This is a genomic window from Paenibacillus sp. FSL E2-0151, assembly GCF_037993015.1.
GTDB classification, from domain to species: Bacteria; Bacillota; Bacilli; order Paenibacillales; family Paenibacillaceae; genus Paenibacillus; species Paenibacillus amylolyticus.
In genome coordinates, this window is the sequence record NZ_CP150308.1 from 1,095,759 (window position 1) to 1,153,429 (window position 57,671).

Sequence of the window (57,671 nt, forward strand, 5' to 3'; positions counted from 1 at the left end):
GAGTTTCATTGTTGGAGAAGGTCATGAGCAGCATGTTCGGGTTCACCTATCCCCTGTTAAAGTATTAAACTCGAGTGAGAAAATCAAGGCAGTCATTCATGACATTTCGGATCACTATAGACGTGTTAAGGCCGACAAAGCAAGCCAGGCGAAGAGTGAGTTTCTCGCATTCATGAGCCACGAGATTCGTACCCCACTGAGCGGTATTATCAACTTTTCGTTGTTGCTTCAACGGACAGATATATCTCCACAACAAAAGGATTATTTGAGTAAAATCAATGCGTCTTCACAAACCCTGCTTACTCTGGTGAATGATATTCTTGATTTTTCGAAAATAGAGGCAGGCAAGCTGATTTTGGAGAAGGTCTCTTTTTCACCAGAGGATGTGATCAAACGTGTGGCAGATCAGATCGGTGTGGCCATCGGGCACAAAGATATCGAAGTGATTTTTACAACCGATCCCGATCTGCCATTAACGGTGATTGGTGATCCGTTCCGACTTGAACAGGTGTTATTGAATCTGCTCAGTAATGCGATTAAATTTACGGAGCATGGATATGTAACGTTGCAGGCAGAGGTTCTTTCATTGGAGGCGGAGCGAGTTCATGTCCGTTTTGAGGTACAGGACACGGGAATCGGAATGTCACCCGAACAATTGGAACGGCTCTTTGTCCCGTTTACTCAAGCGGAACCCTCGACGTATCGAACATATGGTGGCTCTGGTCTTGGGCTGGTCATCTGTTACCTTCTGGTCACCTCTTTGGGAGGAAGCTTGCGGGTGGATAGTGTTTTGGGAGAGTACAGTCTGTTTTCATTCGACTTGATATTTGAACTTGCAGATTCGGAAGAAGAAGAGAGTTTCTCCCTGCAGACACACCCTCTCCTATATGGTGCGAATGATGTGGTTATCATTGAAGATGATGAACGGATGGGCGCAAATCTGAAGCAGCTGCTCTATTCATTCGGGATGAATCCGACGCTGTATACTTCCTTGAACCATATGATGGAAAGTGATTGGTATGTCCATCATGTAGATGGGGCAAGTTCCATGATCATGATGATGGATATGGATGCAGAGGAGACCGTCAACGGATCGTCATGGGACAGTTTCATGAAGCGAATGAATCAAACCAAATTTCAAATGGTGGGTTATACCCATGCTTTTAGTGAAAATGCCCTGTGGAGTGAGGAGAGATCCTTTCGCCCGGATCTCATGATGATCAAACCGATTACACGTCTGGGATTGTTCGAAGTATTACTTGCACTTCAGGGTGAAGGGCCATTGGAGAAAAAGCGGATGATAGAAGGTGATGAATCCTACTTGCTTAAATCCAAAGGGCACATTCTGATCGCTGAAGATCATGAAATCAATCAACTAGTCATTCGGGCCATGCTGGAACATACCGGATTCAAGGTGACACTGGCAGACAGTGGCACAGAGGTTATGAAGAAATTGGATGAACAAACATGGGAACTGATTCTGATGGATCTCTATATGCCAGATATGAACGGAATTGATGCAGCGCGACACATTCGCAAGATGAGGAAATATGATCGTACACCTATTATTGCGCTTACAGCGAATAGTTTAAAAAGCGACCATGAATTATATCTTGAAGCAGGCATGAATGCCATACTGACTAAGCCCATACATGAACAGCAGCTCGCAGACATTTTGGAGATATGGATTGATCTAAAAGGCATGAGAGAAATCAATGGAATTGATGCAGATAAGGCGATTAGACAGATGGACGGCAAGCCACATATTCTGCAATATGCGCTCACGAAATTCAGAATGGAGTATGGCTCGTTTCAGAAAAAACTGGCGATTCAGCTTCAGCAACAGCAGATTGCTGATGTAATTCGTAGTGTTCATTCTCTTCGAGGCGTAGCTGCGAATCTGCATGCAGTGGACCTGATGTGTGCGGTTCTCCAATTGGAATCGCTCTTGTTCCGTCCGTTGTTCAAAGAAGAGGAACTGCGTTTGGAATTGGAGAAGGTACAACAGGAAATTGATAAAATTACCGAGTCCCTGCCATGGTGATCGGAATGAAGCTGTGTTGTTTTAAGGTGTGAACTTATATCCGACCCCCCAGATGGTTTGAATGTATTGGGGGTTTTTTGGATTGACCTCAATTTTTTTGCGAAGTTTGGTAATGTGCACATCGATGGTGCGATCATTAATGTAGGCATCAATACCACGAATGGCTTCAATTAGGGCATACCGACTGTAGACTTTGCCAGGATTGAGAATAAACAGCTTCATGATCTCAAATTCGGAGAACGTCATCTCCACGCGCTGGTTATTTAACAGAACAGTTCTTCGGGCCAGATCGAGAGATATTCCGGATTCCTGTTCAGTGACAACAGAGCTGTTCAATATAGAGTAACGACGCAATACGGCCTCAATACGTGCCTTCAGCTCCTGCATGCTGAAAGGCTTACATACATAGTCATCAGCCCCGTCTGTTAATGATCGAATCCGCTCAGAAACCTCGGTTAAAGAAGAGATGACAATGATGGGGATTGCCGTATGTTGGCGCATGAGAGAACTAGGATTCTTATTACCCGAATCAGGGAGCATCAAGTCAAGAAGCAGGATATCAGGCCGCGCTTGAAGCTGTAGAAGACCATCTCTTGCGTTATCGACACGGATAACATCATACCCTTCACCTTGCAAATACAAGGATAATGTATCGCCTAACATGTTGTCGTCCTCTATGATAAGCACTTTCGTCATGATATTCCTTTCTGAACCCCCTTCTTGTAGAAGGACTAAGATCCATGGATTACTTAATATACCTGATATTTAAAACATGCAACATGAGGATGTCAAGACTCTAACATGACTCCAAGAAGGTGAGAGACTCCGATTTAATGTTTGCCAAGATGTGAATCGGTTTCACGCTCGATCAGGCGCATCAGTTTGCGCTCGGTAGCGCTCTCTGGCGCAGGGGTGTAGACACTGCATCGCAGATCGGAACTACCCTGAACCTGCAACGAAGTCAGATCAAACAACATTTTGCCTGCTTTGGAATGCCTGAACTCGATTAATACGTCCGGGGCACTGCTGACGCTGCTTTGTTTCCAAAGGGTATGAAAATCGGGATGTCTGTTCATCATGTCATCCAAAAATAAATTATACCATTCATCATCAACATACTGGCCATAGTAAGCACGAAAAATTGCCAGAAATCCGCTAACAAAATCCTCCCAGTTCACCGCGAGCCTGCGAAACTCCTTTCGATCAAATAACAGACTGATCATATTCCGTTGTTCGGGGGCAATCTGTTCAAAATCCATAAAAACATGCCGGGCTGCATCATTCCAGCCGACAATGTAACAACGCCGATCCGAGATCACGGTAGGACAGTGATGAAGTTCTTGCAAAATTTTCTGCAAGGAAGGGTGAAGTTGAACCGGTTCTTCTTCCAGTGTGGGCAGCTCCGTATGATGCTCCATGGCGAGCGAAAACAGATATTTTCGTTCATCTGTAGTAAGCCTCAGTGCCGAAGCAATGTTATCCAACACGGAATGGGATACCTGAATATCCCGACCTTGTTCAAGCCAGGTATACCATGTTGTACTCACTCCTGCCAGTTGGGAAACCTCTTCTCTCCTCAGCCCAGGCGTTCTTCTCCGACTTCCAGTGGGTAAACCGACCGATTCGGGGGAAATTTTGGAACGCTGTGTTTTCAGAAAAGTGGACAATGCCTGTAACCTGACATCGTAGTTCAATCCATCACCTTCAATCCTCGTTATCATGGTAGTCATTATACTATTATAATTGACAACTTGTAATAGGATATTCAAAAGTGCACTATTAGTGGCAGAGCGTAAGAGTAAGGTAGACAACAGCGCTGAAGGAGGATGGACATGGAACGAGTCGTGATTACAGGAATGGGAGTTATCTCTCCTTTGGGAAATGATGTAGATACATTCTGGAATGGATTAATTGAGGGTAGATCAGGTGTATCACCTATAGAACATTTTGATACAGCTTCGTACAAAACCAGAATCGCAGGAGTGGTCCGTGATTTTGATGGTGAAGAGCGTTTTGGACGCAAGGAAGCAAGGCGTATGGATCGATTCGTTCAATTTGCTGTTGCTGCTGCGGATCAGGCTGTATCACAATCGGGTCTTGTGATGGATGAACTGGACCGTGAACGGGTAGGTGTATATATTGGTTCAGGCATAGGCGGCATCCAGACATTAATGGAACAAGGCAAGGTCCTGTCAGATCGGGGACCTGCGCGAGTCAGCCCAACACTGGTACCGATGATGATCTCCAATATGGCGGCAGCTATGGTCAGTATGAGGTTTGGTTGCTGGGGACCGACATTATCGCCAGTAACAGCTTGTTCCATTGGAAATACAGCCATTGGAGAAGCTTTCCGGTTAATTCGTCATGGCGGAGCCGATGTCATTATTGCTGGAGGGACAGAAGCGGCTGTAACCGAAGTGTCACTGGCAAGCTTCGGTAATGCGACAGCGTTGTCTACACGAAATGAAGCGTTCCAAGCAGCCAGCCGTCCATTTGATGCAGGGAGAGACGGTTTTGTCATGGCGGAGGGTGCTGGAATTCTGGTTGTGGAATCACTGTCTCATGCTCTAGCAAGAGGGGCGAATATTCTTGCCGAAGTGATTGGATATGGTGCCAGTTCAGATGCGTATCATATGGTAGCTACCCACCCGGAAGGACGGGGTGCATATCTGGCGATGAAAGCATCACTGAAAGAAGCTCAGATTGGACCTGAGGACATTGATGTAATTAACGCTCATGCCACCAGTACGGAAGCAGGTGATCTGTCTGAGACAAGAGCGATTAAGCAACTTTTCGGGACAGGTGCCTATGATATTCCGGTCACAGCGAATAAGTCCATGACGGGACATATGCTTGGTGCAGCAGGTGGAGCAGAGGCGATCTCACTTATTCAAAGTCTGCGGCATGGCATCATTCCTCCAACCATCAATCAGGAGCAGAGGGACCCCGAATGTGATCTGGATTATGTACCAAATGAGGCAAGAAAAGCAGAGTTGCGGATTGGGATGTCTAATTCCTTTGGTTTTGGCGGTCATAATGCGGTTATTGTTCTTCAAAAATATTCTTCTTAAGCAGAAAGAAAGCCGTAAGCAAAGAACAGCGCTGCCTGATGGGGCTACGCTGTTCTTTGCTTACTTCGACTTCGGGATCATCCACATACACCGTACCATTGGTTAACGGCCAAGTGGTTGTACGCCTCAGGAAGAGAGGGATGTTGATTCCGCCATGCCTTTGCTGCCCCGATTCAACCAGCTCACACGCCAGCGGGATTGCATGAAGAGAACCAGGAACAGGGAAGCTGCTGCAATCAGGCTAAGAATGACAAAACCTGGTGTATAAGATTGATAGCTGCTGTACAGTTGACCGAGAATCAGTGGCAGTGCATACCCGCCCAATCCGCCAGCGGCACCTACAATACCTGTCATCAGGCCAATTTCATTGCCGAAACGTTGGGGAACCAGTTGGAACACGGAGCCATTTCCGGCTCCCAGACACATCATACCGAGGAACAACATGACTACTACAACAGGAAGCGGTGGCATGAAGGATACTCCGATTAACATGATGCAGGCTCCTGTGTACAGGAAAGTCAACATACGGGTTCCGCCAATTTTGTCCGCGAGATACCCCCCTACAGGCCTGAAGAAACTGCCTGCGATTACACAGAAGGTGGTAATGTCAGCGGCACGAACTGGAGAGAGCCCATACTGGGTGTTGAAGAAGATGGTGAGATAGTTACATAATCCAACGAAGCCACCAAAGGTCACACAATAGAAGGCACAGAATACCCAAGCATCTTTTTGTTTAAGCAGACTTCCATATTGGGACAATTTCTTGGGTTCAGGCCGGTTAGGGCTATTCTTGGCAAAGATAGAAAAGAGGATGAATACAATAACGATCGGTATAATAGCAAGTCCGAACACAACTTCCCAGCTGCCAAAATGCGTAGCCAAGCGATTGGCAAACAACGTCGCAAGTACGGTTCCGCTGTTACCCGCCCCGGCAATACCCATGGCCAGACCCTGATGCTCCTTGCCATACCATTGGCCTGCCAGAGGTAGCGCAGCAGCAAAGGAGGCGCCTGCGACACCAAGCAAGAGTGCCACCACGTACAGTTGGCTTAAGGAGTCAACCCATAACCAGCCGAGTAATAAAGGAACTAAGGTGACGAGCATCCCGATCTGTGCGGTCAGTTTCGGACCAATATAATCAGACATGAAGCCAAGCACAAGTCGCAAGATGGAGCCGCCGAGAATAGGCAATGCGACCAGATTGGCCTTTTCCAGCGGAGTCATCGGATAATCCAACGCTATGACAACTGCGAGTGGACCAAGCATCCCCCATATCATAAAACTGATGTCAAAATACATAAACGCCCCGAAGAGGGTGGGCTTATGCCCGCTTTTCCAAAAACTTTTGCTCTCCATCATCCATCATCGCTCCTCATCCAATTGAGATCTTCGTGATTTGTCTATGTGCTTGTTGAGGCAGAAAAAGGCCGCAAATCGTCCAGATCTGAACGATTTGCGGCCCCGTTGCCGACAGGCGGTACACGTCATTGTGTTCCCGCATCTGAGTTGATCACAGCACTGTGATTTTGATTCAAATTATAATCAAGTGAAAATGTATATGTCAATAAAAATTACATGGGATTTTAAATAATTCATTTTTTAATCGTTATTCGCAATTTTAATGTTAATTTAGTTGACATTAGATTCGGATTCCCTTAATCTGAATCTAATATGAATCCACACAAAGGCGTGTGGATTCCGGAGGCAACGGTGCCCTTTTCCGAATCATGGAGAAGGGATTTTTCTGTTTATTTTCAGGTGAGAGAGATAGGGGGCAGCCCATGAGTAGAAGCAAACTGGTGATTATCGGGAATGGCATGGCTGGAGTGAAGTGTGTCGAAGAGATTATCGCACTGGAGCCTGATACGTATGAGATTGTAATCTACGGCAATGAACCCCGTCCCAACTACAATCGGATCATGTTATCAAAAGTATTGCAGGGTGAGCATTCGTTACAAGATATCATTATCAATGATTGGACTTGGTATGCCGAGCATCATATACGGCTATGTACAGGTGAAACGGTACACCGCATTGATACCCGTGGAAAATATATAGAGACTGAATCCGGACTAAAAGAAACTTATGATGTCCTGATTCTGGCGACAGGGTCTTCACCTTTTATCCCACCGATTCCGGGAATTGATAAAGAGCGGGTCATGTCCTTCCGAACGATTGATGATTGTACGCGCATGTCTGATTATTCCAAAACATATCGCAAGGCCGCCGTCATTGGTGGTGGATTGCTTGGGCTGGAGGCTGCACGCGGGTTGCTGCATCTGGGCATGGAAGCTGTGGTGGTCCATAACGCACCTTACATTATGAACCGGCAGTTGGATCAGAAGGCTGCCTCGATGCTTCAACAGGAACTTGAAGGGCAGGGTATGTCCTTTCTTTTGGCCAAAAATACGCAGAAAATTACCGGGCGATCACAGGTTCAGGGCCTTCAGTTCACAGATGGTTCCAAGCTTGAAGCACAGGTTGTCATTGTCGCTGTAGGAATTCGGCCAAATGTGGACCTGGCCAGACGAAGTGGAATCGCCACCAATCGGGCAATTTTGGTCGATGACTATATGCGCACCAGTGTACCGGATATCTACGCAGTTGGGGAATGTGCCGAACATCGGGGAATCAGTTATGGTCTGGTGGCCCCCTTATACGAACAGGGGAAGGTGCTCGCACGTACGCTCTGTGGGCAGGAAACACCTGAATACAAAGGATCTATTCCCTACTCACAGTTGAAGGTATCGGGGGTTGATGTTTTCTCGGCAGGCGAGATCAGTGGGGAAGGCATGCAGACCGCAATTCAACATCTGGATGGCATTCAAGGCACATATAAAAAAGTACTGATGCAGGCTGGCAAAGTGCGCGGAGCCATTTTATTTGGAGATACAACCGAAGGAACGGCATTGCTTGGACTTGTGCAACGAGGCGAAGATGTGGCGGAATTGGCTCCGCGTGAAGGGGCTCCGGACCCGGCTGAGATGGCTGCTGCGGCATTACCGGCTCAGGAGACCGTATGTGCCTGCAACAATGTGACCAAGGCTGCCATTATGAAAGCTATTCAGGAACAGGGTCTCGAGACGGCAGATCAGGTGAAGGAGCAGACCAAGGCTTCTGGTTCATGCGGTGGCTGTCGCCCGATGGTGGCTGCTCTGTTGAAACATACGCATAACCTGAAAAATAACGGGGGTACTGGCGTGGTAGCCACACCAGATAAACCTGCTCCAATGCCTGTGTGCAGTTGTACGGCGCTTGGGCATGCAGAACTGAAGGAAATACTGGCTGACATCGATGTTTTGGAGACAGGGCTACAAGACTTATCTTTGATCTTGCAGAAGCTGGGTTGGGGTTCGGAGCTTGGTTGCTCGGTATGTCGTCCCGTAATTCATTATTACTTACAGGTATCCGGTGGAACGATGGTTGTTCGAGAGATCGAAGCTCACTCAGAGGTTCAGGTGCGCTGGGATGATCAGATCCCGCTTTCATCCTATGCAATAGATGCCAAGGGGTTGGCTGCACAACTTCGTGAGAGTTGGATCGGCGCTGTGATGCCGTCGCCGGTGAATATGGGAGTTGCACCAGGGCCCGGTTCGTTGGTGAGCGCACTGGTGCAGGATATTGGCTTGCTGGCTTCACCAGCTGGGTGGGAGATCTATGCAGGCGGTCATGCAGAGCATCCGGTCAAACAAGGTGGCTTGCTCGGCGTGGCTGAAACAGAGGTGCAAGCGGCCACACTTGCATCAGCCTGTCTTCAATGGTATCGCCAAACCGCTTGGTATGATGAGCCGTTATGGGCATGGACGGAACGATTGGGATTCATGTCGATTCGGGAAACGCTGCTGGATGACCAGTTACAGAAGGAACTTGCAGCTACACTTCAAGCTGATATATAGATGAAAGGCGGGGATGGAACGATGGGATTATCCGTGAGTTCAGAACCAGCAGCCTCCAAGCTGTATGTAAAGGAGATCCAGTGTCCGTATTGCAGTGTGCAGTGCAAGATGACTGTTGAAGAACTGGCTGCACCTGTTGCAGGCCAGCGTCGTGGTGAGTATACGGTTCAGGGTGTCCCGAATGAAGCCTCTCAGGGCAGGTTGTGTGTGAAGGGTATGAATGCTCATCAACATGCGCTCAGTGGTCAACGATTAATGAATCCATTCATTCGTCGTAATGGTGAGCTTGAACCCTGTTCCTGGAAGGAGGCCATTCAGACCATCGCAGAGCGGTTTCAGGACTTGAGGGATTTATACGGAGCAGATACGGTCGGAGTATACGGAGGCGGATCTCTGACAAATGAAACAGCCTATCTGCTCGGTAAGTTCGCCAGAGTTGCATTGGGGACAAAATATATCGACTATAATGGACGGTTCTGTATGTCAGCTGCGGCTTCAGCTGGAAGTAAAGTGTTCGGGATGGATCGTGGGTTGACGTTCCGACTGTCTGATATTCCCAAGGCGGGCTGTATTGTACTCGCAGGCACCAATATTGCAGAATGCCAACCTACCCTGTTGCCCTACTTCAATCAGGCCAAGGAGAACGGGGCGTTCATTATCGTTATTGATCCACGCAAGACGGCAACCGCTGCCATTGCCGACCTTCATTTGCAGGTGAAGCCTGGCATGGATGCTCTGCTGGCGGATAGCATGTTGAAGGTGATTATGGATGCCGGATTGATAGATCCTCACTTTATTGGTGAACGAACGCATGGTTACGATCAATTGATACAAGGGTTGGCTGATCTGCAACTCGAACAGGCGGCACAAGCGTGCGGGGTTGATCTGGGGCTGATTCGTCAGGCGGCGATGGCATACGGTGAGGCAGAGACAGGCATGATCATGACAGCACGTGGTGTGGAGCAGCAGACGGATGGACATATGGCAGTGAGGCACTTTTTGAACCTGGTGCTCGCGACTGGCAAAATTGGCCGAGAAGGCTGCGGATATGGTGCCATCACAGGTCAAGGCAATGGGCAGGGCGGACGGGAGCATGGGCAGAAGGCTGACCAGCTGCCGGGCTATCGATCCATTGAAAATGAAGCCGATCGTGCCTATGTGGCATCCGTCTGGGGTGTAGACCCTGCAAGTTTGCCAGGCAAAGGGGTATCTGCCTACGAGATGATGGAGAAGGTCCACGATCAGGAGATTCGGGCGTTGCTTGTAATGGGCTCCAACCCGGTCGTATCCAACCCCAATGTGCGTTTGGTGGAAGAAGGTCTGCGCAAGCTGGACTTTCTGATCGTGGCAGACATGTTTCTGTCCGAGACAGCGCGAATGGCTGATCTGGTTCTGCCGGTTACATCTTATATGGAGAATGAAGGTACATTGACCAATCTGGAGGGGCGTGTTCTGCTCCGTGAACAGGGGCGGCCTGCGCCGGGAGAAACGCTCGATGATTGGGATATATTATGCCGGATTGCCGCGCAACTGGGTAGAGCTTCTTATTTTGAATATGACACTGCTGAGGATATCTTTAATGAGCTTCGGGTGGCGAGTCGTGGCGGAGTGGCTGATTACTATGGCATTACCTATGAGCGTTTGCGTAACGAGAAAGGGGTATACTGGCCGTGTTCTGCCCTCGAAGATCAGGGAGAAGGACTGCTGTTTGGTGAACGATTCGCTCACCCGGACGGCAAAGCGGCATTTACATTTGAATCCAGCCCGGGCTGGAATGATATATCTTCGGAGTTCCCCTTAATTCTCACCAATGGGCGTGTGCTGCCTCATTATCTTACAGGGGTGCAGACACATCGCAGTCCGGCACTGGCAGCTCGTGAATTGGAGAACTTTGTTGAACTTCACCCGGCTACCGCTGCCCGTTATCGCATTCACGATGGAGAGTGGGTAGAGATTCAATCGACGTACGGAAGCTTCACGGTTCGTTCGCGCATCAAGGATTCCATTCGGGAGGATACCTTGTTCGTGCCGATGCATTGGGGCGGCATTCAGAATGTGAATCGGGCCACCAGACCAGAGCTAGATCCGTTCTGTCGGATGCCTGGCTTCAAGACAGCAGCTGTAACCATTCGACCGTTGCGTCTGGCGAGATGACTCATAAAATTACAGGTTACCGGCGACATAAACTGTTCTAATAGTAGCTTAGCGGCTGTGCAGTCCATATTTATATGACACTGTGCGGCTTTTTTTGCGTATATGTACGCAAGTAGGCCCTAGTTCCGTGGTTCCACGTAAACATGAGGATTGGCTCATGAATATGGATTGAATTTTAGTTATGATGTTCATTAGGGGTACATATGTACGTATTTTATATTTTATTTAGAGACTGATAATCATTTCGAGTTTAGGTTATTCCGCATCGTGGTATAGATATCGGGGCTTATGGAAGCTTCTTCAAATAGAGCAGGATAAGGGAGGGAATGCAGTGAACGTATGGATAACGGTAAAAAGTCTGGGCAAGCGCAAGCCGGTACTTGCCAAGCAAGCTGCCGAACTTCCGGAAACAACTCATACGTTAAGGCAGCTCATTGAGAACATGGTGGCTGTACAAGTAAAAGCGCTTCAGGAAAAGAAACAACAGGCAGAATTGTTCGCCTACCTGATGCCGGATGATATTGACGCGCAAGGAGCGGTGGGGAAAGTCGGGTTTGGCGCAGTATACAATGAGGGTGTTCCTGATCTGGAAGTTGCGATGGAGACAGCTATAACCGCATATGAGGATGGGTTGTACAAAGTGTTTCTCAACGATGAAGAATTGCAGGAACTGGATGAGTCACTTGTTGTAAAAGACGGAGATAACGTGGTGTTTATTCGTTTTACAATGCTAGCCGGACGTCTGTGGTAGAGAACGATGAAGGAGGAGAACAGGATGAATCAGGAAGAGCAAGTACAGGTGTATATGGATGGATTGCAGGAAAGAGCCAAGTCGTTAACAGGGGTACAGCTTGAGCTGGCAGGCTATGTTGTGGAGATCGCCGGGTCTACGTATTTACGTGGAGACGAAAAGATGTTTTTGAATACTGATAAGTTGCTTGAAAGGTTGGCTGCAGAAACGCAGAAACCATTATTCGAGCCACTACTGGATGTGCTCCAGCATCTGGCGAGCGAGTCATTGGTTGCACGATTCCGTTATATCGCAGAGCGTGCGACTCGTTTCCCATACAGTAACAACTATGAACGCCGCCCTTTCCGCACATCCGATCCGGAGCAGCATGTAGAACAAGTCATCCGTAAACTGATGGGATTGTTCCGTATGGAAATGAAAAATTTCTCGCTGGAAGAATATGTGTCACTTCGTGAGTACAAGCTGGATTATTTGCATGAGATCCGTTGGGTCCTGGCGGATTGTATCGCTTATGAACTGGATCATCAGGGCGGAGATATGAAGCAGGCGCTACATGATATTATCTATGGTGACAATCAGACGGCGTTGTTAACCCATGAAATGATCAAAGGTATATTCATGAGCGATCAGGCGGATGCCTATCAGATGGTGGGTGAGCTGCTCGTTGCAGCAAGGTTGCAAGAAGGGCTGCGCCAAAGCATTGTGGAGCGGATGGATGAAGGGACACTTGAAGCCTATATTTACATATTAAAAATCATTATCGACAACAACCTGATTCGTTTCAGTTCCGTGGTAAGAGCGCTTGCCGTATGGACGGGGATCGGTATAGAAGCAGCCAACCAGCGTGTTGCCGCACAGTTGATTGAACAGGCCTATCAGGCGCTTGTGCAACCAGAAGTACGCGAGGCCTGGCAGCAGGAAGCTAACGCCAACAAACTCTTTATCAGTCTGTGGGCGACAGCGGTCATTGAAGAAAATGAATTGAAGAGCAAGATAATCGAAATTATGGAACAAGGTCAGTTATATCAGAAGATTGTTGCCCAATATGTACTGGCTAACAGCCAGAACAGGGAGCTTCGTTTGGACATTGCACGTCGTTATCTGGAGGCGCAGGATACCGAGTTGATGCACTGGATTGTGACCAACTATGATGCGATGTATATGTACAACTGGAGTTTCGAGAATGGAGAGAATCAGCGTAGCGTCTACGTGTGGCCATTGCCTGCTCTTGGAGATAAGGGCTTGCGGCGTCAGGATTTTGATCGGTTCAAACAGATGCTGGCTGCCATTCCAAAAGGAGGGTCAGGTGGACCATCGGGTGTACTTGAGTATGTTCACTACCGGATTGATACGGATGATGTAGTCAAGAAAATGTTATATTTGGCCGCTTATGATATGGACCCGGAATGGATCGGGGAGGTCATCGCAATCAAGGACCGTTTAAGCCCGGAACTGCGCGGAGAACTGTTGTCCCAGTTTGTTCAGCATCCCGATAATGAGGTGCAAAGACAGTTTGTGTTTGAGAGTTTGTCTGATAAAAGCATCAGTAATCGGGAGAGTGCACTCGCCAAAGCGAAGCTGCTCACGTTGACGGTGGATGAGATGAAACAGATGGAGGCGTTGATGAAGCTCAAAACAGGCTCACTTCGTCAGAAGGTCATTCATGTATTGTTACTGCAACCCGTGGACCAATTGGAGGTCTCGCTGAAGCGACTTTTGCAGGCCAAGAGTGAGCTGCAGCGCTTGGGTGCGCTAGAATTATTGACCGAGATTGCGGCAGATCCAGAGCGGATAGATCAGCAGGAGCAATTGCAGCCATTGGCGCAGCTGATTGAGACACCCACTGCCAAGGAACAGAAACTACTGGATAAGCTGACTGATCAGGGGAGACGTTACACAGTTTCTAATGGATTTGGTCTATTTGATCCGAAGCGACGTGAGCCATTGCTGGATGAGAAGCGTGATCTCAAGGGCCATAATCCGAAGGATATCTTTACACTCTCTCTGGATAAGACCAGACCATTTCTGGAGGGACTTAGTGAATTAGTGCATGAACACAGGGATTATGAGTATCAAGTGGAATACTACGCTGGCTATAAAGACACATTGTTAGTCGGAGCGAGTCTTCGCTCCAAGGTTCCATATGGAGAGCGGAATGAAATGAAGCAGATGGAACAGTTCCCGCTTCATGACGTATGGGAGAACTATATTCAACATGCCGAGTTCAACAGTGTGGAACTGATGCAGCTATACATGGCTATACAGCTCGGGGAGTTCAATGGCAATTTGAGCGACCATTACAGTTATTTCCGTGAGCAGTATGACTATGACGAATTGCAGAAGATTCCGTTATTGGAAGGCTGGCGCAAGTCGTTTGCCGAACGGATCTATCCTCTGGATGACATCGAAAAGCTGCAGCAGATGCTGGATTCGTTAACGTATAAGGATCAGGTAGTGGCACTGATATCGGCGGCATTTCAGGATAGCGATCCGATCGACACGTTTGAAATAGCTGAGAAAACCTGGGCCTCCATCATCGCAAGTATGCCTGCTGATCGACTCGAAAAAGAGTCAGGCATGCTTCATATTCTGACTGGACCTTGGAATTATGTAGTTCGTGGCAAAATCCATGACGATAACAGCTTCAAACGTTTCTTCCAGACAGCTTACCAGTTCACCAGTCTTGTAGAGAGTAGTCAACCGCTGTCTTTGCTGTCACTTGAAGATTTCCTGCGTGCGTACCAGTTGAACCTGATTGATGATCAAGAGATATATCGACAGGTGCTGGTCGGTGGGAATCGTCTGTTGTTTATTCGGGACTTAACATCCACTCGTACAGAAATGATCGAAAGTGATCCGAAGCTTGTTCAATTGCGAGATGCGGTGGTCGATCGCATTCTGGAGATTGAGCTGACCCGGGGAGAACTCTCTACAGAAGTAAGCACACTTGCCATGAAATTGGATCGAATTGAAGGCATGGAACACTGGGTACATCTGGTCTCGGCGATGGATCAGGATACATTTGTCCGTGGATATATCTATAGTTATGGAGACAACACAACACGTAAAGAGACGTTTAGCTATTTAATTCAGAATTGTCATCCACGGGATGGAGAAGATGAGAAGCGTCTTGGGGAGTTGCTCCATAAGTATCCGGTGAATGAGAAAAAATTGCTGGAAGCAGCCATGTACGCCCCGCAGTGGATGGAGATTGTAGCGAAACATCTGGGATGGGAAGGTCTACGCAGTGCAGCCTGGTACTTCCATGCCCATATTAATGAACGCTTTACTGCCGAGAAAGAAACCATCGTGGCCCACTATTCTCCAATCTCACCACAGGACTTTAATGAAGGTGCGTTTGATATCGCATGGTTTGAAGAAGCCTATGCTGCTGTCGGAGAGGAACGATTCAATCTGTTATACGATTGTGCCAAGTACATTTCCGGGGGATCTAACCACCGCAGATCCCAATTGTTCGCAGATGCTGCACTGGGCAAGCTTCGATTGGACGATATGCGTGAGTCCGTGTCAGACAAGCGAAACAAGGATCATTTGTTAACCTACAGTTTGATTCCATTCGCTGTAAATCGTGAACAGGATCTGCGTGAGCGATACGACTTCATTCAGAAGTTTCTGATGCAGAGCAAACAATTCGGAGCGCAACGCCGTGCCAGTGAAGGTGTGGCATCGCAGATTGCACTGGGCAATCTTGCTCGTAATGCAGGTTATGCCGATGTTACGCGGCTGATGTGGGACATGGAAGCACGTAAGTTGGATGAGATGAAATCCTTCTTTGAACCTCATGCATTGGATGCTGACACGACGGCACAATTGGTCATTGATGAGGAAGGCCAACCCGAGATGGTTATCGTTAGTAAAGGTAAGACACTCAAATCTGTACCTGCCCGGTTCAAAAAAGATGGATATATCGCTGAACTGAAAGAGCTGAAATCGGATCTGGTGGATCAGTATCGCCGGGCACGACAGGAGCTGGAACGTTCGATGACTGCTGGAACATCCTTTACACGTCAGGAAATTGCCAGTCTGATGCAAAATCCGGTTATACAACCGCTGGTAAGAACACTTGTATTCCAGTCAGGTGACAAGACGGGAAGATTCGATGTATTATCCAATGGTTTGGTTGCACCAGGACCGGAGGGTACGGTCCATGCACTAGCGGAACAGGATCAACTGTTGATTGCTCATCCGCTTCATCTGTATCAGAGCGGAAGCTGGAGTGAATTCCAGCGGGATCTGTTCACCCGTCAGGAGCGTCAGCCGTTCAAGCAGGTATTCCGTGAGCTGTATCTTCCTAACGAGGACGAATTGGCTAATGGTACGGTGTCCCGCCGATATGCGGGGTATCAGATTCAACCGAAAAAAGCAGTAGCTCTGCTTAAAGGACGCCAATGGACTGTCAGTTATGAGGAAGGTCTGCAGAAGGTAAGCTATGAGCATAATCTGATCGCGAATCTCTATGCCATGGCAGATTGGTTCTCACCAGCAGATACCGAAGCACCTACCTTGGAGACGGTGCAGTTCTACGATCGCAAGAGCTACAAACCTGTAGCGCTGCAAGATGTGCCGCTGACGTTCTTCTCGGAAGTTATGCGTGATATCGATCTGGTGGTCAGCGTTGCACATGTGGGAGGCGTAGATCCGGAAGCCAGCCTGACAACCATCGAGATGCGTCACGTCATTGTGAACGAGTCGTTGCGTCTGCTGAAGATCGACAATGTACGTCTGGACGGGAATTACGCACGAATTGATGGTGAATTGGGTGAGTATGCTGTTCATCTGGGGAGTGGTAATGTGTTTAAACAAGCCACAGGTGCACTTCATATTGTTCCGGTGCACAGTCAGCATCGGGGTCGAATCTTCCTGCCATTCCTCGATGAAGATCCGAGAACAGCTGAGATTCTGTCCAAGGTGATGTTGCTCGCCGAAGATAAAAAGATCAAGGACCCGCAGATTCTTGCACAGTTACAGAATTAGAAGTGAACGAACTAGAATTGAACCGCCCCGTGGGGCGGTTTTTTTATTTGTTACTCCGATTTTCAAAGTAACTTCAAATCTCAATATAACGAGTGTAGAACAAGAATCATGGACGGAGTGAACAATATGGAGCAATTCCAACATAAAGGCAGCTGAAGAACCTGTTAAAAGGGACCTCAGTTGCTTTTATATTTTTGGATATTTCAATGGACCGGATTAATTCCGTTTTCAAATAGACTTAGGACCCAGAGTGTGTCGACATATTCCTTAATCTGATAATTAATTGCATTAATTGGTTGATCGGGAGTGGGTCGAACCGACTGTTTTTAAAAGTAAAGAATTTGTTCGAAAGTAGTTACGGAAATGTAAATAATTCGTTTTCTTGTTTTGTTATCTGAATTATTGATATGGTGATTCCAAAGAACTAGGCTTATTCTAAACGGTCATTTACCAAATTTAAGGGGATGTAATTCATGATCATGTCGGCTATCGTTAGGAAGCGAAATCTGCTGACTTGCTTGCAGGCTGCAGTTTCAGAAGCCATGTGCAGGACGACCTGAATGCTTGAAAGACTGGGATCAAGCCAGTTCGCATTCCCTTGTATACATGTATTCAACATGTGCACAAGAAAAATGATCAAGAGAGAAGGAGAACTTACAACATGAACAGAAGACTCAATCTGATTTTCCTCAAACGATGGTTTATGTTATTAATCATCGTGGCGGTTGCGGCTATGCCGCTGCACGCCTTCGCCGCGGAGGCGGAATCTGGGGTCAATCGGCCTTGGATGAACAAATCCTTGTCTGCGGAGGAACGTACTGAGCTGCTGCTCAAGGAGATGACGCTGGAGGAGAAAGTTGGATTCGTAACCGGTAAAGTAAATAACTATTATGGTTTCTATAATGATGGATTGGAGCGCCTCGGCATTCCGGCATTACAGATGGCAGATGGACCCGCAGGAGTACGTGTGGCTAACCCGGATGTGCAGGACAAAAAGTCCACGGCATTGCCTGCACCCATCGCGCTTGCCGCTTCCTGGGATACCAATCTGGCCAAGAAATATGGCGATCTGATCGGTCAGGAAGCACATGATACAACACATAATGTAGTGCTCGGCCCTGGGCTGGATATTGCACGTACACCATGGGGTTCCCGGAACTTCGAATCTCTCGGGGAAGATCCGCTACTGGCTTCCGGCATGGGTGCAGCGTATGTGAACGGGATTCAAAGTAATCCAGTTATCGCTACAGCGAAACACTATATCCTGAACAACCAGGAGACGGAACGTTTCACGACCAATGCAACAGCCAGCGAACGTGCCATTCAGGAAGTCTATGCACGTCCGTTCCAGGCGATGGTTGAAAAAGCGGATCTTGGTTCAGCAATGTGTTCATTTAACCAGGTGAACGGTACATATGCTTGTGAGAACAAGGAGATGCTGACCAATGTCCTTCGGGATCAGTTTGGCTTCGAAGGGTTTGTCATGAGTGACTACGGTGCAAACTTCAGCACAGCCAAGTCCGCCAATGCGGGTCTGGATCTGGAGACACCGGGAGAGCCTTACGGCAAATGGGGAGACAAATTGCTGAAAGCCGTGAACAATGGCGAAGTCAGCGAGCAAACCATTGATGAGAAGGTTAGACGCATTTTGCTTCAAATGTTCGATAAAGGGCTGTTCGATAACCCTGTAACGAATACACAAATCAATGCCAAGAAAGACGGCAAACAGGCACGTAAAATTGCAGAAGAGAGCATGGTTCTTTTGCAAAACAACGATAATGTGCTGCCGCTGTCCAAGAAAAACGTGAAATCCATCGCTGTCATCGGACCGGATGCAGATAACGCATCTGCTGCTGGTGGAGGTAGCAGTCTGGTTAATCCGACGTATACCGTAAGTCCGCTGCAAGGCATTCGTAACAGAGCTGGTAACGGTGTGGATGTAAAATATGCTGCCGGAACTGATCCTATCTCCGCAGGAGATGCATTTAATGGACCGTCCGCCGTACCTTCTACTCTTTTATCACCAGCGGATGTTCAGGAAAGTGAAAGAGACTATGGTACAGATCGTGCGGAATACGGTCTGCGTGCTGAATACTGGACGAATAAAGATATGGAGGGTAACCCTTCTCTGGTCCGTACAGATAATCAGGTCAACATGAATCTTGGATTCTACAACTATGAAGGTTTTAACGCACAATCTTCCAAGCTTCCAGTGACACCAACGAAGTTCAATGCCAAAATGTCCGCTCGTTGGACAGGAGCAATTACGGCGCCTCAAACGGGTGAATATAAACTGTCCCTGACCAGTCTCGGTTCTGCGAAACTGTATGTGGATGATGAGTTACTCGTAGACAATCAAGGTGAAACATTGAGTACAACAAAGAAAGAAATCACATTCAAAGAAGGCGAGTCCCACAATATTCGAATTGAGTATCGTACGGATTTCCCGGTACAGACCAATCATGATATGGGTGCACAGGTTCGTTTTGGCTGGGAAGCTCCAGAAGACGCTGTGGATATCAAAATGCAAAAAGCAGTTGATCTGGCGAAAAAATCCGATGTTGCCGTCGTGGTAACTCGTACGTATGACAGTGAAGGTTACGTCGACCGTTCCGACCTGGAGCTGCCGAATAACCAGGAGCAGCTGATCCGCAAGGTAGCAGCAGCCAATCCAAAAACGATCGTGGTGCAAATGAGTGGTCGTGCTGTTGAAATGGATTCCTGGCAAAAAGAAGTGCCATCCATCGTTCAGGCTTGGTATGCAGGTCAGGAACAAGGTAATGCAGTGGCACGTGTGCTGTTCGGCGATGTGAATCCATCCGGTAAGTTGCCGGTGACGTTCCCATCAGATGATTCCCAAACTCCGGTATCCACTGCGGAACAATTCCCGGGTGTGAATGGGGTGGGCAACTACTCCGAAGGTATCTTTGTAGGGTATAAAGGATATGACAAAGAAGGCATGACACCGGCGTTTGCCTTTGGACACGGACTGTCGTATACCGATTTTAATTATCGTAATCTGCATGTGAAAAACACAGGCAAAGGCGACAAAGCAACCGTAGAAGTATCCCTGAACTTACGTAACACCGGTAAAGTTTCCGGTGCAGAAGTGGTACAGGTCTATGTTGGCAATCTGCCAACTAAAGTTGAAACTCCGGAGAAACAACTTGCTGGCTGGGCGAAGGTTGATCTGAAAGCAGGCAAGCAACAACGGGTCAACATTCAACTGGATCGCAGCGCATTGTCCTACTGGGATGAAACATCCCATGAATGGGTAATGCCTAAGGGTAAAGTCCAAGTGTATGTTGGCAGTGCATCGGATGATATCCGTCTGACAGGCAGTGTGAATATCGGAAGCAAGTCCGGTAAATAAAAGTTCAATAAGGGAGATTGGAAGGTTGTTCTCCCAGTGAAGTTATTTCGTTAAATGCAGTTTGTTCTACTTCATATAGATTAGGAAAATGAGTCGTGGCCTAGTGGCCGCGGCTTTTTCCACAATGGAAGGAGAGTGAAGCATGATAAACATAGGTTGGCGAGAATATCTCAAACGATGGATGATCCTGTTGATCGCTGCTGTTTGTTTTGTCGGTGTAGGAATCTGGCTTATCTTCAACCGAAGTGAACAACCCGCTCCGCCACCGGTTGTGGACAAACAGAGAACGGCCGAAGTCTGGTTAACCACGGGAGATCAGCACAATCTGCTTGCACGACAGAAGCCCATTCCAATTACTGATCACCATGATGCAGACACAAGTTCTTCAGTTTCTTCAACGCAGGGGCCAGACATTTCTTCGTCGGCGTTCACCATACAGATTGACCCGGACAAGACGTATCAGACCATGGATGGTTTTGGCGCAGCGATGACGGGTTCATCGGCACATCTGATCAACGAGCTCCCAGAGGAACAACAAGAGCAACTGCTGAAGGAACTGTTTACAACAGAAGGGCTGAACATGGATATGGTGCGTCATACGATTGGTGCCTCCGATTATTCGGTAGATGAAACAGGTGTGGCTTCGAGTTATACCTATGATGATATCGAGTCTGGCAAGGACTATGACATGGAATCCTTTTCGATCGAAAAGGATCAGGAAGTTGTGAACATGCTGGAGCGTGTAGCTGATTTGAAACCGGATCTTAACGTACTGGGCACACCGTGGACGGCTCCGGCCTGGATGAAGTATGGGGAGAAGACCACGAACGGTTGGTATCTGGATTACAACGATCCTCAGGTGTATGAAGCGTACGCGAGATATTTTGTGAAATATATCAAAGCTTATCAGACAAAGGGCATTCCCATCTACGGGATCACGTTGCAAAATGAACCGGAGTTCACCTCGGACAAATATCCGAGTATGAGTATGGGAGCTGAAGAACAAGCGATGTTCATTCAGGATTATCTCGGCCCGGCTCTACAGGATGCGGGACTGGACACGCGAATCATTGCGTATGATCATAACTGGGATCAGGCAGTTGAATATACCAACAAGGTGCTTGGTGATGAGCAGGCTGCTGCTTATATCGATGGATCTGCTTTCCACTGTTATGCAGGTGATCCATCTGCCATGTCGGAAGTGCATGAGCGCTTCCCAGACAAAAATATCTATTTTACCGAATGTAGTGGTGGGGAGTGGAGTCCTGATTTTGGCGAGAATCTGAGCTGGCAGATGTCCAATCTCATCATTGGTGCACCTCGCAACTGGGCAAAAAATGTGCTGCTCTGGAACATCGCACTCGATCCGCAAGGTGGACCTACGAATGGTGGCTGTGAGAACTGTCGTGGGGTTGTGACGATTGACCCGGACAGTGATGAAATCACTAGAAACGTCGAGTATTATGTGTTAGGCCACATCAGCCGTTATGTACGTCCGGGAGCTGTGAGAGTTGCTTCCACGCAAGAACAGGGCAAGATCGAGAACGTAACCTTCCGCAATCCGGATGGAACGATGGTGCTGGTTGCAGCTAACACGGGTGAGGCAGAAGTTTCCTTTGATGTAGTCATGAGCGGAGATTCGTTTCGATATATACTGCCTTCCCAATCGGCAGCAACCTTCCGTTGGAAGCCAAAAACGGGGGTAGAACGTTGACTCAAGCTTGGAAATTATGGGTACAGATTGAATGATGAACATGATAAAATAAACGTAGAGTTATTTCAAATTTGATGTATTAAACAAGTCCGATCCCAGGATCGGGCTTTTACATAACCTTTTACTTTTAATAGAGAAGGAGCATACGTCGGACATGTTAGTCGTTGAATATCGGGAACAGGATCATGACAAGTTGGTCGAGATCTGGGAGAGTGCTGTTCGGGCAACACATTGGTTAACCACGGGATATAATGACCAGGATGAGGAGTGTGCAGGATGACACAGATCAAGGTGACACCGGAACAACTGGAGACGGTCAGTGGGCAGTTCGCTCAGGCACATCAGCAATTATCGGGCTTCATGTCCACATTGGACGGTAAGATGAGTGTCATGCGCAGCAACTGGGATGGCATGGAGCGTGAGCGTTTTTATAACGATTATTCAACGGCTCAAGGCACGATGAAATCTGTTCTGGAACTGGTTCTGTCCATTCAGTCGGAGCTTAAGAAGATTGCCGAGCGTTTCCGCACGACAGATGAAGAGGCGGTGAGCCAGGCAATCATGACGGCGCTGACCGCAGCGCGGGCGCTATCAACCATGGGCAAAAATAAAGGCGATGATCTGGACAAAACGCCAGGTCCACCAAAGAACATGGATGAATGGGATGAGAAGGATGCCGAGAAATACCAGAACTATGAGGAAATGCTGAAGAAAGCCAAAGAGATGGGTGACGAAGAACTGGCGCAGCAGATTCAGGCCAGTATGAACATCATTCGGCTTCAGTATGAAGATGTAATCTATCAGACTGACCCCAATACTGGCAAGACGGTAAAAATAACCGAGGATTCCATCGTAGGTACGTATCAGGTGAAAAGCGACAAGGGCGAAACGACCACCATCAGTCTGGATAAACAGGGCAATGTGGTGGACTATAGCAAGGATACGGAAAAATATAGGTATTCGGAGCAAACGCACACGACCAGTCAAGGCGAGCATCTCTTTGGCAAAGCAGCACAAACGGCTACAGCCTACGGGATTGGTCTGCTGCTCACAAGCAAGACGGGCTCTGCCTTTACAGAACATGCCACTGGACTTGGTTCTTCCTTCGTTGCGGACAAGTTCCTGTTCTCTGTGCCGGAAGAAGGCGAGACACGTACGATGATCTACCGTACCAATAAGGATACGGGCAAAATAGAGAATATGATCGTGGTCACGCGCGGCGACAACGATATTGAATATACTCCGTGGCGGGAGTACTTCTAAGCCACGGATGGGGTTGGCAAGCGGGCAACACAGGGCTACCTGATTGCGGCCTGCTTGCTGACCCACCGCATGGAGCCATGTGGTTGTGTATCACATGGCTATGCGTGTGGAGGGTAGGCGGCTTATCCGTGAGCCTGCCTATAGAGAAACACCCCGGCAACCTTTTCCCTGAGATGGGAAGGTTGCCGGGGTGTTTTGGTTTTTCCTTACCGATTAGCCAAGGTCGAAGGACAGGGCCGGAAGGGAGTCTTTTTTTGCCAGAGATTAATGCGTCTCTTCATCCAGAAACGGTTTGTTCACCGCATAATACATGAAGCCCATCAGCAACACACCGCCCACGAGATTACCCAAAGTCACGGGAACCAGGTTGTGGATCACACCTTCAATTGAGATCGTCCCCGGATGGTTCAGCACGAGTGCAATCGCGAACGTACACATATTGGCGATGCTGTGCTCGTATCCCGAGATGAAGAAGCAGAACACAAAGAGCATCATGGCAAACATTTTGGCTCCATTCTCCTTCATGAACATCGGAACAAAGAACGCCATACACACAAGCCAGTTACACAGGATTCCCCGGAAAAAGAGCTGCATGGTTGGAACTTCCATCTTGTGTTCTACCACGCTTAATAGAAAACCATTCACCTGAGACGAATCGAACAATCCGGTCAGGTAGATTAACAAGGCAAACACGGCTGCACCCATCAGGTTACCGCTATAACTCGCAATCCACAGTTTGATCACTTCGAACCAGCGCAGTTTCTTGCGCAGCGCCGCATACGTGTAATAAAACGTATTGCCCGTGAACAGGTCACCCCCGCCATAGGCGATCAGAATGATGGCCGCGCCAAACGTAATTGCCGCCATCGGATAGGTAAACGGGGACTGCTCCATATAAAAGAAGTTACCTGTCTTAAACGCCACGATGACGCCGAATCCGATAAACATACTGGCCAGCATGGAGCGTGCAAGGTACCTGATTAAACTTTGTTTGTAAATCTTGTGTTTCTTCAGAGCTAGTTGTTCCACGTTGCGTAAAGCTTCCGTTTCCATAATTCTCCTCCAATAGCATGGTGTCTTGCTTACCATTATAACGAAATTATGGAAATTGGGGAGGGTAAACTTGGTTTATTGATTATTACTTCCTTGTTTCGAATGCAGTACCCGCATTGCAGAAGAGCCAAAATCAGGGTCGGATTGAAGCGCTTCTAACGCAGATGCTGCACCACTAACTTGTTGATGTGCAACAAGAATAGCAAAGGCCGCTCCTCTGACTAATATGTTTTCTTCACCACTGATTTCGTTAAAATCAGGGTGTTCATTGTTGTTATTATGATTGATTCATATCAGACATGTCAGACATATCCTACCGTTCACCTCCAGAGTTATATTATGGCTTGGGCGGAAGCAGGATGGGACGGGCAGCCAAGGCTTCTTCCACAATCTGTTCAGGTTTCAGGTCTCCATCATCCCAGAAAATCAGATTACTGATCTCTGCATGTGGAACCTGCTGCTGTAGCTCCGTCAACATGTCATCCAACTCGGCTTCCGTTCCTTCAGAGTCCATCAGTTTGCGAACCAATTCGACCAAATGTAATGGATTGTCCATATCGATACCTCCTGAATGATTCATAGCGTGAACAAACTAGTCTTTCATGGGCTGATTCAATGGATCATACGTAATGAGCGCCGGAAAAAAATTGGGCTCAAGCATCAGACTAATGCGTTGTTCGTCTTGATCAGTATAAGAAATGATATAGTTTCCGAAATGAGACTCGTAGATGAAGTCTTGGAATTGAAAGGAATGTTCGGGATACTTTATCTTCACATATAACGTAGTAACTCCTCGGGCTAAGGTTTCTTTTAACATAGGAATTTGGGCCACAATGATAATAGCAATAAGGACAATTAGTATACGTTTAGCGAGACGGGTCAGATGGATTCACCCCATTATCTAAATCAAGTTTCAACAATTCATGAAGGCCCATCTTAAAATAGATATCACTCCATAAGGATAGCCAGATTACCAAATTGCTCGCCTTTTTCCATACGTTCGAACGCTTTCGCTGCGTCCTGTAACGGATATACGCCATCAATTACAGGGTGTATGTCATGTTGCTCCATCCATTGCAGCATCTGGATAAACTCCTCACGGCTGCCCATAGAGGTGCCGATCAGACTGATCTGCGGGAAGAAGATAGAGCGAATGGGTAGGGTCAGATCATCCCCCGAACTTGCACCATACATCACGATACGTCCACCTGGTCTGATTATATCAAAATATTTTGGGAACATGGCTTGTCCGATGCTATCCAAGATGATGTCCACAGGTTCCAGATCGTTCTGCGTACTCCAATCGGCATGACTATCCAATGCATGGGTAGCACCCAAGCGCAGTGCCTCATTTCTTTTGGCTTCACTTCTGGAGGTGACGGTCACCGTGGCACCAGCCGCTACTGCCATGAGCAGGGCATAGGTTGCAACACCACCGCCAATACCGGGAATGAGCACATGTTCACCTTTCTTCAATACACCGCGAGTGAATAAGGCGCGATAGGCCGTCAGCGCTGAAAGGGGCAATACGCCTGCTTCCTCCCAGGATAGGTGGGCTGGCTTAGGCAGGGCATTTTCAGCAGGCAACGTTATATATTGAGCCAGTGTTCCATCCGTAGGGCCACCAACAATATCGGGTACGGTCGGCACTTCAGATGCATGTTCCCAACCGAGTGTAGGATGGATAATGACTTCATCTCCTATCGCGAACCCTCTTACGCTTTCGCCAATCGCTACGACAATACCTGCTCCATCGGAACCGGGAACGAGCGGGGTGTCCTGGGTTCCTCGTCCTGCCATGATGAATAGATCCCGATGGTTGATTCCAGCGGATTTTAATTGAATCTGCACTTCCCGGGCTTCTGGTGCCCGAGAGATTGACTCTGTATATTGAAGACCTGCAAGGCCGCTCTGGGCCGAATGGACAATAGCTTTCATGTTCAATATTCCTCCTGTCTGTGTAGCTAGATTTCACTACTGAGCCTCATTGTACAGACGGAGCAGATTCACGTAAAATGAACAAAAATGATTGTCAGTATCATTAAAAATAATAGATAAGCACTTTGCATGAATCGGATGATGCAGAATGCTGATATAACGACGAGCAGGTGATCAGGGTATGGATGCAGGTGATTTGAAAATATTTCAGGCGGTTGCCCGCGAAGGTAGTATCAGTAAAGCTGCGCTCTCACTTAATTATGTGCAGTCCAATGTAACAGCACGGATTAAACAGTTGGAGAACCAACTGCAAGTACCGCTATTTCATCGTTCCAATCGGGGGATGTCGCTTACATCAGCAGGAGAGAACCTGCTTGGGTATGCGGATAGAATATTGGAATTATTATATGAAGCAGAGCAGGCCACGCAAGTGGGTAACCCACCAGCGGGCATGCTTCGTCTGGGTGCCATAGAGACAGCAGCTTCTACTTTTCTGACGCCGCTCCTGGCTGAATATACTTCATGCTACCCGGAAGTACAACATTCGCTTGTCACGGGTGGGACCCATGAACTGAACCAGAAGGTCATCCAACATGAATTGCATGGAGCCTTAATATATGGCCCAATTGATCATCCTGAGCTGAATTATATGAAGATGTATGACGAGGAATTGGTGTTGATCGCTGAATCTGGAGTACATGAGATGTACACGTTATTGTCTAGGCCGATGTTGTTTTTTGAGATCGGATGCACTCATCGCACTCAGGCGGAATCCTTTTTGAACGATCAGGGTATCCACACGCTTAACATCATGGAATATGGAACACTGGACACGATTCTGAATGGTGTATCTGCCGGGCTCGGCGTATCATTGCTGCCACGCTCTTCGGTTACCAAAGCAGAATTAAGAGGTGAGATCGCGGTGATGTCTTTGCCTGATCCCTATTGTCGGTTGGAAGTAGGATTTGTGTATTCCCGTGGTGAACATATATCTAGTGCACTCAGCGCTTTGGTTGAGATTATTACAGAACCAGACCTATAAGAGGTTGTTCAAAAGTCCGTTTATGAACATGCACTATAAAGGAGTGAGTGATCTTGAAAGAAACTGCGTTAACGTTGGGTGATGCATTTAATCAGGCAGACTTTATTGTAGGTGGTCATGGCAGTCGCCAAGTGAAGGTACTTCAGAATGTACTGGACCAGATCGATGGGGAGTTGTTCAGTGACCACTACGGGAACGGCCCCCTCATTGAAGAATTTCAGGAACAGATGGCTGACGTTCTTGGCAAGGAATCGGCGGTATTTTTTCCAAGTGGAACGATGGCGCAGCAGATAGCATTACGAATCTGGTGTGACCGCAAAGGTGTAAAACGAGTAGCTTATCACCCTCTGTGTCATCTGGAAATCCATGAGGAAGACGGACTGAAAGAGTTGCATCAGATTGAATCAATTTTACTTGCGGACAAGGATCGCTTGATTTGTTTGGAAGATGTACAAGCGCTTGATCAGGACATTGCCTGTCTGCTGTTGGAACTTCCGCAACGTGAGATTGGTGGGCAATTGCCAGCGTATGAAGAGTTGGAAGCGATCTCGGCCTATTGCCGTGAACGCGGGATTAAGCTGCATCTGGACGGGGCACGCCTGTTTGAGATTACTCCGTATTATGAGAAAACGCCTGCGGAGATTTGCAGTCTGTTTGATACGGTGTATGTTTCCTTTTATAAAGGCATTGGAGGTATTGCGGGGGCTATATTGGCGGGTGATCCGGATGTGATGCAAGAATCAAAAGTATGGAAACGTCGGCACGGCGGAGATCTGATCGGCCTGTATCCGTATATTCTGAGTTCCCAGTATTATTTTAATGAACGGATTGGCAAAATGGAGTTGTATTACGAGCAGGCTCAAGAACTCGCCTCCCTATTGAATGTGTGTCACGGGATACATACCTTACCCGAGGTACCTGTATCGAATATGTTCCATGTGAACTTTGCGCTCGCTGCTGCGGAAGTTGAACCCATTCTTGTGCAAATGGCTCAGCAGTATGGGATAGGAATGACTTCATATCTGAACAAGACAAGTGGGAACAGCTGTGCCTTTGAATTGTCTACGGGTGATCGTTATGAGAAAATTCCCCAGGATAAGCTGCGTGCAGCACTGGAATGGTTGGATCAAGAGTTGCGTAAACAGGTGAGATAAGAAGTTGATTTTAATGCTCGACTCTTGTTTGGGTAAGGTGTTGCGCTTCAAGGAGAACTATTGAATTCACAACGGCTTATCAGTGGAGAAAAGTACCTTAAGGGGGAGTTCAAGTGACGTCGATAGAATTGGAACCGATTCGTGATCTTTTGGTGAAGGCCTACGATACAACAATGGGAGATGGATGTACTCCTGAGAAACAACAGAGCATTGAGGATTTTGAGCAAAAGCATAATGTAAAACTGCCCGCAGCGTATCGCGCACTTTTACTTGAGTTCGGTGCATGTAATTTCGGCGACCCTGCCTTGTATTCGGTGAAAGAACTAAGCTGGGCATATCCGGATTTTTTGGAAGTATACCGTGAATATGAGAAAGAATACGAGCTGCCAGCTGACCTCCAACCTTTCCCGATTGGTGGATTTGGTGAAGGAAGTACGGCTATACTGGATCAAAATTCAGGCAAGGTGCTGATGTTGATCCACGATGCAGGGGAAACTCCTCTGCGGGAAATTGCTGTGGACTTTAATGAATTGATGACTATGCTGGCTGAGTCGGCAATCTGGGTTCAGGAACAGATGAATTAACAAGGTAGACGGAAGGATGCGCAATCGGCTTATGGATATTCGGAAGTTAAGATACTTTATCACGGTGGCAGAAGAACTTCATTTCCACCGTGCAGCGGAAAAATTAAATATGACGCAACCACCGCTGAGCCAGCAGATTCAGAATTTAGAGGATGAGCTTGGCGTGAAGCTGTTGGAGCGCACCAGAAAAATGGTTCGTCTCACCCCGGCAGGTGCGGTATTTCTGGAACAGGCCAGGCTAATCATGGCCCAGCTCGAACGATCCATTCAGCTTACGCAAAAAGCAGATCAGGGCATCATCGGGCATATAACCATAGCCTTTGTGGATTCGGCTTCGGGGAGCATTATGGTGGATGTTCTTAGGAAATTTCGCGCTGCATATCCGCAGATTGAATTGACGCTGCGTGAGATGACTTCGTCCCAACAATTGCAGGCACTGGAAGACGGACAAATCCATATTGGATTTTTGAGATATCAGGAAGATACTCGTCATGTTTCGTTCCGCCCCTGTCAGATGGAAACGTTGATTGCCGTATTGCCAGATCATCACCCGTTGGCTTCTCAGACTCAAGTTTCAATTCGAGAACTGGCGGATGAAGATTTTATTTTATTCCCAAGGCATCTGGGTTCTCCGTTCCATCGTCTCGTTCTGGATTATTGCAGGGAGCATGGCGTAGACCCTCGAATTACACAGGAAGCGATCCAGATGTATACGATTGTGAATCTCGTTGCGGCGGGCATGGGCATTTCCATTGTTCCGTCCTCGGTGGATGTGTTCCAGCGTAAGGGTGTAGTCTTTCTCCCATTAGAAGAAAATCCGCCCTCCGTACCGTTGTACACGGCATGGCGGACGGATATGAATCAGGAAGTGGTATCACGTTTTATGAACTTTGTTGATGAATGTGTTTAACCCGTCTTGGCTGGATCACGCTCAATCCATGGATTCAATATTTCATCAATACGAGTCATGATCGCAGGGTCCAGTTTCACACCAGAAGCTTTTACATTTTCAAGTACCTGCTCTGGCCGGGATGCACCGATAATGACGGAACTGACATACGTATGCTGAAGAACCCACGCCACAGCGAGTTGGGGGAGAGTTAGACCAATCTCTTTAGCGAGTGGAACAAGTTGTTGCACAGCGGTAAGAACATCTTCACGTAACCACTGACCAGCCAGTTTATTGAAAAAGGGTGCTCCTGCCTCAGCAGCTGCACGTGATCCGGTGGGCAATGCTGCGTTAGGCGCATATTTGCCTGATAGTATACCCTGAGCAAGAGGAGACCATGTGATCTGTCCCAGCCCTGCTTGATCGCTTGCAGGTACGACTTCTTGCTCAATCACACGCCACAACATCGAATATTGCGGCTGACTTGCAATGAAGGGGACATGAAGTTCCCGCGCCAAAGCGGCTCCTCTTGCAATCTGATCTGCGTTCCATTCACTTACGCCAATGTAATGGACTTTGCCCTGACGCACCAAATCGGAGAATGCCAGAAACGTCTCTTCCAGCGGAGTGTTGTAATCATAACGGTGAGCGTAATAGACATCGATATAATCCGTCTGTAGCCGCCGTAATGAACCATTGCAGGCTTCCATGATGTGTTTACGTGAAAGTCCGCGGTCATTATGACCTGTGCCGGTTGGGTGACAGACTTTGGTGCATAGTTCAATACTTTCTCTTCGTATATCCTTAAGAGCCTGTCCTAACACGGATTCAGCCTTGGTATTTGAGTATACGTCTGCGGTATCAAATGTGGTAATACCTGCATCCAATGCGGTTCGCACACAAGCTTCTGCTATTCCATCCTCGACTTGCGCTCCATGCGTAATCCAGTTGCCCAGTGAAATCTCACTGACGGTTAATCCACTGTTTCCTAATTTGCGATATTCCATTCATGTCGCCTCCCTAAGTCATCTGGACTCCATTGTAACAATGGCAGATTAATAGGTGAAATATCTTTTAACCTCATCTTTGATACGAAAAAAGTATCAGTGAATCTACATTTTCTCCTGGAGGTATTTGCGATAGAGAGCAGGCGTAATTTCCTCGAACTTTTTGAATATTTTGATAAAATATCCCGATTCATTAAATCCCAGCTCATCACTGATCTGTGAGACAGGCATGTCGGTGACCTCCAGCAATTGTTTGGCCCACTTAATTTTGAGTTTAGCCAGGTAGGTTGTGAAGTTTTCACCCGTTTCCTTGGCAAACAGTCTGCTGAAATAACTCGGACTCAGGTGGCATAGATCGGCCATTTGTTTGAGTGAAACTTGTTCACTTTTGTGACTGTGAATGTATTCAAAAGCAGGCTGGAGCACCGGACTGGAGCTTTCCGTGTCACTTGGGCTATTTTTGAGATAAGCATCCGCTATCGCATTAGTCATCTCTTTTTTGATCGACTCGATATTACGAATGGAGTAACCCGGCAGAATGGTGGAGAGGTTTAGAGTCTCCTGATTGCCTGAAGCTTTCTCGAACATTTCAACTAACAGATTTTTGTTTAGTGCTTCTTCCACAATGTAGTTGCAGAGCAGGGATAACATGTTGGAGATTTTCACAATCTCTTCATAGGTCATCACAGGTAGCTGGGCGTAATCATCCTTTAATTCCTCCAGCTTGGCTGCATGCATGGGTACGTTTTTGGACGTGACAATTTGCTCCAAGTCGCTACCCTTTTCCGGATCGGCGAGTTTCACTTGTCCTGCCATGACGGCGCCGATATATTTGCCATCAATCGTGATCGGAATCGCGATATCTATAATATTGAAATGGCATAAATACACATAAGGTTCATTCAATCGAACGGCTTCCAGACCACCGCGTGAATCACATTTTTGACAGTAGGGGAGAAGCTCCGGGTCTTTACGGACATTCTGGCAGAAAGCCTGACAGCTGCTGTGACTGGTTACGGGAATGCCTTTATAATCAACGGTGAGGATCGCCAGTTTGGTTACTGTTGCGAGAGAATCTTGTAGACGCTTCCATTTATTAAGGTCCAGAATTTTATTGATATGCAGATATTCTTTGATCATTGGTGCAACCTCCATAGGCTAACCAGATTCATAATTTAGGCCGTTAAAAGTTAGCAAGTTGTACATATTAAGATGTAATGATGACGGGTAATGTATAATGGGAGGTCAAAATTCAACCATCTCATGACAATAAGATACCATGATTTTGCCAAAAAGCAAAAAATTACGATTGTAAATTATAATAATTTGTTATCAAAGTCCACTGTAAACCTGTTGCTCATGCGTTATATTAAGGTCAATTGTAAGAAATTAAAATTTGATGTAATCACTAAACCAATTCATATCAATAGGAGGCATATAATATTATGAGAAAAGCATTTATCAGCCCAACCAAATATGTACAAGGCGAAGACGAGTTGTTGAACCTGGGGTACTTTGTTAAATCTTTTGGAGAATCTGCCTTGCTTATTGCACATCCGGATGATGTACAGCGTGTCAAAGCAAAGCTGGATGCAACAGCCGAGAAATTTAATATTACGTTTGTTGAAAGCGGTTTTAAAGGGGAATGTTCCCGTGAGGAAGTTGCTCGTCTGCAAGCGATCGCGAAGGAAAAAGGATGTGACTCTACCATCGGTCTTGGTGGTGGTAAAGCCATTGATGCGGCCAAATGTGTAGCAGAAGGCGAAGCACTGATCATCTGCCCAACGATTGCGGCAACAGACGCACCGACAAGTCACTCCGCTGTATTGTACACACCGGATGGTTCTTTCGATGACTATGCTTACTTCAAACAAAGCCCAAGTGTGGTACTCGTTGATACAACGGTAATTGCTAATGCACCAACACGTTTCCTCGTATCCGGTATGGGAGATGCGCTCTCTACATACTTCGAAGCAAGAGCAACAGCGAAATCTTATTCCCGTGTAAACGCAAGTCTGCCAATGGGTTCCCGCGAAGGATATACCCCATCTGCAGTAGGTACGAATGCGGCACTTGCATTGGCAAAATTGTGTTATGAAATGCTGCTGACTGATGGTGCAAAAGCGAAAGTAGCGAGTGACAGCAACGTTGTGACACAAGCCTTGGAAAACATCGTTGAGACAAACATTCTGCTGTCAGGTCTTGGATTCGAAAGTGGCGGACTGGCCGCAGCACATGCAATTCACAACGGTTTGACTGTTCTGGAAGGCACACATCATTTCTTCCACGGTGAAAAAGTATCCTTCGGTACAATCGCACAGCTCGTCCTTGAAAATGCACCAACCGAAGAGCTCCATGAAGTCATGGACTTCTGTCTCGAAGTGGGACTGCCGATCAGCTTGGCGGATATCGGTGTAGATACGATTAGTCAGGAAGAGTTGTTGAAAGTGGCAGAGATCGCTTGTATTCCAGAAGAATCCATTCACGCGATGCCATTCCCAATCACCGTTCCTGAAGTGGCTGCTGCCATTGCAGCGGCTGATCGCATGGGCCGTGAGTACAAAGCAGCTCACAGGGAGGTAAAATAATGAAGAAAATTATTAACCAGGCCGAACATGTTGTTATGGAAATGTGCAACGGGATTGCGCTTGCCCACCCGGAGCTTGAATTTCTGAAAAAATATAAAGTCATCAAACGCAGAGAGATCCAGGCGGATAAAGTCAGCCTGATCAGTGGCGGCGGCAGTGGACATGAACCGGCTCACGCTGGTTATGTGGGGAAAGGCATGCTGGATGCAGCGGTATGTGGGGATGTATTCGCATCTCCTTCCCAAATCCAGGTGTATCAAGCGATCAAGGCAACAGCCAGCAACAAGGGCACACTCTTGATCATCAAGAACTACAGCGGCGACATGATGAACTTCAAGAATGCAGCGCATCTGGCAGAAGAGGATGGCATCGACGTACAATATGTGCGCGTAGAGGATGACATCGCTGTGCAAGACAGTTTGTATACCGTTGGACGTCGCGGCGTTGCCGGAACTGTACTGGTTCACAAGATCGCCGGAGCAGCAGCCGAAGAAGGCCGCAGTCTGGCTGATGTGAAATCCGTTGCTGAGAAGGCAGCTCAGAACGTGCGCAGTATTGGTTTTGGATTCACATCCTGTACGGTGCCCGCCAAAGGCACGCCTACATTCGAAATTGCTGAAGATGAGATGGAATTCGGCGTAGGGATTCATGGTGAGCCAGGGATTCGCCGGGAGAAAATCGTATCGGCTGATGAATTGGCAGGACGTATGGTCGAAGCATTGCTCGCAGACATGAAGCTGGATAAGGATGCATCCGCTGAGATTGCGGTGCTCGTGAATGGTTTTGGTGCAACGCCACTGCAAGAACTGTATCTGCTCAACAATTCCGTTCAGCGTGAGCTTGCTGGACATGCAGGTCTGAAGGTCGCTACTACGTTTGTAGGCAACTACATGACAAGTATCGATATGGCGGGGGCATCGGTTACGATCCTGAAACTGGATGAGGAACTAAAAACGCTGTTGTTCAAGGAAAGTGATACACCTGCATTTAAAGTATCCGGCCCTCCAGCAGCACAAGTGGCGTATTCCGAAGCGCTGGAAGCTGTTGTGGGTGAAGACGCTCCTGTATCTTACGAAGTGGAGACGGATGCATCAGCTGCGGTCATCAAAGGCAATCAATTTTCACTGGACAATGTCGTCTATCTGATCGATAAAATGGGCGAGATCATCATCAAGAATGAAGTACCATTCTGTGAATTGGATTCCCATGCTGGTGATGGCGATTTCGGTATGAGTGTGGCAAAAGGCTTCCGCCAGTTGAAACGCGAATGGAATCACATCATTAACGAAGATAAAAAAGACATCGGATCATTCCTCGATGCATGTTCCTTGGTCATCATGGAATATTGTGGCGGCGCATCCGGCCCAATCTGGGGTTCGGCATTCCGTGCGGCTGGCAAAGCTGTAGGGGATAAACAGCAATTAAACGTCGCTGAATTTGCTGAGATGATCCATGCAGCCGTGCAAGGGATTCAGTCTACAGGAGAACGTTCCTTCGGACGTGGTGCTGTTGTAGGTGATAAAACCTTGATCGATGCACTCGTTCCGTGTGCCGATTCCTGGACACAAAGTGCGGAGTCTGGCGATGACTTCAAAACAGCATTTGCCAAAGGTGCAGCAGCAGCCGTTGAAGGTGCGAAGAAAACGGAAGACATCGTGGCACGTATGGGACGTGCAGGTGCCGTCGGCGATCGTAGTCTGGGCTACCCGGATGCTGGCGCGTATGCGCTGGGTGTTATTTTCACAGAATTATCTGAGTCGATGAAATAAGAATGTTGGTGAAAAATCAGATCATTTCGATGAGAAATATAAATGTATAAAGTGTTCTTACCGCAAAAGAAGTATCACACAGTGATGCTTCTTTTTTTGTATTGAAATGTCGATTTTTATGCATATAAATACATACAATAGAATATTTGGTTCATAATTTCGCCATGAATTAAAACAATTAGGTTGTTGAAAATGCCTTCTAACTTGTTATAATATAACCTATTGATATTGATAATCACTATCATTTGTTGTTTTGTTACTCAGCACTACAGTGAAAAGGGGTTAAGTTTATTCTCTAAATTTACGTCTGAGGAGGTATATGATACTGAGTTTATCCAACACAGTACGCTGCGTGGGAATCCAAATTTTCTAAATCTAGGGGGATATAAATTAAATGGGAAAGTCTAATTCTTCAAAATTAATGTTTATCATGGTTGCAGCTTTAACTTTGGTATTGGCAGCTTGTTCAAGTAATGAACCTGCTACGACGGATACTGCTAATACAGAGGCTACAACTTCCGATGCTGCTACTACAGCTACAGCCACAACAGTTGAAATTACGGATGCTCATGGAACGGTAACCGTGCCTGTAAATCCAACGAAGGTTGTTGCTCTGGATAACAGAACATTTGAGACTCTGTCCACTTGGGGCGTCAAATTAGCAGCAGCGCCGAAGGATGTAATGCCTGCGGATTCACCATATGTGGCGGATGAATCGGTACAAAATATTGGGAATCACCGCGAACCAAACCTTGAACTATTGGCATCAATACAGCCTGACCTTGTCATTGTTGGTCAACGGTTTGCTAGCTACTATGAAGACATCAAAAAATTAGTACCTAATGCAGCAGTGATCGACCTTAATATTGAGCTTGAAGAAACAGCATCACCTGGAGAAAACTTTGTTAATGGACTTAAAGATGCAACAACCAATTTGGGAAAAGTTTTCCAGAAGCAAGAAGAAGCTGCCCAACTGATTGCTGATTTTGATAAAGCTATTGAAGAAGCTAAGGCCGCTTATAATGGTGAAGATAAAATTATGAGTGTTGTCGTTTCTGGTGGAAACATCGGTTTTTCGGCTCCTCTTACTGGACGTGTGTGGGGACCATTGTATGACATTTTCGGCTGGGTTCCGGCACTAGAAGTGGACAAATCTTCTTCTGATCATCAAGGTGATGATATTTCTGTTGAAGCGATTGCCCAAAGCAATCCGGATTGGATTTTCGTACTGGACCGGGATGCAGCCGTATCTGCTGAAGAAGGTGCCGTTCCGGCTCAAGATGTTATTGATAACTCACCTGCGCTGAAAAATACCACTGCTATTACTCAAAAACAAATCGTTTATGCTCCAAACGATACGTACACCAATGAATCCATCGAAACGTTCTTGGAGTTGATTAACAACCTTACGAAAGCTTTAGCTAAACAGTAAAAAAGGAGTATGCTGCAGTGCAGAAAAATTTAATACCAAAATTAGCTGGGGTTGAGAATTCTCAACCCCAGCGTCATAATCCGAAAAAGCTATGGACCATACCTTTTATCATTGCGATTATAGCCACTATTATTTTAGGCATTACATCACTGCTTATTGGAGTCTATGACATACGAGGACAAGCGGATGGAATGGAGATGTTCTTCATTACTCGTGTCCCAAGAACTATTGCATTAATGCTTACCGGTGCCGCCATGGCAATGGCAGGACTGGTCATGCAGCTTATTACACAGAATCGCTTGGTGGAACCTACGACAACAGGAACAATGGAATGGTCAGGTCTGGGGATCATGTTTATTTATCTGGTCTTTCCTGCTCCGAGCTTAACGCTAAGAATGACTGGTGCAATCATTTTTTCTTTTATAGGAACGATGATTTTTTTTATGTTTCTAAAGAAAGTTAAACTCCGTTCCTCTTTGGTTGTCCCCATAATTGGGATGATGCTTGGAGCAGTCATTTCTGCATTTTCAACTTTCGTGGGGCTTGTGTTCCAAATGACTCAAAATATCGAAAGCTGGTTTGCAGGCTCCTTCTCATCTGTGCAAATTGGCAGGTATGAATATTTATGGCTTATTGTATTGGTGACTATTCTTATATTTGTTTTTGCTGATCGGCTGACACTAGCCGGACTAGGGGAAGATGTCGCTACCAGTCTTGGCGTAAATTATGACAGGATCATTCTTTTGGGTACTGCGCTTATTTCACTGGCCGTTGGAATCGTTGCAGCTGTCATTGGGAACTTGCCTTTTCTGGGGTTAATTGTCCCCAATATCGTTTCCATGTTTAGGGGTGACGATCTCAGGAGCAATTTGCCATGGGTGTGCTTATTAGGGATGGGCAGCATCATTGTGTGTGATATCCTGTCTCGTGTCATCATCATGCCTTTTGAAATACCTGTCTCGATGATCCTTGGAACAGTGGGAGCCGTCGTATTTATTGTCATTTTGTTAAGACAAAGGCGGTCAACAAGGAGGGTAAGATGAGCGACTTAGCAAGTAGAAATCCACTAAATATCGAAATCGATTCTAGCCGTCGTCCTAAAAAAAGATCAGCTAGAGCCTTCCGTACCAAGAAAGAAGAAAAGCGTTATTGGATTTTGCTGATAACATTAATTGTTCTGGGCGTTTTTGCATCAGTTGGGCTACTGATTTATAACAATCCGGTCCCGGTGTCTTCGCCTTCTTTCATACCTGTTGTTAAAAGAAGGGTAGTTGCTCTGGTTTCAATGCTGATTGCTGCAATTTGCCAAAGTTTATCTACGGTTGCTTTTCAATCGATTACGAATAACAGAATTATAACTCCGTCTCTTTTAGGTTTTGATGCTATATATTCAACCATTCATACGAGTACTATATTTTTCCTTGGTGCTACGGTATTTGTGAATTTTAGCGGTGTTGATTCCTTTTTATATCAAGTTGTTGCAATGGTCATCATGTGTTTAATCCTTTATGGATGGCTGCTTTCCGGAAAATACGGAAATTTACAACTTCTGCTTCTAGTCGGTATTATCATTGGGACCGGGCTGAGATCCGTATCTTCATTTATGAGAAGACTTCTTGCACCGTCTGAGTTTGATATTTTGCAGGCAAGAATGTTTGCTTCCGTGAATAATGCGGATTCTGCCTATTTCCCGATTGCGATTCCTATCGTCATCATTGCAGCAATTCTGCTGCTTGCTAATGCCAAGAGGTTAAATGTATTGTCGCTGGGTAAGGATGTCTCGACTTCCTTGGGAACTAAACATCAAAGTAGTGTGATTTATACGCTGGTCCTGGTTTCCATTTTGATGGCCATTTCGACGGCTTTGGTTGGACCACTTACATTCTATGGATTTTTAGTTGCGATTTTGAGTTATCAGGCCGCGCAAACCTATGATCACAGATATGTTTTCCCAATGGCTCTTGCGATAGGTTTTGTGATCTTAACCGGTGCATACTTTATTATGAATCATGTTTTCAATGCCCAAGGTGTTGTTTCCATCATTATAGAATTGGTTGGCGGACTAACATTTTTAATTGTGATTTTAAGGAAGGGTTCTTTATGATACAGATCAATAATGTCAAAAAGTCCTATGCAGCCGAGGTAGAGATAGGCCCTTTGAATATTCATATACCCAAAGCTGGTCTTACTTCTTTAATTGGACCCAACGGTGCGGGGAAATCTACGACACTTCTGATGATCGGAAGACTTTTGGATTTGGACGAAGGTCAGATCAAGGTTGCCAATATGGATGTTTCCACATCCAAATCAAGGGATCTGGCCAAGATTGTAACGGTTTTACGACAAGAAAATCATTTTGTTACAAGGCTTACCGTCAGACAACTTGCCGGATTTGGACGTTTTCCTTATTCTAAGGGAAGATTAACGGATGTGGATGAAGCTATTATTTCTAAATATATTGATTTTCTAGACTTAACTGATCTGGAAAATAGATATTTAGATGAGCTTTCTGGTGGTCAGAGGCAAAGAGCTTATGTCGCAATGGTTTTGTGTCAGGAGACGGAATATGTACTTTTGGACGAGCCTTTGAACAATCTGGATGTTGCGCGTTCTGTTCGGATGATGGAGCATTTGAGATATGCCGCTAATGAATTTGGAAGAACCATTCTGACGGTTATGCATGATATCAATTTTGCCGCCAAATATTCGGATCGAATATGTGCCATGAAAGATGGTCAAATCGCCGCTTTTGGAACCGTAGATGAAGTGATGGACCCCGAAATTTTAACAGATATTTTTGAAACAAAAATTGAAATTATCGATGGTCCGTATGGACCGATAGCGATCTATTAGCTACAAGATTTAATGAAAAGTTGTTTGTTAAAATGGTTTTCAGAAAGTAGAGTGATTATTCACTCTGCTTTTTTTTATTAAAGTCGAACAAGACAGTTTGAATGTTTATCTTAAAAACATCATAGAACGATAAGCCTTTACCAGAAGCATCTTCCTGCAAACGTTCCTTTTTCGATTAATAGCTATTTTCGCTCACAGAGTAATCTTTTGGATAGAAAAAGGGGATACTCTATGCCATAAATTGGCTTGAGGGTTCCAGATAGTGTAATCTGGAGATTATGAAAACCCATTTGAACGAGAAGGGATCGGGATGATTCAATGACGCAAAAAATCTATTATGACTCTGCTTATACAAGAGAGTGGCATACAACGATTACAGGCAGAGTGGACAAGGAAGACGGCGTATATGTCACGCTGGCGGAGACTGCTTTTTACCCGCATGGAGGCGGACAACCTTGTGATCTGGGGCAAATTGGCGGAATCGCTGTTCTGGATGTGAACATCGAAGATGGTGAAGTATGGCATAAGCTGGAACGCTTCCCTGAACAGACTGAGGTACATTGTGAGATTGACTGGGAACGCAGATTCGATCATATGCAGCAGCATACGGGTCAGCATTTGTTATCGGCAATCACGCTAAAGCTTACTGAAGCGATGACCCTCAGTTTCCATCTTGGTACGGAGTATGACACGATTGATGTGGCTGCGGCCGAACTGGGAGCGAATCAATTGACTGCCATTGAACAAGAAGTGAATCGTCAGATCTATCGTAACGCTCGCATCAACACGTCCTGGGTAACAACAGAAGAGGCGGCACAATTGCCACTGGTGAAGCAGCCTACGGTAACAGAGGACATTCGCATCGTTGAGATCGAGGGTGTGGAGTATAACGCCTGCGGTGGAACTCATGTGTCGGCGACTGGTGAGATTGGGATCATCAAACTGTTGAAAACTGAAAAAGTGAAGGGCGGCACCCGCATTTATTTCAAATGTGGAACAAGAGCCCTGAATGAATTCACAGCTACACAAAACGTGCTCAATAGCATCATGGTTAAATTAAAGACCAGCAAGGACGAATTATTGGAGCGCATTGAGAAAATGGAGCTGGAGCAAAAGCAGCTGCAAACCGAGCTGAATGCAGTGAAAACAACGAATGATGCTTACTATGCGGATGAACTTCTGGCCGCTCGGCAAGGGCTAGTGATTGCTCAGGTCTTTGAAGACAAATCGCTCAAGGATATGCAGAGCCTGGCTACCAAGCTGACGGCAGACCATGAGGGGCTTGTACTCTTTGTGAGCATCTCGGAGGCCAAAGTAGTTCTGGCACAGAACGGCCAACCGCCTGAATGGGCTTGTGGACCTTTCTTTAAAGGTAATCTTGGAGCATACCAAGGCAAAGGTGGAGGCAGTGAAAAGATGGCTCAAGCAGGCTTTGCCAGCAGTGAAGATGCGCTCGCCTTTTATGAATTCACCAAGGACCAATTGGGACATCACTGATTCGCATTTTCCTTTAGAGACACGCAGGCATTTAAATATGGAGTAAGGGACAAGCACGTCACATTGTGGCGTGTTTTCCATTGCCAATAGTTGAAGGAGGTTGGAATATGACAGAACGAATTCCGTGTATACGGGAAGGGTGTGCAAATACCATTTTACCAGCAACAGCGTTGAAAACGGGTGGTTATTGCATGCCTTGCAAGCAAGAGATGGAACGCGAGGAGCGCCAGAGATACATTGAAGCGAATCGACGTGACGTGAACTTGTATGCAGGTATCACAGACCCGGTCGAAATTTTGAAAATCATGCACAAACCCCAGGTTCGCGATCCACTAATTCGTTATACGCCCTATGAACAATCCGAGGAACAAGTATATCTATCCTTGTCTGTAGAGCAACAAGATCAGATGAAGGATTACGCGATGCAACGGATTCGTACAGGTGATGAAGATACGGGCAAAGACATTCTGGTATATCTGGTCTGCTACCATGATATATCGTTGAGTGAGGAAATTCCTGAGCTGCTGGAACAGGAGATCTATTATCCTGCCATTTTGTATAAAAGTGCCTCGGGGGAGGTTCGTGATCGTCTCTTGCAGCAGGTGAACACCGATGATGAAAATCGGAATCACATATTGCTCATGCTGGCCCATATCGGGGATGATGTTGTCGTGCAGCAGTTCCGACAATGGAGACAGTCTCCGCCATCTTGGGCGAGTGAATTGTACGTGGCACCTGAGCATTACACCACTGAAGCTGGTTGGGAGCTTACAAAAGACGGGCAGCGCAGAGAATTATTCACCACCCCAAGTTATTCACTCTATAAAGTAAAAGAGAATGAAGGGCCTAACGTGGAGTCAACCGGAAATTCACTCTCGATGCTGAACCCTAGCAAGAATGGCTGTCCATGGTGTGGCAATGCGTTAACCACCTTAATTAGTCTGAATGTTAAACATCCCGCTCTGAAGGACGTGTCTTGGCATGCCCAGAGACTTCAGATACAGACTTGCGTGATATGCAGCAGTTACGGTGTGGTTTACATGGAGCTGGACGCAGCAGGGGAACCGTTATGGAGTTCACATAATGTCATGCCTACGGGAATGGACGAGATTGACCTAGACGACTATGGTAAATTTGCACCGGATGTTGGCCGGCAGTTTCGGATTGCGAATGCCTCGCGTCATGCATTCCATGCCAGTGAGTGGGCGATGGAGCCATCGCTATCTCAGATTGGAGGCCATCCGGGTTGGGTTCAGGATGCGGATTATCCACCATGTCCACGCTGTTCCGCGAAAATGAAGGCTGTCGCACAACTGGATTGGGGCGAGGTTGAGGAATATGGTGAGGGTATGTATTACATGTTCATATGTGAGCCGTGCCAGATGACCGCCGTATCGTATCAGCAATCTTGATGGTGGAAGCTAGTATAAAACATTATAAGCAATTATAAGCAGTCATCTTATTAATAATATTACACCGCTGTTAAGGTTGGAATGACAGTAGTAGACAGACTATAACCAAGGGGCATCCCGAAGTTCTTGGAACTTCATGGGATGCCCCTTTGCCCTGCGCAGGATGGATGTGAGATATCTTTGCTACAGCCAGTCGTTTATGCTATTTATTTAGCCGCCAGAGTGAGAATGGGTTGTTTTTTCTACGTGCAGAGGCCGCTTGTCGTACTCACACAGTCTAAAGAACCTAGCACGTCTTATTGGGTGAATTTGCAGCAGTATAGAATTCTAACGAATCATAGCCACTCTATTTCTCCAATTGTCATGGTTTTTCGAAGAAAATCGAAGGGGGTTTCTGTAATAAGACTGCTGAGATTCGTTAGAATTTCATATGTTTTTAAAACTGCGATATAAGGTGTGTCCGATTCGTTAGCGCTTGGCCCAAACCCAAACTCACCCCATATACTCCAACCGCACATTACTACCTAAGTTACTACTTCGGCGTATGTGCCTCTTCACTACACCCGTCTACAATTCCGCAGATGCCTGCTTTAACAAACCAGCCAACCATTCATAGTCCGGCGTATCTTTTTCCTTGAGTTTGATCGTTTTTCGCTCTTCTGGGCCTTCAAATATCCCATCGGGTAGATCGAGTCCAGTTGCATTGAAGATGGTGAAAGACATGGCTTGTTTGGAAGGTGAAATGACCGCAGCATACTTTCCGTTTTTCAAAAAATGAGGTTTCTTGTATTGTACGCGTTCTTGTACGTCAGGGATGGTATCATGCACCAACTGGCGCAATTGTTCAGCGACTTGTACTTGCCAGGGGATCTGAATCTGTTCAATAAACTCGGTGACTTCTGCATTCTTGGTCATGCTTGTTCACCCTCCGTATGGATATGATTGTGTATTTCCCATTCTGGTCTTAGGATTCCCATCATCAAGCGGTCATAACGCTTACCATCACGATATACAGCGGAGCGTGCCCGACCTTCCAACTGAAAACCAACCTTCTCATAGGAACGGATTGCTTTGGCATTGTAGGCGATGACATCGAGACCAACCCTGTCCAGATTCATCTCATGGAACGCATATCGTAAAATAAGATTCAACGCTTCCGTGCCATATCCCTTGTTGCGATGTTTGGCAAGTCCGATGCCAATGGCAAGCTGTCCGCAGCGGTTGTTCCATTCAATGCCATGAATGACGACAAAACCAATCAGCGTATCCTCTTCATGCGTGCGAAGTCTGAAGTAAACTTCCTTGTTCTTCGTTTCGCCCTCATCCTCCAACTGTTTCTCCGAATAGGGAATGGCCAGGTCAGTATCCACATTCCGAAGGTACTCCGGGTCTTCGTTCCATTGCAGCATGGTCTGCACGTCTTCAGAGCGTGGTGGCGTCATCTTTAATCGTTTGCTATAAAACAGGTTATCCGTAGTGAGTGTCATAGGGTTCTCCTTTAAATTAAGTTAAGCTTGATTCACCTTAGTTCCACGTTTAACTCTATGTATATTTCGCAATAGACCTCGCCCCTTTGGCATCTGATAGCCTCATCATACTGGAAATTATAGGTGAATCACAATAGCGTATTTCAGTGGATATAAGTAACCTCTTGTCATAAAACCTAACACGGTAGTAAGATGAAATGATTGATATACATTCAGTGATAAAACCAATAAAAATGTCGGCGGGAGTGGTAGGTTATGGAGATCAAAGTGGATGATTTGAGTGGAGTCCAAGTTAAGGCTTTAATTGCGGAGCACTTGCAAGGGATGGCGGCAGATTCGCCTCCAGAAAGTATTCATGCGTTGAATCTGGACGGACTCAAGGAGCCCGAAATTACTTTCTGGTGTGCTTGGGAAGGGGACGACTTGCTCGGTTGCGGGGCTATCAAAGAACTTGATCCAGAGCATGCAGAGTTGAAGTCGATGCGTACCGCTTCGGCTCATCTGAGAAAAGGCGTAGCGAGAAAAATTTTGGCACATATTATGGAGGTTGCCACAGACCGTGGTTATAAGCGAATCAGTCTGGAGACGGGTTCAATGGATTCATTTATCCCGGCAAGGAAGATGTACGAAGATTTCGGATTTGAATATTGCGAACCATTCGCAGATTATGTATTGGACCCGAACAGCACGTTTATGACGAAAAAAATCTAAATGAATTCACATGACAAACCAGTATTCTGTTTTTTTACAGGACGCTGGTTTTTTAATTTTGCAACATATCGTACATTTTAAGAGATGGAAAAAGAGTAGAATAAACTCAATAATACGCATTAAAACAACGTGGCCTTGTGACGAAGAATGTGGAGGGAGTCGTACATGATTTACTGGTGGTTCGATCATATGAATCCGCTGTTTGCTGTCTTGGTGTTATGTCCCATCATTGCTGTGATGCTTGGAGTATGCAGTTATTTTGCCAATTGGTTTAGACTCTGGGTAGCGCTGGTTATATCTTTTATGCTGCCTTTGTTGTATATCGCGAGTGATCTTTCAACATGGGGTAGTAACATAGGCGCTTGGTTCATCTATGGGGCAGGGTACATTTTGCTAACCTGGATTGTACACAGATTGCTTCGTGCCATTGTGGGGTATAAAACATAGGTTATGTCCATATATGTTTGGGATGAATTGGCCATGAGGAACTTCTGGGCTGATTGATGGACAATAGGGTATACTGGACATTATGTCTATGAAACAAGACAGCATTACAGACGTTTTTTACATCAGGAGGACTTGAATTGGCTCAGACAGAAGGAACACTACAAAAGAAGCTTAAACCAAGACACATCAGTTTTATGGCTATGGGTGGTGTCATTGGAACGGGAATTTTCAAAGGCAGTGCAGAGACGATTGGACTCGCGGGTCCGGGCGTTATTGTCACGTACATTTTTGCCGGATTATTGCTGCTGGTTGTTATGGCCGCGATGGCGGAGATGGCTACGGTGTACAAGAACAAAAATATGAAAGACTTCGTGCAGGAGGCATTTGGTAGCAGAGTATCCTTTGTTATGGGATGGATGTACTGCTTTCTATGGTTATCGGTGTGTGTCATTGAGGTGATTGCCGCCGGGAGCTTTTTGCAGTATTGGTTCAGTGAAGTACCGCTGTGGATGCTGAGTCTGGCATGTGCGGCGTTCATTATACTGGTTAATCTGTTAAGTGTAGGTGTGTTCGGGGAATTTGAGTTTTGGCTGGCCGGGATCAAAATTGCCATGATCATTATTTTTATCTTCCTGGGTGCAGGATTGATCTTTGGCATTATCCCAAGTGATAACACCCCTTATCTGCAAAATTATACGCAAGCAGGCGGGTTCTTCCCGAACGGATGGTCATCGATCTTCTCGGCACTGCTTGTGGTTATGTTCTCTTATGGGGGATCGGAGCTGATTGGTCTGACGCTGACCGAGACGGAAAATGCAGAAAAAGTGATGCCAAAAATCGTGGGCAATTTCATGCTCAGAATTATTCTGTTCTTCACCTTGCCGATTCTCATCATCTGTGGTCTCATCCCATGGAATGAGATTGGGCCGGAGAGCAGTCCGTTTGTACAGGTGCTTGCCTCCACAGGACTGCCGGGAGCAGCACACATAATGAACTTTATTTTGGTGACGGCAGTTCTTTCTGCTGCGAATTCAGGGATCTATGGTGCATCCCGGATGATGCACTCCATGGCAGTGGGCGGGGAAGCTCCGAAGGCATTGTCAAAGACGAATCGCAACGGTAGCCCTGTTAACACACTTCTGGTGTGCTCAGTAGTTTTGCTCGGAGGTTCCTTGCTTGGCCTGTTCGCGCAGGATCAACTGTTCCGCGTATTGCTCGCAGTTCCAGGGTTTGTCGTAATCCTTGTGTGGATCTGTATTGCCTCATCACAGTTGAAACTGCGGAAGAGATATCCGGTTCAACCGACCTTCAAAGTTTGGGGATTCCCTTATATAACTGGAGTCGTGGTACTATGTCTCAGTGTGATTGCGGTGATGTTTGTGTTTGATGAGGGTAATCGGTTCAGCATTAGCATCTGTCTTGCCGTGCTTGCGTTGCTGATTATCTGGTCCCTGATTCGATTTAGGAAGACGAATAAACAAACAGTTTAGTATTTTTTACATTCAAATGTAGAACACATCAACATCTCGGCGCTTGAGCCGGGATGTTTTTTTCTATCATTTTTCACTGCAAAGAACCTAAACAAATCCTCCAAAATTATGCCTAGATGCAGCTCTAATGAACAAAGGTACCACGGCCATGATAGCGTTTTTATGTAAACCCAATATTTTCTTGCCTAATTCGACATATTCGTTTACTATTTTCCCATACATAGTGCTTCAAGCATGTGTTTTTTGGGTAGCGCCTAGTCAAAAAGGCTTGGGTTCACGGGAGAGGAAGAGGAGCGGATGATTGGTTTTTTTAGAAAACGTTTGGTTGTGCGCATTGTTGCAGTAGTCACACTGGTCATTACGATTATAGCCGTTGGAAGCATGCTGTTACAGGTGGCCAATATGAAACTAGCTGCGCAGGAGGCCATTTCGAGTTACAACATCCAGATTGCTCAGAGTTATGTGAATCAGCTGGATACAGCATCTTATGCCGAGTTTGCCAAGGACCCCAAGGAGAATGACGAATTCTTGAAGATTCGTGATGAACTGGATGACTTTCGCGTAAGCATTGGTGCAATGTATGTGTATTTCGTCAAAATAGATGACAAAGGTACGCCACTTATTATGGTGGACGGTATGAAGGATGCAGATAAAGCCTCACCGATTAATGAAGTTACGGATGTCCCTCAGGAGGCTGTGCAGAAGCTGTTGCAGGGGCAAACAGCCAGTTCTTCGATCATTAACAATGAGGAGTACGGCGACTATATTTCCTCTTACGCTCCCATGCTGGATAGTAATGGCGCTGTAACAGGTGTAATTGGTATCGATACGGCGGTATCGGTGATCGGAAGCATTGAGTCAGATATAATGAAATCGAGTATTCCCTTCTATGCCTTATTGCTACTGATTACACTTATAGGCATTGCTGTTGTCACGTGGTTTATCGTAAGAGGACTGCGACCACTTCAACCGCTGAAGGCGAGTGTGGAAAAAATGGCACAGGGTGAGCTTGCAGAAGCGAATCAAATTTTGACGTCGTATCGTTTGCGCAGCCAAGATGAGATTGGAACAACATATCAAGCGATGATACATATGTCCGGGAACTTGAATAAGATTGTGAGTAACATGGTTGAAGGCGTAGCAGTAACCACAGATATTTTATCGGAATCAACGAAGGAATTTAATCGCAGTACCGAAGAGATGCTTGAGATGGGCAAGACGGTTGATCAATCTGTCGAACAGATTAGGCAGGGTGCACATACGCAGAAGCAGGGTGCAAGCGATAGCGCGCATGCGATGGAAGAGATCGCAAAAGGCATAACGGATATATCCGAATCCTCGATGGTTGTATCGGATGCGGCATCAAGTGCGCTTTCTACGGCGGAGTCCGGTAAACAGAGCATGACACTGATGAAAACACAGATGGAGAGCATCTCAAATGTCTCAAGTGAAGTTGTAGCGATGGTTCAGGTGCTGAACAACTACTCCCAGGAAATTGGTGGTGCCCTGCACACGGTTCGTGACTTTGCGAGTCAGACGAAGCTACTTGCGCTTAATGCATCCATAGAGGCAGCACATGCAGGAGAACACGGCAAAGGTTTTGCGGTTGTGGCGGATGAAGTTCGGAAGCTTGCTGAGGCCTCAAGCACATCCATGGAACGGATCTCCGACTTGCTGCTTCGTATTCAACAAGAATCACAGCAGATTGGCTCACAGATGGGGGTTACTGCAACCGAGATTGGACAAGGGGTTACAATTACTGCAGAAGCGGAGCAAGCTTTCGCTCATGTCGTTGACGCGTTCCAACTGGTAACCAGTCGCATTCAGGAAGTCTCCGCTGCGGCAGAGGAAATCTCGGCAGGTTCGGAAGAGGCCGCAGCCTCCGTCAATACGATCTCGCAGATCTCAGCCGGGGTGTCGGATCATTCGGATGAAATCTATCGCTTAATGCGTGAACAGTCGGCCATGTTCAACAGGGTGGCGCAGACCTCCACAATGTTGGAGCAGCAGACGAACGAGATGAGTGAAGCCGTACGAAAAGTTAAAGTATAGTTTGAGTAAGGTGTAGTAATAGTAACGCAAGAGATAGTCAGAAAAGTGTTCCGCTTTTGGAGAAGTTGGTGTTCATCCCAAACTTCCTTCAAAGGGTGGAGCACTTTTTTAGATTTAAACTTTTAAATGATCCAGCTCTATCGCCTGTCTGAAGCGTTGGGCGAATCGTTCTACAGCTACGGCGGACTCCTTGGACTCCGTCTGCACGAAGCCAATCTGCATTTTCGGTTGATCGATTCCAGCGATCTCTACCATCTTCACCAGACCTTCTTTCCATAAGGGATTTTGGTGAAAGGAAAAGTCGTGACCAATCGTGGCGGCAATATCGTTTCTTAACACCATGTTGATCGCTTCTGAATTATTTGTTTTGAACAGAATGGACAGAGGTCCATGATCATAAGTGAATTCCTTGATGAAGTCTTCGATGAAACCATCTCGATAGAGTGCCAGCTTGTGTTCTTTTAATTGATCCGGTGTAACACGGCTGTGCTTGGCAAGTTCAGACAGGTGATGAGTACCAACTACCAGCTTGCCCGAATACATGGGACTGAAGTGAAGTCCATCGAATTCCCGCAATTGTTTGGCATAGATCGCGATAAAGCCCAGATGGGTTTTGTTGTTGCGAATATCTTCAATAATTTCCATGGACCCTTTCTCTTCAATGGAGATATTAAGTTGCGGGTGCTCACGCTTCATATCCGCAGCAGACTGGACAAGATAGGGCATAACACTTGGAAAAGTAGCCACATGAAGCTCTCCGCTAAGAGAGGAGGCTTCTGCGTTCAGGGATTTCAATTCATCAATCCGCTGTAAAATATCCAGTGCCTTGGCAATGAATTGTTTGCCTTCGGGAGTGGGATGAGTTCCCTGCCGCGAGCGTTCGAACAGGATGATACCCAATTCTTTCTCCAGACGATGAACCGATTGGCTGATCGCCGATTGTGTGACATGTAGATGCTCCGAGGCGGCTGAGAATGATTTCGTTTTCGCAATTTCAACGACATATTCGAGCTGTTCCAGATTCATGATTTCATCTCCGTTTAGCATTAATACAACTAATGTTAACATTAGTATCTATAAATATGAATAATACATGAACAGCGATATAATATATAGACAATCATACAAAGGGGATGAACTTCATGAAAGCAGCAGTATGGTACGGCCATAAAGACGTTCGTGTAGAAGAACGAGAAGTTCCGGTCGCTCAAGCGGGTCAAGTCAAAATCAAAGTGGAATATGCAGGGATCTGCGGCAGTGACTTGCATGCCTATCATCATGGTGTGGGAATTCAAGAAGGCGAGAATCATCCGCTCTCAGGACAGAAAGCACCGTTGACATTAGGTCATGAATTTGCAGGAACCGTGAGTGAATTGGGAAGTAATGTAAGCGGTATCAGTGTAGGGGATCGAGTTGTGGTAGAGCCGTTGTACCATTGCGGAAAATGTGAGTACTGTATTCAGGGACGTTACAACCAGTGTACTCAATTTGGATTCGTTGGACTGAATGGTGATGGTGGTTTTGCGGAGTATGTTGTTGTTGAAGCATACATGGTTCATCCCATCCCGGATAACGTATCTTTCGAAGAAGGTGCACTTGTAGAGCCTACAGCCGTAGCCTTTCACGCGGTTCGTCACAGCAAGCTGAAAGTGGGGAACAAGGTAGCCGTATACGGAGCAGGTCCAATTGGATTACTGACCATTCTGTCTGCCAAAGCTGCAGGAGCCTCTGAGATCTATGCAGTCGATGTATTTGAGGAACGTCTGGACCTGGCAGCCAAACTGGGTGCGATTCCGGTGAACAGTGCCAAAGTCAATGCAACAGAGGTGATCTTGCAACAATCGGGTGGCATCGATGTGGCCTATGAAGCAGCAGGTGTACAACCAACGATGGATAGCGCCATTGCGGTTGTCAAAAAAGGCGGAGAAGTTGTTGTCATCGCAGCGATTCCAAATCCGCTTCAAGTGAACTTCTTCGATCTTCTGGTCAAAGAAGCGAATCTAACGGCAACACTGGCATATCGCCACATTTTCCCTGAAGTAATTTCATTGATTGCGGAAGGATCGCTCGATGTGAAACAGGTCATCACCAAGAAAATCAAACTGGACGACATCGTGCAGGAAGGACTGGAGCTGTTGATGAGCGACAAGAGCCATGCGAAGATTTTGGTAGAGATTGGCGGCTAAAAAATCAATAGCGATGTATTATTTCAAATGTTATATAAGTTGAACTAAAATTTATTTACACTGACACTACGATGACAGAATAACCTTCCAATCGCTGTTATCCCCAGATTTTTTTCCATTCCCTTTTCTCGAGGGGAAATCCGGGGATAAAGGCGAACGCTTCGCTTTTTCAGGTTTTTTCTGTCCTCTCCGTTATCGTGTAAATGATTAGTGCAACTTATATAGTTGACATTTATAAACGTAAAACAGACCGTCATGAAGATGATCGGTCTGTTTTACGTTTCATTCTCTGTTCGCAGATCCCGTGTTGTTGTTACCCTCCACTAGGAATCATAACGGTAACAGATCGCCTTGCCTCCGTCACTCTCGGAGCTGAATTCCTTATCCTCTGTAAATCCAAAACGCTCATATAAACGGATGGCATTAACCATCTGACCGCCCGTATATAAGTACACCGTATTTTTGCCCATCTCTTTGGCAGAATCTACGCATTGCTGGAGCAATACTCTGGCAATCCCGTGACCTCTCCATTTTGGATCAACACCCAGCAGCCGAATAAACGGATAATCGATTGGCAATTCAAAGGTTGGATAAGCGTTGCGTGCTGTTTCGAATAATTGGACTGTACCGACAATCTGATCATCAATCTTCGCGATCCATAATTGCGTCAGGTACGGATTAACCACAGACTCTCGAATATCTTTTAGGTAGGCATCCCATCGTTCATTTTGCTCAAAAGTCTCCCGATACTCGGCATAACTTGCAATAAGGATATCTACAATCTCTGGATGGTCTGCTTCTGTGGCAGGGTGAATCGTAACGGCAGCCGTTGTCATCTTATAATTCCTCTTCTCTTATGGGTTAAGTATGGAATATAGTTTTCTTGCATTTTACCATAACGGATTCAATCCGATTCATTCAAATTTTCTATAGTTAACTCAGTCATTTCTATAGATCAAAGCGCATCAGCGATTGAGCTGTGTGGAATACAGATGATTGCGATATTCGGTTGGCGTATTGCCTTCGTATTGTTTGAACATGCGCAGGAACAGCTTGTAGTCGGAAAAGCCGCACTGTCCGGCAATTTCTTTTACACTGGCATTGGTGTTCAGCAGCAATTGTTTTGCCCGGCGAATACGTTCTGTGAGGATATAGGTTTTGAGACCAGTACCTTTCTCGCGTTTCACCATTTTGGAGATATAGTCTTTGTTAAAATTAAAATTTTCTGCAATCTGACTCACCGTGATGTTTGTATGCAGATGAATATCGACCCACTTGCAGATATGGTCCACAATTGCATTGTGCGGGCGATAATCCGCCTCTATATTGCGCTCCAGCTCCTTGAACAACAGTAACAAAGCAGCGTCGGCTTCTTCTGGTGAGAAGGATGACACATGCAGCAACTGCTTGAATAACTGATTGGCCATGGAAGGCACCTGAATGGTGGCATGTGTCCTAAACTGGTTGAATTCTGCCGAAATGGCATCATAGTGAACCCAGTAAAAGCTGACGGGTGTGTCGCTAATCTGGTAGCCGTAATGGGTGCGACCGGCGCGCAGAAACAACAGATCGTTGGCACGAACTACATATTGTTCCTCTTCCTCGGCGATGTACATCTCACCTTCCAGCATCAAAATGATCTCATGCACAGGCATGCTTCGTCTCATGTGGCTCCAGTTGCCTTCGGATATGAACTTGCCGCACAGGTAATGTTCCAGTGGCTTTTGCATAGGACGGATTTATCCACCTTTTCTTGGATTATGAGTCTGATGTAATTGTATTTTATTTGATAGTATGGGGATATTCAAGCTCTACAGTAGATTGATGAGTATTAGTCTTATGGAACAGAACACGGATTTTACCCCTTAAGAATGAATGGATATCTATTACATCCCGAGAAGGAGTGAGTGTCATGATTGATACGAAAAAAGGATTTCTGGGACCGGAACATGTAGATCTGTTAAATGGTGTGTTCCAAACATCACAAGAGGTGGGGGAGCGTTACCTGTTATCGCTGGATATTGATCGATTCCTGGCTCCATGCTTCGAAGCGCATGGTTTACCTGCCCGAAAAGAGCGCTACGCGGGTTGGGAGGCACGTACCATCAGCGGACATTCTCTCGGACATTATCTGTCTGCCCTGGCTGTGACGTATCAGGCAACCGGGAATATCACGTTAAAAGAAAGACTGGATTATGCGGTCACCGAACTGGCGAGAATCCAGCAGACCACGGGGAGCGGGTATATCGGTGGTTTGTCCGAAGAACCTTTCCACATGGCTTTTCGAGCAGAGAATATCGGTGGATTCAATATCGGTGAATACTGGGTTCCCTGGTACAGTGTGCACAAAATCTATCGCGGCCTGATTGACGCCCATAAACTCACTGGCAACGGACAGGCACTTGATGTAGTTACTCGATTTGCAGACTGGGCGGTCGAAGGATTGCTCCCGATGACAGAAGAACAGATGCAGACGATGCTTCAAAGTGAACACGGGGGCATGAATGAAGTATTTGCACACTTGTATGGGATTACCGGTAAAGCCTTATATCTTGAGATCGCTAATAAGTTCACCCATCAATTGATCCTGAGACCCTTGGAGCACAAGCAGGACGATCTTCAAGGCAAACACGCCAATACGCAGATTCCCAAAGTGATCGGTGCAGCCGAAATCTACAATCAGGACCATACTCATGAGAGTTATCGGACAGCGGCAGAGTTTTTCTGGAACACCACGGTGCATCATCGTTCTTATGTATTTGGTGCGACGAGCATTTCGGAGCATTACGAAGCAAAGGGTATGGAGAGTCTTGGCATCAAAACAGGAGAGAGCTGTTGTACTCACAACATGTTACATCTAACGAAGCAACTCTTTGCCTGGAATCACGATAGCGCCTACATGGACTATTATGAAAACGCCATCTATAATCACATCCTCGGCACGCAGGACCCCGATACGGGGAACAAAACGTATTTTGCATCAACGCTACAAGGCCACTACAAAATCTATGGTACTCACGATACCGCTTGGTGGTGCTGCACAGGATCAGGCATGGAGAATCCGGGCAAATATGCCGAGGCCATCTATTTTGAGGATGAACAGGACCTGTACGTCAACCTGTATATCGCTTCCCAACTGGATTGGGCGTCACAGGGATTATCCCTGAAGCTTGAAACCGACTTTCCTTATTCGGAAAAGGTAACCCTGACGATCACCGGAGGCAACGCCTCGGCTCATCTAAGATTACGTGTGCCCTCATGGCTGCAACAGCCAATGACGGCAACAGTTAACGGGGATACGGAACATCCGTATACACAGATGGAACCCGGCTATCTTTCCATCGAGCGCACATGGACAACGGGCGATGTCATCACAATCACACTGCCGATGTCACTCCGCCAGTACACTGCCCGGGATGATTCCCACAAAGTGGCATTCCTGTACGGCCCGATAGTACTCGCTGGTGCACTAGGAAACGAGGGTCTTCCGGAGGATACGATTGTGGACGAAACAGCGCTGAATCCCAAGACTGCACCTGTACCTGTGATCTGGACGGAGCAGGATGATGTACGAGAGTGGATCAAGGTTGTGGATGCAGACACGTTAACATTTGAACTTAGCAAAGATGTTACTTCCATAGGCGAAGCCGTGAAGCTCATTCCGTTCTATGATGTGCATCACGAATTTTATACCGTGTACTGGCCGTTTAACGATGAAGGGGATGCGCTGGAGAAAGAGTTGAACGATATCACGATCGACAGGGTTCAGGCTGACGGTCAGCAGGATGAGATCGGACATCAACTGGATAGTAATTGCCGTGGGGAGCATCATAATGGTTCTACCACGGATGGCCGTAAGAAGTTGCATATGTGGCGAGAGGCTTTTGGCGTCAGTGGAGCTTACTTCAGTTACCAACTGGCGGTGGATCGTAAAGCAACCAATTATCTATGTGTGGCCTATTGGGGCGGAGATCATTCCGCGTTTAAACGGGAAGGTAAGTTATATGACAGACAATTCGCTATTACCGTGGATGGAACACTCATTGGCGAGCAGAGAATTCACATGAATAAAATTGGCGACGTGTTCTATGTGACCTACGATATTCCTGAGGCCGTAACATCAGGCAAAAACAGCGTTACAGTAATGTTCCAGGCGAAGGGAGACAATGGTTGTGCCGGGAAAGTTGTAGAGGTGCGCACCACGCGAAGTAAACGGGAATCCATCTTTTCATAATAAGAGGCATGGTGTGAAAAGGCGCAAACACAATGTTATAATGAAAATAAATTACGGTTAGTGAAAGAGGAGGTTGGAAGTGTGGCAAAACCCGATAATAAAGGTACTTATAACTTTCAGGATTGGTTAACTTGGGAGGGGGCATGGGAATTAATTAACGGCAAAGCTTTTAATATGTCCCCAGCACCCACTTCATTGCACCAGTTTATTGTGGGTGAGCTGCACTTCTCTTTACGGACTTTTTTTCAGAATCGGAAATGTTTCGTGTTTGTTGCCCCTTTTGATGTGTATTTTAGCGAAAATGAACAATATGACCTACCAGATCAAGCCTGATTTATCGGTAGTGTGCTCCAAAGACCAGATATCCAAAAGTGGCTGTCACGGTGCGCCTTCTTTAATTATCGAGGTGTTATCACCTTCGACTGCGTTAAAGGATTTTAACGAAAAATTTAACTTGTATCAGAAATATGGCGTGAACGAATACTGGATTGTTGACCCCGGCAATCAAACCGTCCATGTGTACACGCTGGAGGATGGCAGTTACCAGACCCGTCATCTATATACAGAGCAGGAAACGATTCAATCGGTTATATATCCTGAACTGGTAATCCCGATGGATTCGCTGTTCAAGTTCAGGTAGTGCGAAGTGTCATTCTGTTCGCTGCAGACGAAGCAATAAGGCGGCCATTTTTTTATTCTAACGAACCGTACACGTCTTATATGGGCAATATTGATGTGGTGGAAAATGTAACGAATCTCAGCGATGCTATTTCATTCGAAATAGGCGATAAACAACGTCTTTACACCTAATACACGAACATAACGTGTCTCAGATTCGTTACATTTTCAAATGAGTTGAAATACACCAAATAGCATCACCTCAGTTCGTTAGCTGTAGAATAAGGCATCAAAATTTTAATAAGAACACGAAAAATAATGAACCAACGCATAAGGGACGAAACCGGATGATCTCCGATTCGTCCTTTTTGTATTACTTTTTTTTCAGACAAGTCTTATATAAAAAATGACACGCATAGCTATTTTCCACGTATTACCTGATAACATTTCTTCTCCACAATCTGCTGTCTCGTAAAGCTCACTTTTTATGGATTGACCACAAAATTTCCTGCCAAGTTCCACGTTGTCCCTGAAAATATGAAATGGGATAAGCCCAAACCACGTATATTATGAGTATTCAAATATCCAATCATATCCACCTGAGAGCGTTAACATCATGTACAATAAGAATAAGTTGAACAGGAAAATTACGACATGAAGCACCAATATATAACATGAAAGGAGGTCGGATGATTGAACATGATCAAGTACATAAAATTGTTGGGATTAATCCTCGGTATTGTGGCTGTGAATGTTCTCGCATTCTCACCCGGCTTTATCGGGCTGAATTTCGAGGAGGGTGCATTCACAACTGCGCTATCCGTTACCCTTCTGTTCGGTAGTGCAATGGCACTCCTATATGGGAGTTATGCCCTGCTGTTCAGACAACCGGTAGTGCTGCCCGTGAAGCATATTGAAACGCATGAAGATTATGTGGAAGCACTATCTTTTTATAGACGCATCAAAGTCCTCGAAGAAGATATTACGCTGGGGCTGTCCCAACTTAGTCGAATGAAAAAGAAAAAAGAAACCCTCCTGAATGTGCTTCATCAACGCTTTGATCCAGGGGAACTGAGCTACAAGAAATTCGCTTCGGTCACATTGGAAGTGGAGAAGCTGTTGTACCTGAACATCCGCAGTGTGCTGAACCGGTTGAATGTATTCGATGAAGCCGACTATGCCAACATGATGAAATCCAAATCCTCCACACTTCCCCAGAAACTTTTTCAAGAAAAAACCAAGGTATACAACGATTATCTGTCTTATGTGAGGAATGCACTCCACACCAATGAGGAGATTTTGCTCAAGCTGGATCAGTTGTTACTGGAGATTTCACGCCTCGACAGCTTTGATGCCGGAGATATTGAACAGATGCCTTGTATGCAGGAGATTGATCAGTTAATCAAGCACACCAAATTATACAGACAGTGAGGGGTTGTTCGTATGGCCAAGAAGGGAAAGTTTTTTTTCATATCGATTGTAATGCTGGTGCTCGTATTTGGTCTGGTCTATGCAGGGATTACACTGACGTCGAACTTTGGCAAGTCGACTACACAGGTGAGCACAGAGAATGCAGGTAAGGAACTGGGAAAACTGTACGCGGACATTGCGCCAGCGACGGCGGAACCGGTCAAAGGACAGATTGATCTCGACCCGGTCGATGTGGCAGAATCACTGCCGGATATCTCCAAATTTGCAATTGCCGTAGAGAATACAACAAATGATTACGTCGAAATCTTCTCTTCCCCAGAGAAGTCGGGCAGCGGGGTAGACGGCTGGTTAACCGAAGTGGGCGAGGAGTTCAACAAAGCTAATATTACCGTTGGTGGGAAACAGGTATCGGTCAAAATCCGCAATATTGCCTCCGGTACGGCCACCGATTATATCAAGTCTGGTAAGTATATGCCGGATGCATTCACACCTTCCAATGAACTATGGGGCGAGATGGTTGAGGCCAGTGGGGTGAA

The 57,671-nt window shown here is 46.4% G+C and carries 45 protein-coding genes (2 of these 45 cut by a window edge); 32 read left to right on the top strand and 13 right to left on the bottom strand.

The features are described from left to right. Nucleotides 1–2,044 carry the 3' portion of a response regulator gene (locus MHI55_RS05060; RefSeq protein ID WP_340389130.1) on the top strand. The gene continues 1,118 nt to the left of window position 1, outside the view, so the window shows 2,044 of its 3,162 coding nt (coding positions 1,119–3,162); its start codon lies beyond the left edge, outside the window; its stop codon occupies nucleotides 2,042–2,044. A gap of 21 nt (nucleotides 2,045–2,065) precedes the next feature. Here MHI55_RS05060 and MHI55_RS05065 read toward each other — a convergent pair whose 3' ends face one another. Both MHI55_RS05065 and MHI55_RS05070 read right to left on the bottom strand, forming a co-directional pair. Beyond that, nucleotides 2,066–2,740 carry a response regulator transcription factor gene (locus MHI55_RS05065; RefSeq protein WP_047841709.1) on the bottom strand — a complete coding sequence of 225 codons (675 nt, stop codon included), beginning with the start codon at nucleotides 2,738–2,740 and terminating at the stop codon, nucleotides 2,066–2,068. 134 nt (nucleotides 2,741–2,874) lie between these two features. Beyond that, a complete protein-coding gene (locus tag MHI55_RS05070) occupies nucleotides 2,875–3,738 on the bottom strand; it encodes a helix-turn-helix transcriptional regulator (RefSeq protein WP_340390573.1) in 864 nt (287 codons plus the stop codon). Nucleotides 3,739–3,876: 138 nt separating this feature from the next. Here MHI55_RS05070 and fabF point away from each other — a divergent pair, with 138 nt between their 5' ends. Further along, nucleotides 3,877–5,115 carry a beta-ketoacyl-ACP synthase II gene (fabF, locus tag MHI55_RS05075; RefSeq protein WP_340389132.1) on the top strand — a complete coding sequence of 413 codons (1,239 nt, stop codon included), beginning with the start codon at nucleotides 3,877–3,879 and terminating at the stop codon, nucleotides 5,113–5,115. A 126-nt stretch (nucleotides 5,116–5,241) separates the two neighbouring features. Here the strand turns inward: fabF and MHI55_RS05080 are convergent, their stop codons facing one another. After that, nucleotides 5,242–6,471: a nitrate/nitrite transporter gene (locus MHI55_RS05080; RefSeq protein WP_036606491.1), complete on the bottom strand. Its 1,230-nt coding sequence runs from the start codon at nucleotides 6,469–6,471 to the stop codon at nucleotides 5,242–5,244. Between the two features lie 425 nt (nucleotides 6,472–6,896). On the opposite strand from MHI55_RS05080, the gene nirB reads away from it, so the two are divergent. The 8 genes from nirB to MHI55_RS05120 all read left to right on the top strand — a co-directional run bounded on the left by nirB (nucleotide 6,897) and on the right by MHI55_RS05120 (nucleotide 23,261). Continuing rightward, on the top strand, nucleotides 6,897–9,011 hold the full coding sequence (gene nirB / locus MHI55_RS05085) for a nitrite reductase large subunit NirB (RefSeq protein ID WP_340389134.1): 2,115 nt from the start codon (nucleotides 6,897–6,899) through the stop codon (nucleotides 9,009–9,011). A 21-nt stretch (nucleotides 9,012–9,032) separates the two neighbouring features. Beyond that, complete coding sequence (locus tag MHI55_RS05090; RefSeq protein ID WP_340389136.1) at nucleotides 9,033–11,165, top strand: molybdopterin oxidoreductase family protein; 2,133 nt, start codon at nucleotides 9,033–9,035, stop codon at nucleotides 11,163–11,165. 331 nt (nucleotides 11,166–11,496) lie between these two features. Further along, entirely contained in the window at nucleotides 11,497–11,916 is a 420-nt protein-coding gene (locus MHI55_RS05095; protein WP_036606163.1) for a hypothetical protein, read from the top strand. Between the two features lie 24 nt (nucleotides 11,917–11,940). After that, nucleotides 11,941–16,911: a DUF4132 domain-containing protein gene (locus MHI55_RS05100; protein ID WP_340389139.1), complete on the top strand. Its 4,971-nt coding sequence runs from the start codon at nucleotides 11,941–11,943 to the stop codon at nucleotides 16,909–16,911. A gap of 661 nt (nucleotides 16,912–17,572) precedes the next feature. Continuing rightward, entirely contained in the window at nucleotides 17,573–20,284 is a 2,712-nt protein-coding gene (locus MHI55_RS05105) for a glycoside hydrolase family 3 C-terminal domain-containing protein (protein WP_340389141.1), read from the top strand. 142 nt (nucleotides 20,285–20,426) lie between these two features. Then, entirely contained in the window at nucleotides 20,427–21,998 is a 1,572-nt protein-coding gene (locus MHI55_RS05110; RefSeq protein WP_340389143.1) for a glycoside hydrolase family 30 beta sandwich domain-containing protein, read from the top strand. Nucleotides 21,999–22,152: 154 nt separating this feature from the next. Next, nucleotides 22,153–22,278 carry a hypothetical protein gene (locus MHI55_RS05115; protein ID WP_340389145.1) on the top strand — a complete coding sequence of 42 codons (126 nt, stop codon included), beginning with the start codon at nucleotides 22,153–22,155 and terminating at the stop codon, nucleotides 22,276–22,278. Further along, on the top strand, nucleotides 22,275–23,261 hold the full coding sequence (locus tag MHI55_RS05120) for a WXG100 family type VII secretion target (RefSeq protein ID WP_036606168.1): 987 nt from the start codon (nucleotides 22,275–22,277) through the stop codon (nucleotides 23,259–23,261). The genes MHI55_RS05115 and MHI55_RS05120 overlap by 4 nt, the downstream gene beginning before the upstream one ends. Nucleotides 23,262–23,525: 264 nt before the next feature. On the opposite strand, the gene MHI55_RS05125 is transcribed toward MHI55_RS05120, so the two are convergent. The 3 genes from MHI55_RS05125 to MHI55_RS05135 all read right to left on the bottom strand — a co-directional run bounded on the left by MHI55_RS05125 (nucleotide 23,526) and on the right by MHI55_RS05135 (nucleotide 26,252). Then, nucleotides 23,526–24,314 (bottom strand): formate/nitrite transporter family protein, encoded by a 789-nt coding sequence (locus MHI55_RS05125; RefSeq protein ID WP_036606169.1) that lies wholly within the window; start codon nucleotides 24,312–24,314, stop codon nucleotides 23,526–23,528. A 337-nt stretch (nucleotides 24,315–24,651) separates the two neighbouring features. Then, a complete protein-coding gene (locus MHI55_RS05130; RefSeq protein WP_340389147.1) occupies nucleotides 24,652–24,870 on the bottom strand; it encodes a hypothetical protein in 219 nt (72 codons plus the stop codon). A 392-nt stretch (nucleotides 24,871–25,262) separates the two neighbouring features. Further along, nucleotides 25,263–26,252, bottom strand: coding sequence for a zinc-binding dehydrogenase (locus MHI55_RS05135; protein ID WP_340389149.1), 990 nt, complete (start codon nucleotides 26,250–26,252; stop codon nucleotides 25,263–25,265). Between the two features lie 181 nt (nucleotides 26,253–26,433). Here MHI55_RS05135 and MHI55_RS05140 point away from each other — a divergent pair, with 181 nt between their 5' ends. The 4 genes from MHI55_RS05140 (at nucleotide 26,434) to MHI55_RS05155 (ending at nucleotide 29,942) form a co-directional block, all read left to right on the top strand. Next, the gene (locus MHI55_RS05140; RefSeq protein WP_127550483.1) at nucleotides 26,434–27,294 is read left to right on the top strand and encodes a LysR family transcriptional regulator; all 861 of its coding nucleotides are present in this window, start codon (nucleotides 26,434–26,436) and stop codon (nucleotides 27,292–27,294) included. A gap of 53 nt (nucleotides 27,295–27,347) precedes the next feature. Next, nucleotides 27,348–28,448 (top strand): beta-eliminating lyase-related protein, encoded by a 1,101-nt coding sequence (locus tag MHI55_RS05145; protein ID WP_340389151.1) that lies wholly within the window; start codon nucleotides 27,348–27,350, stop codon nucleotides 28,446–28,448. Between the two features lie 113 nt (nucleotides 28,449–28,561). Then, a complete protein-coding gene (locus MHI55_RS05150) occupies nucleotides 28,562–29,032 on the top strand; it encodes an SMI1/KNR4 family protein (RefSeq protein ID WP_340389153.1) in 471 nt (156 codons plus the stop codon). A 16-nt stretch (nucleotides 29,033–29,048) separates the two neighbouring features. Then, nucleotides 29,049–29,942 carry a LysR family transcriptional regulator gene (locus MHI55_RS05155; RefSeq protein WP_340389155.1) on the top strand — a complete coding sequence of 298 codons (894 nt, stop codon included), beginning with the start codon at nucleotides 29,049–29,051 and terminating at the stop codon, nucleotides 29,940–29,942. On the opposite strand, the gene MHI55_RS05160 is transcribed toward MHI55_RS05155, so the two are convergent. Both MHI55_RS05160 and MHI55_RS05165 read right to left on the bottom strand, forming a co-directional pair. Continuing rightward, complete coding sequence (locus tag MHI55_RS05160) at nucleotides 29,939–30,928, bottom strand: aldo/keto reductase family protein (protein WP_253505796.1); 990 nt, start codon at nucleotides 30,926–30,928, stop codon at nucleotides 29,939–29,941. The genes MHI55_RS05155 and MHI55_RS05160 overlap by 4 nt on opposite strands. 105 nt (nucleotides 30,929–31,033) lie before the next feature. Next, the gene (locus MHI55_RS05165) at nucleotides 31,034–32,068 is read right to left on the bottom strand and encodes a PocR ligand-binding domain-containing protein (RefSeq protein ID WP_036606178.1); all 1,035 of its coding nucleotides are present in this window, start codon (nucleotides 32,066–32,068) and stop codon (nucleotides 31,034–31,036) included. Between the two features lie 305 nt (nucleotides 32,069–32,373). Between MHI55_RS05165 and MHI55_RS05170 the strand changes: the two genes are divergently transcribed. From MHI55_RS05170 to MHI55_RS05205, 8 genes are all read left to right on the top strand, one after another. After that, on the top strand, nucleotides 32,374–33,516 hold the full coding sequence (locus MHI55_RS05170; RefSeq protein ID WP_340389158.1) for a glycerol dehydrogenase: 1,143 nt from the start codon (nucleotides 32,374–32,376) through the stop codon (nucleotides 33,514–33,516). Then, entirely contained in the window at nucleotides 33,516–35,285 is a 1,770-nt protein-coding gene (gene dhaK, locus MHI55_RS05175) for a dihydroxyacetone kinase subunit DhaK (RefSeq protein ID WP_340389160.1), read from the top strand. Before MHI55_RS05170 ends, dhaK begins: the two co-directional genes overlap by 1 nt. Nucleotides 35,286–35,679: 394 nt before the next feature. Further along, the gene (locus MHI55_RS05180) at nucleotides 35,680–36,717 is read left to right on the top strand and encodes a siderophore ABC transporter substrate-binding protein (protein WP_340389162.1); all 1,038 of its coding nucleotides are present in this window, start codon (nucleotides 35,680–35,682) and stop codon (nucleotides 36,715–36,717) included. A gap of 17 nt (nucleotides 36,718–36,734) precedes the next feature. Next, entirely contained in the window at nucleotides 36,735–37,760 is a 1,026-nt protein-coding gene (locus MHI55_RS05185) for an iron chelate uptake ABC transporter family permease subunit (RefSeq protein WP_340389165.1), read from the top strand. After that, nucleotides 37,757–38,821, top strand: coding sequence for an iron chelate uptake ABC transporter family permease subunit (locus tag MHI55_RS05190; RefSeq protein ID WP_340389166.1), 1,065 nt, complete (start codon nucleotides 37,757–37,759; stop codon nucleotides 38,819–38,821). Before MHI55_RS05185 ends, MHI55_RS05190 begins: the two co-directional genes overlap by 4 nt. Beyond that, on the top strand, nucleotides 38,818–39,570 hold the full coding sequence (locus MHI55_RS05195) for an ATP-binding cassette domain-containing protein (RefSeq protein WP_340389167.1): 753 nt from the start codon (nucleotides 38,818–38,820) through the stop codon (nucleotides 39,568–39,570). The genes MHI55_RS05190 and MHI55_RS05195 overlap by 4 nt, the downstream gene beginning before the upstream one ends. A 318-nt stretch (nucleotides 39,571–39,888) precedes the next feature. Next, nucleotides 39,889–41,067 (top strand): alanyl-tRNA editing protein, encoded by a 1,179-nt coding sequence (locus MHI55_RS05200; RefSeq protein WP_340389169.1) that lies wholly within the window; start codon nucleotides 39,889–39,891, stop codon nucleotides 41,065–41,067. 107 nt (nucleotides 41,068–41,174) lie between these two features. Beyond that, nucleotides 41,175–42,479, top strand: coding sequence for a DUF1963 domain-containing protein (locus MHI55_RS05205; RefSeq protein WP_340389171.1), 1,305 nt, complete (start codon nucleotides 41,175–41,177; stop codon nucleotides 42,477–42,479). Nucleotides 42,480–43,046: 567 nt separating this feature from the next. Here the strand turns inward: MHI55_RS05205 and MHI55_RS05210 are convergent. Together MHI55_RS05210 and MHI55_RS05215 are read right to left on the bottom strand one after the other, a co-directional pair. Beyond that, nucleotides 43,047–43,394 carry a DUF1801 domain-containing protein gene (locus tag MHI55_RS05210; RefSeq protein WP_340389173.1) on the bottom strand — a complete coding sequence of 116 codons (348 nt, stop codon included), beginning with the start codon at nucleotides 43,392–43,394 and terminating at the stop codon, nucleotides 43,047–43,049. Further along, nucleotides 43,391–43,966, bottom strand: a complete 576-nt coding sequence (locus MHI55_RS05215; RefSeq protein ID WP_340389175.1) for a GNAT family protein — start codon at nucleotides 43,964–43,966, stop codon at nucleotides 43,391–43,393. Before MHI55_RS05215 ends, MHI55_RS05210 begins: the two co-directional genes overlap by 4 nt. A gap of 255 nt (nucleotides 43,967–44,221) precedes the next feature. On the opposite strand from MHI55_RS05215, the gene MHI55_RS05220 reads away from it, so the two are divergent. From MHI55_RS05220 to MHI55_RS05235, 4 genes are all read left to right on the top strand, one after another. Then, entirely contained in the window at nucleotides 44,222–44,677 is a 456-nt protein-coding gene (locus MHI55_RS05220; RefSeq protein ID WP_036606187.1) for a GNAT family N-acetyltransferase, read from the top strand. Nucleotides 44,678–44,842: 165 nt separating this feature from the next. Continuing rightward, nucleotides 44,843–45,124, top strand: coding sequence for a hypothetical protein (locus MHI55_RS05225; RefSeq protein ID WP_036606188.1), 282 nt, complete (start codon nucleotides 44,843–44,845; stop codon nucleotides 45,122–45,124). Between the two features lie 137 nt (nucleotides 45,125–45,261). Beyond that, on the top strand, nucleotides 45,262–46,614 hold the full coding sequence (locus MHI55_RS05230) for an amino acid permease (protein WP_340389177.1): 1,353 nt from the start codon (nucleotides 45,262–45,264) through the stop codon (nucleotides 46,612–46,614). Nucleotides 46,615–46,911: 297 nt separating this feature from the next. Continuing rightward, a complete protein-coding gene (locus MHI55_RS05235) occupies nucleotides 46,912–48,666 on the top strand; it encodes a HAMP domain-containing methyl-accepting chemotaxis protein (RefSeq protein WP_340389179.1) in 1,755 nt (584 codons plus the stop codon). Nucleotides 48,667–48,780: 114 nt separating this feature from the next. On the opposite strand, the gene MHI55_RS05240 is transcribed toward MHI55_RS05235, so the two are convergent. Next, complete coding sequence (locus MHI55_RS05240) at nucleotides 48,781–49,692, bottom strand: LysR family transcriptional regulator (RefSeq protein WP_340389181.1); 912 nt, start codon at nucleotides 49,690–49,692, stop codon at nucleotides 48,781–48,783. A gap of 116 nt (nucleotides 49,693–49,808) precedes the next feature. Between MHI55_RS05240 and MHI55_RS05245 the strand changes: the two genes are divergently transcribed. Further along, nucleotides 49,809–50,852: a 2,3-butanediol dehydrogenase gene (locus MHI55_RS05245; RefSeq protein ID WP_076253459.1), complete on the top strand. Its 1,044-nt coding sequence runs from the start codon at nucleotides 49,809–49,811 to the stop codon at nucleotides 50,850–50,852. 323 nt (nucleotides 50,853–51,175) lie between these two features. Here MHI55_RS05245 and MHI55_RS05250 read toward each other — a convergent pair whose 3' ends face one another. Together MHI55_RS05250 and MHI55_RS05255 are read right to left on the bottom strand one after the other, a co-directional pair. Next, nucleotides 51,176–51,688, bottom strand: a complete 513-nt coding sequence (locus MHI55_RS05250) for a GNAT family N-acetyltransferase (protein WP_340389183.1) — start codon at nucleotides 51,686–51,688, stop codon at nucleotides 51,176–51,178. Between the two features lie 129 nt (nucleotides 51,689–51,817). After that, entirely contained in the window at nucleotides 51,818–52,582 is a 765-nt protein-coding gene (locus MHI55_RS05255; protein WP_156946146.1) for an AraC family transcriptional regulator, read from the bottom strand. 182 nt (nucleotides 52,583–52,764) lie between these two features. Between MHI55_RS05255 and MHI55_RS05260 the strand changes: the two genes are divergently transcribed. The 5 genes from MHI55_RS05260 to MHI55_RS05280 all read left to right on the top strand — a co-directional run. Next, nucleotides 52,765–55,086: a beta-L-arabinofuranosidase domain-containing protein gene (locus tag MHI55_RS05260; protein WP_340389185.1), complete on the top strand. Its 2,322-nt coding sequence runs from the start codon at nucleotides 52,765–52,767 to the stop codon at nucleotides 55,084–55,086. A gap of 81 nt (nucleotides 55,087–55,167) precedes the next feature. Continuing rightward, entirely contained in the window at nucleotides 55,168–55,419 is a 252-nt protein-coding gene (locus MHI55_RS05265; protein ID WP_338707844.1) for a Uma2 family endonuclease, read from the top strand. Further along, nucleotides 55,388–55,726, top strand: coding sequence for a Uma2 family endonuclease (locus MHI55_RS05270; RefSeq protein WP_340389187.1), 339 nt, complete (start codon nucleotides 55,388–55,390; stop codon nucleotides 55,724–55,726). Before MHI55_RS05265 ends, MHI55_RS05270 begins: the two co-directional genes overlap by 32 nt. Nucleotides 55,727–56,403: 677 nt before the next feature. Then, nucleotides 56,404–57,135, top strand: a complete 732-nt coding sequence (locus MHI55_RS05275) for a hypothetical protein (protein WP_340390574.1) — start codon at nucleotides 56,404–56,406, stop codon at nucleotides 57,133–57,135. Between the two features lie 12 nt (nucleotides 57,136–57,147). Further along, nucleotides 57,148–57,671: the beginning of a VWA domain-containing protein gene (locus MHI55_RS05280; protein WP_339189638.1), read on the top strand. Its footprint extends 1,165 nt past the window's final position; the window shows 524 of its 1,689 coding nt (coding positions 1–524); it begins with the start codon at nucleotides 57,148–57,150; its stop codon lies beyond the right edge, outside the window.

Bases quoted from the DNA above. Each gene is read 5' to 3' on its own strand.
- MHI55_RS05065 (WP_047841709.1), bottom strand. From the start codon at position 2,740: ATGACGAAAGTGCTTATCATAGAGGACGACAACATGTTAGGCGATACA.
- fabF (WP_340389132.1), top strand. From the start codon at position 3,877: ATGGAACGAGTCGTGATTACAGGAATGGGAGTTATCTCTCCTTTGGGA.
- MHI55_RS05080 (WP_036606491.1), bottom strand. From the start codon at position 6,471: ATGGAGAGCAAAAGTTTTTGGAAAAGCGGGCATAAGCCCACCCTCTTC.
- nirB (WP_340389134.1), top strand. From the start codon at position 6,897: ATGAGTAGAAGCAAACTGGTGATTATCGGGAATGGCATGGCTGGAGTG.
- MHI55_RS05090 (WP_340389136.1), top strand. From the start codon at position 9,033: ATGGGATTATCCGTGAGTTCAGAACCAGCAGCCTCCAAGCTGTATGTA.
- MHI55_RS05100 (WP_340389139.1), top strand. From the start codon at position 11,941: ATGAATCAGGAAGAGCAAGTACAGGTGTATATGGATGGATTGCAGGAA.
- MHI55_RS05105 (WP_340389141.1), top strand. From the start codon at position 17,573: ATGAACAGAAGACTCAATCTGATTTTCCTCAAACGATGGTTTATGTTA.
- MHI55_RS05110 (WP_340389143.1), top strand. From the start codon at position 20,427: ATGATAAACATAGGTTGGCGAGAATATCTCAAACGATGGATGATCCTG.
- MHI55_RS05115 (WP_340389145.1), top strand. From the start codon at position 22,153: ATGTTAGTCGTTGAATATCGGGAACAGGATCATGACAAGTTGGTCGAG.
- MHI55_RS05120 (WP_036606168.1), top strand. From the start codon at position 22,275: ATGACACAGATCAAGGTGACACCGGAACAACTGGAGACGGTCAGTGGG.
- MHI55_RS05125 (WP_036606169.1), bottom strand. From the start codon at position 24,314: ATGGAAACGGAAGCTTTACGCAACGTGGAACAACTAGCTCTGAAGAAA.
- MHI55_RS05130 (WP_340389147.1), bottom strand. From the start codon at position 24,870: ATGGACAATCCATTACATTTGGTCGAATTGGTTCGCAAACTGATGGAC.
- MHI55_RS05135 (WP_340389149.1), bottom strand. From the start codon at position 26,252: ATGAAAGCTATTGTCCATTCGGCCCAGAGCGGCCTTGCAGGTCTTCAA.
- MHI55_RS05140 (WP_127550483.1), top strand. From the start codon at position 26,434: ATGGATGCAGGTGATTTGAAAATATTTCAGGCGGTTGCCCGCGAAGGT.
- MHI55_RS05155 (WP_340389155.1), top strand. From the start codon at position 29,049: ATGCGCAATCGGCTTATGGATATTCGGAAGTTAAGATACTTTATCACG.
- MHI55_RS05160 (WP_253505796.1), bottom strand. From the start codon at position 30,928: ATGGAATATCGCAAATTAGGAAACAGTGGATTAACCGTCAGTGAGATT.
- MHI55_RS05165 (WP_036606178.1), bottom strand. From the start codon at position 32,068: ATGATCAAAGAATATCTGCATATCAATAAAATTCTGGACCTTAATAAA.
- MHI55_RS05170 (WP_340389158.1), top strand. From the start codon at position 32,374: ATGAGAAAAGCATTTATCAGCCCAACCAAATATGTACAAGGCGAAGAC.
- dhaK (WP_340389160.1), top strand. From the start codon at position 33,516: ATGAAGAAAATTATTAACCAGGCCGAACATGTTGTTATGGAAATGTGC.
- MHI55_RS05180 (WP_340389162.1), top strand. From the start codon at position 35,680: ATGGGAAAGTCTAATTCTTCAAAATTAATGTTTATCATGGTTGCAGCT.
- MHI55_RS05190 (WP_340389166.1), top strand. From the start codon at position 37,757: ATGAGCGACTTAGCAAGTAGAAATCCACTAAATATCGAAATCGATTCT.
- MHI55_RS05195 (WP_340389167.1), top strand. From the start codon at position 38,818: ATGATACAGATCAATAATGTCAAAAAGTCCTATGCAGCCGAGGTAGAG.
- MHI55_RS05200 (WP_340389169.1), top strand. From the start codon at position 39,889: ATGACGCAAAAAATCTATTATGACTCTGCTTATACAAGAGAGTGGCAT.
- MHI55_RS05205 (WP_340389171.1), top strand. From the start codon at position 41,175: ATGACAGAACGAATTCCGTGTATACGGGAAGGGTGTGCAAATACCATT.
- MHI55_RS05210 (WP_340389173.1), bottom strand. From the start codon at position 43,394: ATGACCAAGAATGCAGAAGTCACCGAGTTTATTGAACAGATTCAGATC.
- MHI55_RS05215 (WP_340389175.1), bottom strand. From the start codon at position 43,966: ATGACACTCACTACGGATAACCTGTTTTATAGCAAACGATTAAAGATG.
- MHI55_RS05220 (WP_036606187.1), top strand. From the start codon at position 44,222: ATGGAGATCAAAGTGGATGATTTGAGTGGAGTCCAAGTTAAGGCTTTA.
- MHI55_RS05225 (WP_036606188.1), top strand. From the start codon at position 44,843: ATGATTTACTGGTGGTTCGATCATATGAATCCGCTGTTTGCTGTCTTG.
- MHI55_RS05235 (WP_340389179.1), top strand. From the start codon at position 46,912: ATGATTGGTTTTTTTAGAAAACGTTTGGTTGTGCGCATTGTTGCAGTA.
- MHI55_RS05240 (WP_340389181.1), bottom strand. From the start codon at position 49,692: ATGAATCTGGAACAGCTCGAATATGTCGTTGAAATTGCGAAAACGAAA.
- MHI55_RS05245 (WP_076253459.1), top strand. From the start codon at position 49,809: ATGAAAGCAGCAGTATGGTACGGCCATAAAGACGTTCGTGTAGAAGAA.
- MHI55_RS05250 (WP_340389183.1), bottom strand. From the start codon at position 51,688: ATGACAACGGCTGCCGTTACGATTCACCCTGCCACAGAAGCAGACCAT.
- MHI55_RS05255 (WP_156946146.1), bottom strand. From the start codon at position 52,582: ATGCAAAAGCCACTGGAACATTACCTGTGCGGCAAGTTCATATCCGAA.
- MHI55_RS05260 (WP_340389185.1), top strand. From the start codon at position 52,765: ATGATTGATACGAAAAAAGGATTTCTGGGACCGGAACATGTAGATCTG.
- MHI55_RS05270 (WP_340389187.1), top strand. From the start codon at position 55,388: ATGAACAATATGACCTACCAGATCAAGCCTGATTTATCGGTAGTGTGC.
- MHI55_RS05275 (WP_340390574.1), top strand. From the start codon at position 56,404: ATGATCAAGTACATAAAATTGTTGGGATTAATCCTCGGTATTGTGGCT.